At 68.6% G+C, this 43,373-nt stretch carries 40 protein-coding genes (1 of these 40 only partly in view); 27 read left to right on the top strand and 13 right to left on the bottom strand.

The features are described 5' to 3' along the window. Window positions 1–332 precede the first annotated feature (332 nt). Window positions 333–866: a hypothetical protein gene (locus tag ACFWIW_RS27945; protein WP_378371214.1), complete on the top strand. Its 534-nt coding sequence runs from the start codon at window positions 333–335 to the stop codon at window positions 864–866. A 58-nt stretch (window positions 867–924) separates the two neighbouring features. Here the strand turns inward: ACFWIW_RS27945 and ACFWIW_RS27940 are convergent, their stop codons facing one another. After that, window positions 925–2,379, bottom strand: a complete 1,455-nt coding sequence (locus ACFWIW_RS27940) for a trypsin-like serine protease (RefSeq protein WP_378371213.1) — start codon at window positions 2,377–2,379, stop codon at window positions 925–927. A 123-nt stretch (window positions 2,380–2,502) separates the two neighbouring features. Next, window positions 2,503–2,904: a hypothetical protein gene (locus ACFWIW_RS27935; protein WP_378371212.1), complete on the bottom strand. Its 402-nt coding sequence runs from the start codon at window positions 2,902–2,904 to the stop codon at window positions 2,503–2,505. A gap of 599 nt (window positions 2,905–3,503) precedes the next feature. Here ACFWIW_RS27935 and ACFWIW_RS27930 point away from each other — a divergent pair. Continuing rightward, complete coding sequence (locus tag ACFWIW_RS27930; protein ID WP_378371211.1) at window positions 3,504–4,187, top strand: class I SAM-dependent methyltransferase; 684 nt, start codon at window positions 3,504–3,506, stop codon at window positions 4,185–4,187. Here the strand turns inward: ACFWIW_RS27930 and ACFWIW_RS27925 are convergent. After that, window positions 4,184–4,645 (bottom strand): nuclear transport factor 2 family protein, encoded by a 462-nt coding sequence (locus ACFWIW_RS27925; RefSeq protein WP_378371210.1) that lies wholly within the window; start codon window positions 4,643–4,645, stop codon window positions 4,184–4,186. The genes ACFWIW_RS27930 and ACFWIW_RS27925 overlap by 4 nt on opposite strands. 89 nt (window positions 4,646–4,734) lie before the next feature. On the opposite strand from ACFWIW_RS27925, the gene ACFWIW_RS27920 reads away from it, so the two are divergent. After that, entirely contained in the window at window positions 4,735–5,298 is a 564-nt protein-coding gene (locus ACFWIW_RS27920) for a TetR/AcrR family transcriptional regulator (RefSeq protein ID WP_378371209.1), read from the top strand. Between the two features lie 150 nt (window positions 5,299–5,448). Here ACFWIW_RS27920 and ACFWIW_RS27915 read toward each other — a convergent pair whose 3' ends face one another. Then, window positions 5,449–6,447: a hypothetical protein gene (locus ACFWIW_RS27915; RefSeq protein ID WP_378371208.1), complete on the bottom strand. Its 999-nt coding sequence runs from the start codon at window positions 6,445–6,447 to the stop codon at window positions 5,449–5,451. 193 nt (window positions 6,448–6,640) lie between these two features. On the opposite strand from ACFWIW_RS27915, the gene ACFWIW_RS27910 reads away from it, so the two are divergent. From ACFWIW_RS27910 to ACFWIW_RS27885, 6 genes are read left to right on the top strand one after another with little or no spacing between them, the layout of a single operon-like run. After that, a complete protein-coding gene (locus ACFWIW_RS27910; RefSeq protein WP_378371207.1) occupies window positions 6,641–7,642 on the top strand; it encodes a LacI family DNA-binding transcriptional regulator in 1,002 nt (333 codons plus the stop codon). Window positions 7,643–7,650: 8 nt separating this feature from the next. Beyond that, complete coding sequence (locus ACFWIW_RS27905; RefSeq protein ID WP_378371206.1) at window positions 7,651–9,273, top strand: FAD-dependent oxidoreductase; 1,623 nt, start codon at window positions 7,651–7,653, stop codon at window positions 9,271–9,273. Window positions 9,274–9,297: 24 nt separating this feature from the next. After that, the gene (locus ACFWIW_RS27900) at window positions 9,298–11,445 is read left to right on the top strand and encodes a hydantoinase/oxoprolinase family protein (RefSeq protein WP_378371205.1); all 2,148 of its coding nucleotides are present in this window, start codon (window positions 9,298–9,300) and stop codon (window positions 11,443–11,445) included. Next, on the top strand, window positions 11,442–11,954 hold the full coding sequence (locus ACFWIW_RS27895; RefSeq protein WP_378371204.1) for a hypothetical protein: 513 nt from the start codon (window positions 11,442–11,444) through the stop codon (window positions 11,952–11,954). Before ACFWIW_RS27900 ends, ACFWIW_RS27895 begins: the two co-directional genes overlap by 4 nt. Before the next feature lie 2 nt (window positions 11,955–11,956). Further along, entirely contained in the window at window positions 11,957–13,228 is a 1,272-nt protein-coding gene (locus ACFWIW_RS27890) for a transporter (protein WP_378371203.1), read from the top strand. Then, the gene (locus ACFWIW_RS27885; RefSeq protein ID WP_378371202.1) at window positions 13,225–13,941 is read left to right on the top strand and encodes an alpha/beta fold hydrolase; all 717 of its coding nucleotides are present in this window, start codon (window positions 13,225–13,227) and stop codon (window positions 13,939–13,941) included. The genes ACFWIW_RS27890 and ACFWIW_RS27885 overlap by 4 nt, the downstream gene beginning before the upstream one ends. On the opposite strand, the gene ACFWIW_RS27880 is transcribed toward ACFWIW_RS27885, so the two are convergent. After that, on the bottom strand, window positions 13,916–14,173 hold the full coding sequence (locus tag ACFWIW_RS27880) for a hypothetical protein (protein WP_378371201.1): 258 nt from the start codon (window positions 14,171–14,173) through the stop codon (window positions 13,916–13,918). The two genes, ACFWIW_RS27885 and ACFWIW_RS27880, sit on opposite strands and share 26 nt — an antisense overlap. Beyond that, window positions 14,163–14,897 carry a zinc ABC transporter ATP-binding protein AztA gene (gene aztA, locus ACFWIW_RS27875; RefSeq protein ID WP_378371200.1) on the bottom strand — a complete coding sequence of 245 codons (735 nt, stop codon included), beginning with the start codon at window positions 14,895–14,897 and terminating at the stop codon, window positions 14,163–14,165. Before aztA ends, ACFWIW_RS27880 begins: the two co-directional genes overlap by 11 nt. 48 nt (window positions 14,898–14,945) lie before the next feature. Here aztA and aztB point away from each other — a divergent pair, with 48 nt between their 5' ends. From aztB to aztD, 4 genes are read left to right on the top strand one after another with little or no spacing between them, the layout of a single operon-like run. Further along, window positions 14,946–15,797, top strand: a complete 852-nt coding sequence (gene aztB, locus ACFWIW_RS27870; protein ID WP_378371199.1) for a zinc ABC transporter permease AztB — start codon at window positions 14,946–14,948, stop codon at window positions 15,795–15,797. Next, a complete protein-coding gene (locus tag ACFWIW_RS27865; protein ID WP_378371198.1) occupies window positions 15,794–16,984 on the top strand; it encodes a hypothetical protein in 1,191 nt (396 codons plus the stop codon). Before aztB ends, ACFWIW_RS27865 begins: the two co-directional genes overlap by 4 nt. Then, window positions 16,981–17,880 carry a zinc ABC transporter substrate-binding protein AztC gene (gene aztC / locus ACFWIW_RS27860; protein WP_378371197.1) on the top strand — a complete coding sequence of 300 codons (900 nt, stop codon included), beginning with the start codon at window positions 16,981–16,983 and terminating at the stop codon, window positions 17,878–17,880. The genes ACFWIW_RS27865 and aztC overlap by 4 nt, the downstream gene beginning before the upstream one ends. 27 nt (window positions 17,881–17,907) lie before the next feature. Further along, the gene (gene aztD, locus ACFWIW_RS27855) at window positions 17,908–19,080 is read left to right on the top strand and encodes a zinc metallochaperone AztD (RefSeq protein WP_378371196.1); all 1,173 of its coding nucleotides are present in this window, start codon (window positions 17,908–17,910) and stop codon (window positions 19,078–19,080) included. A gap of 335 nt (window positions 19,081–19,415) precedes the next feature. Here the strand turns inward: aztD and ACFWIW_RS27850 are convergent, their stop codons facing one another. Further along, on the bottom strand, window positions 19,416–20,051 hold the full coding sequence (locus ACFWIW_RS27850) for a response regulator (RefSeq protein ID WP_378371195.1): 636 nt from the start codon (window positions 20,049–20,051) through the stop codon (window positions 19,416–19,418). Further along, entirely contained in the window at window positions 20,048–21,223 is a 1,176-nt protein-coding gene (locus ACFWIW_RS27845; protein ID WP_378371194.1) for a sensor histidine kinase, read from the bottom strand. Before ACFWIW_RS27845 ends, ACFWIW_RS27850 begins: the two co-directional genes overlap by 4 nt. Before the next feature lie 171 nt (window positions 21,224–21,394). On the opposite strand from ACFWIW_RS27845, the gene ACFWIW_RS27840 reads away from it, so the two are divergent. The 6 genes from ACFWIW_RS27840 to ACFWIW_RS27815 all read left to right on the top strand — a co-directional run bounded on the left by ACFWIW_RS27840 (window position 21,395) and on the right by ACFWIW_RS27815 (window position 30,579). Then, window positions 21,395–22,477, top strand: coding sequence for an ABC transporter permease (locus ACFWIW_RS27840; protein ID WP_378371193.1), 1,083 nt, complete (start codon window positions 21,395–21,397; stop codon window positions 22,475–22,477). Further along, complete coding sequence (locus ACFWIW_RS27835; protein WP_378371192.1) at window positions 22,474–23,169, top strand: ABC transporter ATP-binding protein; 696 nt, start codon at window positions 22,474–22,476, stop codon at window positions 23,167–23,169. Before ACFWIW_RS27840 ends, ACFWIW_RS27835 begins: the two co-directional genes overlap by 4 nt. A 423-nt stretch (window positions 23,170–23,592) precedes the next feature. Beyond that, on the top strand, window positions 23,593–24,861 hold the full coding sequence (locus tag ACFWIW_RS27830) for an aspartate kinase (RefSeq protein WP_378371191.1): 1,269 nt from the start codon (window positions 23,593–23,595) through the stop codon (window positions 24,859–24,861). After that, window positions 24,858–28,922 (top strand): Pls/PosA family non-ribosomal peptide synthetase, encoded by a 4,065-nt coding sequence (locus ACFWIW_RS27825; protein ID WP_378371190.1) that lies wholly within the window; start codon window positions 24,858–24,860, stop codon window positions 28,920–28,922. Before ACFWIW_RS27830 ends, ACFWIW_RS27825 begins: the two co-directional genes overlap by 4 nt. Beyond that, window positions 28,919–30,283 (top strand): aspartate aminotransferase family protein, encoded by a 1,365-nt coding sequence (locus ACFWIW_RS27820; RefSeq protein ID WP_378371189.1) that lies wholly within the window; start codon window positions 28,919–28,921, stop codon window positions 30,281–30,283. The genes ACFWIW_RS27825 and ACFWIW_RS27820 overlap by 4 nt, the downstream gene beginning before the upstream one ends. Before the next feature lie 146 nt (window positions 30,284–30,429). Beyond that, on the top strand, window positions 30,430–30,579 hold the full coding sequence (locus ACFWIW_RS27815; protein WP_185927105.1) for a hypothetical protein: 150 nt from the start codon (window positions 30,430–30,432) through the stop codon (window positions 30,577–30,579). A 29-nt stretch (window positions 30,580–30,608) separates the two neighbouring features. Here the strand turns inward: ACFWIW_RS27815 and ACFWIW_RS27810 are convergent, their stop codons facing one another. After that, window positions 30,609–31,250 carry a hypothetical protein gene (locus ACFWIW_RS27810; protein ID WP_378371188.1) on the bottom strand — a complete coding sequence of 214 codons (642 nt, stop codon included), beginning with the start codon at window positions 31,248–31,250 and terminating at the stop codon, window positions 30,609–30,611. Between the two features lie 243 nt (window positions 31,251–31,493). On the opposite strand from ACFWIW_RS27810, the gene ACFWIW_RS27805 reads away from it, so the two are divergent. Beyond that, the gene (locus tag ACFWIW_RS27805; RefSeq protein WP_378371187.1) at window positions 31,494–31,838 is read left to right on the top strand and encodes an ArsR/SmtB family transcription factor; all 345 of its coding nucleotides are present in this window, start codon (window positions 31,494–31,496) and stop codon (window positions 31,836–31,838) included. Window positions 31,839–32,242: 404 nt separating this feature from the next. Here ACFWIW_RS27805 and ACFWIW_RS27800 read toward each other — a convergent pair whose 3' ends face one another. Then, on the bottom strand, window positions 32,243–33,199 hold the full coding sequence (locus ACFWIW_RS27800; protein WP_378371186.1) for a GlxA family transcriptional regulator: 957 nt from the start codon (window positions 33,197–33,199) through the stop codon (window positions 32,243–32,245). A gap of 119 nt (window positions 33,200–33,318) precedes the next feature. On the opposite strand from ACFWIW_RS27800, the gene ACFWIW_RS27795 reads away from it, so the two are divergent. Together ACFWIW_RS27795 and ACFWIW_RS27790 are read left to right on the top strand one after the other, a co-directional pair. Further along, window positions 33,319–33,909 carry an isochorismatase family protein gene (locus ACFWIW_RS27795; protein ID WP_378371185.1) on the top strand — a complete coding sequence of 197 codons (591 nt, stop codon included), beginning with the start codon at window positions 33,319–33,321 and terminating at the stop codon, window positions 33,907–33,909. A gap of 67 nt (window positions 33,910–33,976) precedes the next feature. Next, window positions 33,977–35,716 carry a pyruvate dehydrogenase gene (locus tag ACFWIW_RS27790; protein ID WP_378371184.1) on the top strand — a complete coding sequence of 580 codons (1,740 nt, stop codon included), beginning with the start codon at window positions 33,977–33,979 and terminating at the stop codon, window positions 35,714–35,716. A 9-nt stretch (window positions 35,717–35,725) separates the two neighbouring features. Here the strand turns inward: ACFWIW_RS27790 and ACFWIW_RS27785 are convergent, their stop codons facing one another. Continuing rightward, window positions 35,726–36,922, bottom strand: a complete 1,197-nt coding sequence (locus ACFWIW_RS27785; protein WP_378371183.1) for an epoxide hydrolase family protein — start codon at window positions 36,920–36,922, stop codon at window positions 35,726–35,728. Next, window positions 36,919–37,371: a nuclear transport factor 2 family protein gene (locus ACFWIW_RS27780; protein ID WP_378371182.1), complete on the bottom strand. Its 453-nt coding sequence runs from the start codon at window positions 37,369–37,371 to the stop codon at window positions 36,919–36,921. Before ACFWIW_RS27780 ends, ACFWIW_RS27785 begins: the two co-directional genes overlap by 4 nt. A gap of 127 nt (window positions 37,372–37,498) precedes the next feature. Between ACFWIW_RS27780 and ACFWIW_RS27775 the strand changes: the two genes are divergently transcribed. Both ACFWIW_RS27775 and ACFWIW_RS27770 read left to right on the top strand, forming a co-directional pair. Next, window positions 37,499–38,461 carry a quinone oxidoreductase family protein gene (locus ACFWIW_RS27775; RefSeq protein WP_378371181.1) on the top strand — a complete coding sequence of 321 codons (963 nt, stop codon included), beginning with the start codon at window positions 37,499–37,501 and terminating at the stop codon, window positions 38,459–38,461. 58 nt (window positions 38,462–38,519) lie between these two features. Further along, window positions 38,520–39,101 carry a TetR/AcrR family transcriptional regulator gene (locus tag ACFWIW_RS27770; protein WP_378371180.1) on the top strand — a complete coding sequence of 194 codons (582 nt, stop codon included), beginning with the start codon at window positions 38,520–38,522 and terminating at the stop codon, window positions 39,099–39,101. Between the two features lie 19 nt (window positions 39,102–39,120). Here ACFWIW_RS27770 and ACFWIW_RS27765 read toward each other — a convergent pair whose 3' ends face one another. Continuing rightward, window positions 39,121–39,696 (bottom strand): TetR/AcrR family transcriptional regulator, encoded by a 576-nt coding sequence (locus ACFWIW_RS27765; RefSeq protein ID WP_378371179.1) that lies wholly within the window; start codon window positions 39,694–39,696, stop codon window positions 39,121–39,123. Window positions 39,697–39,918: 222 nt separating this feature from the next. Here ACFWIW_RS27765 and ACFWIW_RS27760 point away from each other — a divergent pair, with 222 nt between their 5' ends. The 3 genes in view from ACFWIW_RS27760 to ACFWIW_RS27750 are tightly spaced (each overlapping or abutting the next) and all read left to right on the top strand, a layout consistent with a single transcriptional unit that may run on beyond the window. Continuing rightward, window positions 39,919–40,371: a (2Fe-2S)-binding protein gene (locus tag ACFWIW_RS27760; protein ID WP_378371178.1), complete on the top strand. Its 453-nt coding sequence runs from the start codon at window positions 39,919–39,921 to the stop codon at window positions 40,369–40,371. Further along, a complete protein-coding gene (locus tag ACFWIW_RS27755; protein WP_378371177.1) occupies window positions 40,358–41,320 on the top strand; it encodes an FAD binding domain-containing protein in 963 nt (320 codons plus the stop codon). Before ACFWIW_RS27760 ends, ACFWIW_RS27755 begins: the two co-directional genes overlap by 14 nt. Further along, window positions 41,317–43,373 carry the 5' portion of a xanthine dehydrogenase family protein molybdopterin-binding subunit gene (locus ACFWIW_RS27750; RefSeq protein ID WP_378371176.1) on the top strand. Its footprint extends 118 nt past the window's final position, so the window shows 2,057 of its 2,175 coding nt (coding positions 1–2,057); it begins with the start codon at window positions 41,317–41,319; its stop codon lies off the right edge, out of view. Before ACFWIW_RS27755 ends, ACFWIW_RS27750 begins: the two co-directional genes overlap by 4 nt.

The following is a 43,373-nucleotide window of genomic DNA, read 5'->3' as shown; positions in this document are numbered from 1 at the left end:
GGGCCCGCGTCTGTTTTTTATAAGCCCCCGGCGCCGGCCCGCCCCCCCCGCCACCCACAAACCCTCCACCCGCGGGGCGCGGCGGGGCCACCCCCCCCCCCCCCGGGCGTCGCTGTGCGGCCGGTTTGCCCGGGCTACACTCCGACGGGCGACCGGAACACCCATGACGGGGAATCCGCGAGATTGCTCTGCTCGGCCTAATCTCCCCGGTTGCACCGAATCGTGCAGTGGGCCGGGGCGATCTCCGGGAAAACCCCGATGTGATCGACATCCGGGTGTGTCAGCCTCGATGGTGACCATTGTGGACAGTCAGAGAGGAGGGCACACGCGTAGTGGCCCCGGCAAGTGATGAACAAACCGCGCGGTGGATCGCGGAACTGACGGCCCTCACCGAGCTTTACCGGTCCGCGGAGATCGCGGGTTCGGCGGAGCAGGTGTCATACGAGGGGTGGCACACCGGAGCCCGGATCGGGACGAGCACCGGGAACGGGCGGATGCTGGCCTACCGGGATTCGGGGGCCGAGGCGGAATGCGTCTTCCGGGCGGGAGAAAACACGCTGTTCAACATCATGAGCACCGGATACGGGAGTGACACCACAGAGCGCGGGTTCGCGGTGTGGAGCGCGCGGCCGGGCGCGCTGGGTGCGATCGACCCGGGGGTGAGCCGGCTGGAGGTGGCCGACGCGGAAGGCGTCGTCGTCCAGGCCGAGATCGTGGCGCACACCTTCGCCGTGGACGTGGATCTCGGGCCGGCGCCCCGGACGGTCGACGACGTGTTCGCACCCTGGGAGCCGCCGGAGCTGACGGTCCGGGTGTACGGCGAGGACGACGCGTTGCGCTACGAAGGTCCCTTGCTGACCAGGTGACGGCGAAGGCCCCCTTCACCGCAGACGCGCTGAAGGGGGCCTTCATGTACTCGGGAGATCAGCCGTTCGGAGTCGTGATCACTGCGAAGGTGGATCCCTGGCTGGCGATCCGCTCGCTGAGATCGGTGGTGATCGTCTCGATCGGCGCGTAGTTGTTCAGTTCACCGGCCTGGCAGGGACCGGACCGGGACTGCTGGTTGCCGACCAGGATGCCCAGCGCCGCGTGGTCGGCCTGGCTGAACAGCGGTCCACCGCTGTCGCCGGGACGAGCGCACAGGTCGGTGTTGATACCGACGTCCGTGGACAGGACCCGGCCGCAGCGGGTCCCGACGAGGTAGCCGGCGCCGGCTCCGCTGTCGACGGAATCGGGGTAGTTCACCTTGCTCGACGCCGTTCCGGAGGCGCAGACGACATACCCGGCCTTGATGTCGGCGAGTTTGCGGGCACTGGTGATGTACTCGTCGACCGACGTGGCCTGCGCACCGCACGGGGTGTCGCCGTTGCTGTCCATACCGCCGTTGCGGCAGTACTTCAGCACCCGGTTGCGGCCGGTCTGGCCTTCGAGCCACTTCGTCGACGCCGCGTCGTTGACGTACGGCAGGGCCGCGTAGTCGTACGGATACGAGCTCTTCTCGATGCCGTGCTGCTGCAGGACGTCATTGCCGTTGTGCTGGGTCGGCGTGTTGTTGGTCTTCGTCCGCATGCAGTGCCCGGCGGTGAGCACCCAGCCCTTGCCGGGGAAACCGCCACCGGTGGAGCGCAGGTTGAAACCGCTGGTGCAGCCGCCCCAGGTGCCGTCGTCCCGCTTCATGTCCAGCCGGATACCGCCCCGCATCGGACCGTAGTTCGTGCAGTAGAGCGGATGACAGAAACCGAGATCCACGTTCGGCGTGGACAGCGCGTTCGGATTCTTCAGCACCCGGGAGACGACCATGCCGGATTCGTCGGCCACGGCCCGTTGCGCGGTGTTCGTCACGGTGGCCGCGGCCGCCTTCTCCCGCGCCACCCAGTCGCGTTCCCAAAGCACGACACGGTTTTCCGACTCGCTCACCGACGGCAGGTAGACCGCTTCCGGTCCTGCACCGACCTTGGCGGCGACGCGTTCCTTCACCGCCGTGAGCTGCTGCAACGAGTGCTGGACCCGTTGCGTGCGAACGGCGGAACGGTCGGGCATCGCCTTCAGATACGGCTCGGCCGCGGCGGGCTTGGTCATCGCGACGACCAGCTGCCCTTTGTCCTGATCGAGCCACATGCCGCCGTACTCGGCGCCGCGGTCGCGTCGCAGCAGTTCGTCCAGCTTGCCGCCGTCGGTCTGCAATTCCAGGCGGCGCAACGCCTCCTGTTCGCTCACTCGGTAGTTCTCGACGAGATAGCGCACCGACTCCCGCACCGAAGCGGGGTCGAGCGAGGTGTGGAACGACTCCACGGTGTCGGCCGACGCCGATCCGCCCAGTGCCGTGGTCGCTGCCAGCACCGATACGGCCAGAGCCCCCAGTCTTCTAGCTCTCCGCACGAGATCTCCTCACATGTCGGGACTTCGCGATCATTTAACCGGAGGACACCGAACTGGCGTGGGGATTTTCCGACATTGCCGCGCACCGTGCCCGCACTGCGGCGGGCACGGTGCGGATTCCGGCTACAGACTCGGCTCTCGCCGCGGTTTACCTTGTCGGGCCTTGACAATCCAGGCACCGAACAGGGTCAGGAGACCGACGCTGGTCCCCGCCGACACACCGACTTCCGGAGTGCTGATCTCGACGACGCCGACGACGATCGCGCCGCCGATCGTCAGCAGAAGGCACATCCGCAGTGTCGGGGCCCAGCCGGCGAGGACCGCCATCGCCAGGCAGAGCCAGCTGTCGCGGGTCTGCACTTTGCGATGCCGTCCCGGCGTCCGCAGGAGCGGCCGCGCCGCGCGGATCATCTCCGCGGACGTCGCGACTCGCCGAGCCGGCTTTTCGACATGCTCGATGACGACTTTGACCCGTTGGGGCGGTCCGTTGTCTGGTGTCTTCGCGTTATCAGGCTGTATGGTCACGACCGTCCTGTCCTTGTTCTAGCGAGCTTGCGAATGGACATCCGCGTGGCCTCCTGTGACAGCAGGGGGCCACGCGTGCGTTACCGGTTCTTGACCGGTGCGGCTGAGGACATCTTGGCGAAAGCAGACTGTGACCGTTCAGTAGTACTGCGTGTGTCGCGCTGAACGGTATGCACGCGTCGCTCAACGGTCTGGGTGACCGCGAGAACTACTAAAAGTAGCGGGTGCGGCCGAACGGCCCAGCGCTGTCGAAGGCTCGGCAACCTGTTTTCCGGCGTCGGCGCGAAACACCCGGCGATCGGTCTCACCGCAGGTTGAGAGCGGCTTTTCGGTGCCCGTGCGCGACTTTTGGGTGCGGTGCGAAATGCTGATCGAAACTGCCGGGTACGGTCGAACTTCGGTCAAGCTCGACGAGATTCGAGCAGCCATGCTCACGTTGGGTTCACTCGATCAGGCGCTTGGTCGACCGGTTTCGACCCGCTCGGCCCACCAACGGTGAGTGACTGGTCTGATCGGGATCCCGATGCTCGACATCGGTTCCACCGCGGCCGCAGGACGAGGTCGAGCGAAGACCGGCCCGCCGGATCTACGATGCGGACGTGGACGAACGACCGATCACCACGGCGCAGCGCAACTTCCGGCGGGTCGCGGACGAGCTGGAAAGCATGGGGACCCAGGATCGTTTCACCTACATCTTCCGCTCCCGGTTGTGGAGTTCCTCGTCGGCGTCGGGGCCTGGCTCCGAGACCGTCCAGACCCGGGGGCTGAGCGAGCGGCTACCGGCCCTCCTGAATCGCTTCGGGGTTCGGACGCTGCTCGATCTTCCGTGCGGTGATTACGGTTGGCTCAGCGAGGTGGATCTCGATCTCGACCGGTACATCGGCGCGGACATCGTTCCCGATCTGATCGAGCTGAACGCCGAGCGGTTCCGGGACGATCCGGTGCACGAGTTCCAGGTGCTCGATCTGACCGCAGACCCGCTGCCGTCGGCCGATCTCGTGCTGTGCCGGGATTGCTTGGTGCATCTGAGTTTCGCCGATATCGAGCGGGCGTTGCGCAACCTTCGGCGGAGCGGTTCCCGATACCTGCTGACCACGACTTTCACCGAACTGGGCACCAACACCGACATCGTGACCGGCGACTGGCGGCCGCTGAACCTGTGCCGGGAGCCCTTCGGGTTCCCCGAGCCGCTGGCGGTGCTGGTCGAAGGATGTACCGAAGAGGGCGGCGCCTACGCCGACAAATCCTTGGGGCTGTGGGAGATCTCGGCGATCGTGGACTAGCGGAGCGGGAATTCGGCGCCGTGCTCCGCGGGCGGGCGCGGACCGAAGATGCGTCGCTCGGTCTCGGGGATGGCGACGTCGTTGATGCTCGCCTCGCGACGGCTCATCAGGCCGTGCTCGTCGAACTCCCAGAGTTCGTTGCCGTAGCTGCGCCACCATTGTCCGGCCTGGTCGTGCCATTCGTACTGGAACCGGACGGCGATCCGGTTCTCGGTGTACGTCCACAGATTCTTGCGCAGCGCGTAGTCCAGCTCGCGCTCCCACTTCGCGGTCAGGAACGTGACGATCTCCTCCCGGCCGCGCACGAAGGTGTCGCGGTTCCGCCAGACGGAGTCGGGCGTGTACGCCGACGACACCTTCCGGGGATCGCGGGTGTTCCAGGCGTCCTCTGCCGTTTGGACCTTCCGCAGCGCCGTCTCCCGGGTGAACGGCGGGTAGGGCGGGCGATCTTCCGTCATCGTCGAACCTCCTCCTGTTGAGAACGTGCGTTCTCCACGTCTGGCGCCTACGATAGGGAACGATCGTTCTCAACGTCAAGGGAGTACCGATGCCGGCCGCCGTCACCGACGAGCAGAACCGCGTGGACCGCGAGGCTCTGCTCGATGCCGCCGAGAAACTCTTCTACGAGAACGGCATCCAAGCGGTCGGGATGGATCAGGTCCGTGCGGCGTCCGGCCTCTCGCTCAAGCGGATCTACCGGTTCTTCGAAGCCAAGGAAGACCTCGTGGTGGCGATGCTCAAACGCCGTGATCAGCGTTGGCGGGGCAGCCTGGCCGCCCATGTGGAACAGGTCCAGGAGCCCCGGGAGCGCGTGCTCTCGATCTTCGATTGGCTCGCCGATTGGTTCGCCGAACCCGGCTTCCGCGGCTGCGCCTGGATCAACGCGCACGGCGAATTCGGTTCGTCGTCCCCGGCGGTGCTGGCCGAGGTGAGGACGCACAAGCAGGCGTTCCACGAGCAGATCGAGAACTGGGTGCGGGCCATCGGACGGCCCGTGACGGAACCGGTCTACCTGCTCGCCGAAGGGGCCATCGTGACAGCGGGTATCAGCGGCGACCCGGCGCCCGCCCGTCAGGCGCGCGAGGCCGTCAAGGCGCTGCTCGGCCTGTGATCAGGGTATCTGTCCGCTGTGGGCGGCCCGCACCAGACGGTCGGACGCCCTGGCTGAAGGTTGCGAAAGTGGCTTTCGCAACCTGCCACCTTCGACTCGCCTCACCGAATCAGCTCAGCCCGCACCACCGCCTAACGAAAGGAGCGCGCTTCACACCGCGCGTGCGATCGCGATCGACCCGTCCAGCCGTGCACCGGCTTCGTAGAACATGTACTCCTTGCCGTTCATCGTCCCGAACGAAGGAGCCGCGCAGCGCCCGTTGTCCGGTGCGCCCGGCAGCGGCGCGTGGAAGACGCCGAGGTGCCTGCGCTTACTGAAGTCGTTCCCGACCTCGGTGATGAGCATGTTGCCGCCGGCTTCGATGTTCTCGTGGTAGATGACGTACGTCGAGGTGCCGCGGTTGGCGATGGTCGGGGCGCCGATGTTGCTCGCGCCGACCTCTTCCGGACGGATCAGCGGCGTCTGCGAGAACGTCCAGTTCCGTCCGTCGGCGGACCAGCCCCAGCCGATCGAACGATGATTGCTCTTGTCGTTGATCATGAAGACCATCACGTACTTGGCGCCACGCGACGGCAGGTCGTGCCGGAACACCCGCGCGTAAGAGGTCTCCGTGGTGCCTGCGGGCAGCATCGAGGTCGAGAGCACCACCTTGTCGTAGGTGAAGTGGATGCCGTCCTTGGACCGCGCGAGACGGGTCGTCGTGTTCTCGCCGTGGAAGTACAGCCACAGCTCCCGCGCGTCTTCGTTCCACAGCACGTGCGACGACGAGACGTGGGAGACGCTGTAGTGCGGATTCCAGGTCCTCTTGACGATCGGGTTGCCCGGATACTCGATGAAGGGACCTTCGAGGCTGTCGGCGTAGGAAAGGCAGATCCCGCCCGGCGCGTCGTGCGGCGCGTAGTAAAGGTAGTAGCGGCCCAGCGGGTTCGCGATCCGGCCGGCGACACCGCGGATGCACGGGAAGATCAGTTCGCCGGTCGGGTTGTACTTCAGCTTGCTCTTGTCGAACGCGGTGCGCAGGAACCGGTACTCCGGGAATCCGGCAGGCGCCGCGGCCGCGGACCCGGCACCCAGGACGGGCATCGCGGCCAGGCCGAGACCTACTCCGGCGGCTCCGCGCAGAGCCGCGCGTCGGGACAGCTCGGTCATGCGGACACTCCCTTTCGTCGGCGTTGACGTGCTCGTCCAACCATTCGGACCGCCGCCGCGGACCGTCAAGGAGCTAATACGTATTAGTCCTTCTCAGCCGTGGTATCGGACAGGATGAGCCGGTTTCCTTGATTTCGGCGCATCCCGGACAGATGCTCGGCTAAACCGCATTAGCACCCTTCAAGGAGACGGAATGGCATCAGGTCGGCGGCCGCCCCGGCAGGCGGACATCGCCCGCATCGCCGGGGTTTCGCAGGCGACCGTTTCCGTGGTGCTCGGCGGGAACCGGTCGGTGCGGATGGCCGAATCGACCCGGCGGCGAGTGATGGAGGTGGCGCAGGATCTCGGCTACGTGCCGCATCCGGTCGCGACCCGGCTCGCGCGGTCGCGGTCGAATCTGCTCGGGCTCTACACCTTCCGCAGCGCCTTCCCGACCGACGAGGCGGACACCTACCACCCGATTCTGTCCGGTGTGGAGGAAGAGGCGGCCAAACTCGGCCAGGACCTCATCCTGTTCACCGGCACCAGCGGACCCGGTGCCCGGCAGGAGGCCGCGATCCGCCGGACCCGGCTGGCCGACGGCTGCTTGTTCTTCGGCAGGCATGTGCCGGAAGGGCCGGTGGCGCGGCTCGTCGACGACGGCTTCCCGTTTGTCTACATCGGACGGCGGCCGGAGCTCGGTGGCCGGATCCCGTACGTCGGCGCGGATTACGTGACGGCGTCCGCGTTGGTGCTGCGGCGCCTGCTCGATCTCGGCCACCGCGAAATCCGCTACGTGCGCGAGGCCGACGAGGCGCCGTCCTCGGAGGATCGGCAACGCGGAGTGGTACAGGCGGCCCCGCAGACCGGCGTCGTCCGGTTGCAGGGCACGAATCTGACCGCCACGACCGTACGTGGCTGGGTCGACGGCGGGGTGACCGCCGTCGTGGTGGAGGGCACCGACACGGGGACGGCGTATCGGGCAGTCCGGCAGGCCGTCGACACCGCCGGACTGTCCACTCCGGACGATCTTTCGCTGGCCGTGCTCGGCGGCCCGCCCGGGGTGAGCGGTTTCGAGGTCCCCATGCGAGAGATGGGCAGACGCGCCGTGCGCCTGCTGGTCGACCTCGTGACCGAACGGACGACCGCGCCGCAGCAGTTGCTGCGGTGCCCACAGGTGGACGGCGCCCAAGTCGGCCCACCGCGATCCCGATAGGACGGAACATGGCTGAACTCGGCACCGAGATCCTCGTCGCGGGCGGTGGGGTGGGTGGCGTCGCCGCCGCGCTCGCCGCCGCGTCGGCGGGGCATCACGTCGTGCTGACCGAGGAGACCGACTGGCTCGGCGGTCAGTTCACCGCGCAGGCGGTTCCCCCGGACGAGAACCCGTGGATCGAGCGTTTCGGCGGGACGGCCACCTATCGCGCCTTCCGCGAGGGCGTGCGTGACTACTACCGGCGGTATTACCCGCTGCGCGCCGAGGCGGCCGCGTTGACCGACCTGAACCCCGGCGCCGGCCGCGTGAGCAAACTGTGTCACGAGCCGCGTGTCGCGCTCGCCGTGCTGGAGTCGATGCTGGCGCCGCACCGGGCCGCCGGACGGCTCACCGTGCTGCCGCGTCACCGGCCGTTCGCGGCGGAGGTGAGCGGCGATCGCGTCGACGCCGTCACGTTCGAAGGGCCCGGTGGGGAGCGCACCACAGTGCGGGCGGAGTACGTGCTCGACGCGACCGAGAACGGGGATCTGCTGCCGTTGACGGGCACCGAGTTCGCGATCGGCGCCGAAGCGCAGTCCGATCACGGCGAACCGCACGCCCCGGAACAGGCTGACCCCGGCAATCTCCAGGGGATCACCTACTGTTTCGCGCTCTCGCATCACGCGGGCGAGGACCACACGATCGACCGGCCGGAGATGTACGGTTTCTGGCGCGAGTACCAGCCGGATTTCTGGCCGGGACCGCTGCTCGGTTTCCTCGCCCCGGATCCGCGCTCGCTGGCCCCGGTCGGCCGCACCTTCGACCCGAACCCGGACACCGATCCGCTGGCGGTGAGCGCGGACCAGAGCGCCGACGCCGGCGACAAGGAGCTGTGGGGTTTCCGCCGGATCCTCGCCCGCAAGCTGCACCGGCCGGGTGCCTTCGGCTCGGACATCACGCTGGTGAACTGGCCGCTCAACGACTACTGGCTCCGGCCCGCGGTGGAGATCGACGGGGTGAGCACCGCCGAGGACGTCGCGCTGGCCCATCACGAGGCCAAACAGCTCTCGTTGTCGGTGCTGTACTGGTTGCAGACGGAGGCGCCGAGGCTCGACGGCGGCACCGGCTTCCCCGGACTGAAACTGCGTCGCGACGTCGTCGACACCGACGACGGGCTGGCCAAATCCGCCTATGTGCGCGAAGCACGCCGGATCCGGGCCGTCACGACGATCGTCGAGCAGGACGTTGCGCTCGACGTACTCGGGCCGACCGGCCGCAAACGCCGCGAAGACTCCGTCGGCGTCGGCAGCTACCGGATCGATCTGCATCCGTCGACGGCGGGCGACACCTACATCGACGTCCCGAGTGTGCCGTTCGAGCTGCCGCTCGGCGCGTTGCTACCCCAGCGGATGCGAAACCTGTTGCCCGCGGGGAAGAACATCGGCACGACCCACATCACCAACGGCTGTCACCGGCTGCACCCCGTGGAGTGGAACGTCGGCGAAGTCGCCGGTCACCTCGCCGGATTCGCGGTGCGCGGCGGTGGTGAGCCGCACGCCGTCCGCGAGGACCCGGCACGGTTCGAGGAGTTCGCCCGAGTACTGGACCGGGCAGGCGTCGAACGGCGCTGGCCCGAAGTCCGCGGCTACTGACCCCATTCCCCCAGGAGGTGGACAGTGAGGTCCAAGACATCCGAACCCACTCCGGTACGCGTCGGCATCGATGTCGGTGGCACGTTCACCGACGCCGTCGCCGTCGACGCGCGCACGTTCGCGCTGCTCGGCCAGGTCAAGGTCCCCACCAGCCACGACCACGAAGACGGTGTCGCACACGGGATCCTCGAGGCGCTGGAGAAACTCCGTGCCGAGGTCGGCATCGGCGCCGAGGACGTGTCGTTCCTCGCGCACGGCACCACCCAGGCGACCAACGCGTTGCTGGAAGGCGACGTGGCGACGGTCGGGATCGCCGGGGTGGGCACCGGTTTCGACGCTTTCGCCACCCGGCGGCTCGGGGCGTTCGCGAAAATGGAGCTGGCACCCGGCCGGAAACTCCCGGTGCGATTCGCGCCGGTGCGTGAGCTCTCCGATGCGGGCGAGGCCGTCGATGATCTGGTCCGCCAAGGGGCGGAAGTGATCGTCGCCGTCGAACCGTTCAGTGTGGACGATCCGGAGGGGGAGCGGGCGGTGGCGGCCGCCGCCCGGGAGCGGGACGTGCTCGCCACGGCCACGCACGAGATCACCGGTCTGTACGGGCTCACGAAGCGGGCGCGCACCGCGGTGCTGAACGCGGGGATCATGCCGCGCATGGTGTCGACCGCCGACCTGGTCGAGGCGAGCGTGCGCCGGGCGGGGGTGACCGCGCCGTTGATGGTGGTGCGTGGTGACGGCGGCGTCATGTCGTTGCCGGAAATGCGGCGGCGGCCGCTGCTGACGGCGTTGTCCGGGCCCGCCGCGGGAGTCGCGGGCGCGTTGATGGGGGAGAAGCTCAGCGAAGGGCTGTTCCTCGAGACCGGCGGCACGTCCACCGACATCAGCGTGGTCCGCCGTGGCCGGGTGCTGGTGCGACACGCGCACCTCGGCGGGCATGAGACCTATCTGCCCGCGCTCGACGTCCGCACGATCGGCGTCGGCGGCGGCTCGTTGATCCGATTCTCCGGACGTACGGTGACCGACGTCGGGCCACGCAGCGCCCATATCGCGGGCCTGCCTTACGCGTGTTTCGCACCCGCGTCGGCGCTGGAAGGGGCGAAACTGGTCACCGTTTCCCCTCGGCCGGACGACCCGAGTGACTACGTCGCGCTCGAAGCGGCCGACGGCAAGCGGTACGCGCTCACTCTGACGTGTGCCGCGAACGCGCTCGGCATCGTGCCCGGTGATTCGTACGCGCGTTCCGAGGCGGAGTCCGCGCGGCTGGCGCTGGCACCACTCGCGGAGGCGATGGGGACTTCGGTGGAGGAGGCCGCGCGGGCGGTGTCGCGCCAGGCGATGAAGCCGGTGCGCGCGGTCGTCGACGAGCTGATCCGGGAATACCGGCTGGATCGGCCCACCCTGGTCGGAGGTGGCGGCGGGGCGGCCGCGGTCACCCCGTTCCTCGGTGAGGATTCGGGGCACGACTGGCGGATCGCCGCGCACGCCGAGGTCATCAGCCCGCTCGGCGCCGCGCTGGCCCTGGTCCGGGAGTCGGTCGAGCGGATCGTGCCCAGTCCCTCCAACGCCGATGTCCTCGCCGTGCGGTCCGAAGCCGAGGCCGCCGTCGTCGCGCAGGGCGCCGATCCGGCCGGTGTCGAGGTCGATGTCACGGTCGACCCACAGCGCAACCTGGTGCGCGCGGTCGCCACCGGCGCCACCGAACTGCGCACCAAGGATCGAGCGTCCACAGTGGACGAAGACACGATCGGCGCGGCGGTCGCACGCAGCATCGGTGTCGGACCCGACCGGCTTCGGCGCGTCGCGTCCACGGCGCATCACCGCGTCTTCAGCGCGTCAGCCCGGCGGCAGGGCGTGTTCGGCCGGTTCACGAAGCCGGTGCGGCATGTGCGGGTCGTCGACGGCGAAGGCGTGATCCGGCTGCACGGCGCGGGTGCGGTCGTCGAGACCTCCGATGCGGGTTCCGCCCCGACGCGGCTGGCCACGCTCACCGACCAGCACACCCGCTACGGTGACGGCGGCTCCCGCGCGCCGGCCGTCTGGTTGCTGGTGGGACCCAAGATCGCGGATCTGTCCGGTGTGCTCGACAGAGACCAGCTGCTCGCACTGGCCGGGGCCGAGCTGAAGACCCGCGCGAGTGACGAGCCGGTCGTCATGATCCTCCAGGACCGCCGATGAGCGACCTCGATCTGGCCGTCGAACTCCTGCGGGCGACGCCCACACACGAGAACCGCACCGACGGACAACTGCGTGCCTGGGCGGAGATCGCGCTGGCCTACGGAGACGAGCTGGCCACCGGAACCGACTCCGACGACGTCCAGGTCGTGGAGCGCGAAGGCGGCGTCAGCGACAGTGAATTGCTGCTCGCCGAGCACCAGCGCGGCACGGTCGTCGTGTACACCGAGGCGCTGCGCCGGGTCGAGGAACTGGCGCGAGCACGCGGATGGCCAGTGACCCGCGAAGCGCTGCGCCGGGCCGCGGTGGCACACGAACTGGCGCACCACCGGCTCGACGTGCGTGAGCTGAACCGACGGCTCGGGCATACCGCGTTCCGGTTCGGGCCGCTGCGTCTGCGGGCCCATGTCGCGGGCGCGGAGGAGATCGCCGCGCACCGCTTCGCTCACCTCCGCAGCGGTCTGGGCGTCAGCCCGCTGCTCATCACCACCGCGCTCGCGGGAGGGAACTGACCATGGGAATCGCGATTCTCGTCCTGATGGCGGTGGGCGTCGTGCTGATGCTCACCCGCGTGCTGCCCACGGCGTTCGCGCTGGTGCTGCTCGCGCTCGGCATCGCCGTCCTCGCCGGAGCACCCCTGACGGGTGCGAAGGACAGCATCCTGACCGGTGTGCTCCAGACCGGCTCCGCGACGCTCGCGTCCACGATGATCGCCGTCCTGCTCGGCTCGTGGCTCGGCACCCTCATGGACGAGACCGGCATCGCCGGCACCCTCGTGCGCAAGATCGTCGAGTTCGGCGGGGAGCGGCCGTCGGTCGTCGCGCTCGGCGTGTTCGGCGTGTCGATCCTGTGCGGCAGCATCACCGGATCGGCCCCGGCCGCCATGCTCGCCGGTGTGGTCGGCATCCCGGCGATGATCGCGGTCGGCGTCAGTCCCGTCGCGGCGGGCGGCACCGTGCTGATGGGCATCTCGGCGGGCTCGCCGCTGGAACTGGCCGTGTGGCAGTTCCTGTCCGACGCGCTGGGCGCGCCGGTTTCCGACGTCAAGTCGATCATGATCAAACTGTTCCCGATGGCGCTCGTCGTCGGCATCGCCTACGTCCTGATCCAGACGCGGCGCGGTGCCCGGCACACCTGGGCGGTGAAACTGGACCGGCCGAAGGCGCGTGTCCGTCGCGGTGACGCCCCTTGGTACGCGCTGCTTTCGCCGTTGCTGCCGATCGTCCTCGCGCTTGGATTCGCGGTGCCGATCGTGCCGTCCCTGCTGGCCGGTGTGGTCTACGCGCTGGTGACGACGACGAAATGGGGTGAGCTCAGCGGACGTGGCCTGCGTTCGCTGTACAAGGCGTTCGACGTCGCGGCGCCGCCGATCGCGCTGTTCGTGGCGATCGGGATGCTGCTGGCCGCGGTGAAACTCCCCGGCGCGAAGGGCGCGCTGACGCCGATCGTGGCGTCCATCAGCCCGTCCGGTGCGGTGTGGTTCGTCGTGGTCTTCGCCGCGCTGGTCCCGTTGTGCCTGTTCCGCGGCCCGCTGAACGTGTTCGGCCTCGGAGCCGGTGTCGCGGGCGTGCTGGTCACCGGTGGCATCTACCCGCTTCCCGCCGTCGTCGGGCTGATGGCCTCCTACAACCAGGTGTTCAGCGTCTCCGACCCGACCAGCACGCAGACCGTGTGGGCGTCCCAGTACGCCGGGGTGCGCCCGGAACGGGCGATGGTCTCGACGCTGCCGTACACCTGGCTGGTCGGTCTGGGCGGCATGGTGCTCACCGCGGTGCTGTACCTGTGATCGCGACGTCCGACGGGCTCCAGCTCGACAGCGTCCGGCACGAGGGCGGCCCGGAGACGGTCGTGCTCGTCCACGGCATCACCGCGGATCTCGACGAGAACGGGCTGTTCGGCGCCCTCGCCCCGCGGCTCACAGCGGCGGGTTTCACGGTGCTGCGGTTCTCCTTTCGCGGACACGGCCGCAGCGAGGGACGGCCGAGGGACATGACCATCGCGGGCGAACTGCTGGACCTGCGCGCCGCGGTGGGCTCGGTGGGCGGGCCCGTCTCGGTGGTGGCATCGAGCTTCGGCGCGGTGAGCGCGACCCTGTCGCTGGCGTCGCTCCCCGTGCGGCGGGTCGTGCTCTGGCAGCCGGTGCTCGACTTGCGGCGGACGTTCCTGGAACCGGAGCTGCCGAGGGGGATCGCCCTGTACTCGGACCGGACTTCGTTGGCGGACAAAGGGTCTCTGGATATCGAAGGCCGGTTTCAGCTGGGGGCCGCGCTGTTCGACGAGTTCGCCCACCTGGATCCGCGCGGCGCTTTCCTTTCGTCCTCGATTCCCGCGCTCGTCGTCCACGGTTCGGAGGATGAGCACGTCTCCCATGCCATCGCGCGTGAGACCGCACTCGCGCGGCCGGATACGAGCTGGCACTCGCTCGCCGGTGCGGGGCACGGGTTCGGGGAGTCGGCGGAGGAAGCGCTCGATGTCACCGTGCGGTGGCTTCGCCGATGACAGGAGGCGGTTCACGGCCGTCGAGCCGCTCGGCGACACTCGTCCAGCCGGACTCGTAGATCCCTTCACTGGCGTACCACTTCACGACGCCACCGTGGTGCTCGCCTTGCCGGAGATCGACGCACAGCAGACCGCCGTCGATGGCCCGGCCGATGGGAAGAACCGCGAGCAGTTCGGGCGGGAGTTCGAGGCGATCCACCGGCGCCGGGGGTCGGATCTCCCTAGCGAGCATCGGTGGCCCCTGAGCGAATGCCGATCGGAAGCCCCCAGGCTTCAGCGACGCGCTCCGGGGTCAGCACCGAAGCAGGCGCACCTTCGCCGACGAGACGGCCGTCCTGCAGCAGCAGGCAATGATCGGCCCGGCCGGCCACTTCGAGGTCGTGTGTGACCCGCAGGACCGTCGTGCCCTCGGCGAGTGCGGCGCGTAGTGCTTCGTCGATCAAGCGGCGGGCGTGCAGGTCGAGTCCGGCCGACGGCTCGTCGAGCAGCAGCAACCCGGCTCGCTGGGCGAGCCCCTGCGCGACCAGCGCGCGTTGCCGCTGTCCGCCGGACAGTGTGCCGATCAACCGGTCCGCGATCGATGTGATCTCCAGCAGCTCAAGGCATTCCCCGACGATGTTCCGGTCCGACTTGGACAGTCGCCGCCAGTGGCCCCGGTGTGCCCAGCGGCCCATCGTGACGGTGGCGCGCACGGTGATCGGCAGCGACCGCGACACCTCGCTCTGCTGGGTCACGTAGGCGACACGGCCCGGATCCCGGCGGGTCACCGAACCGGTGGTCGGCGGGAGCACGCCCGCGACGAGGTTGAGCAGCGACGACTTGCCCGCGCCGTTCGCACCGGCGACCGCGGTGAGCCGCGCCGACGGGACCTGAGCGGTGATCCCGCGCAGCACCTCGCGGGAGCCGTAATGGGCGTGCGCACGGTCGATCGTGAGCGCCGTTGTGTCCGGGGTCATCCCACCCTCTTCCAGATAATGACAATCATTACCACTATAGTGTGACGCGTGGACTGGTTGCTGATCCCCTTCGAGGTGTCGTTCGTGCAGCGTGCGTTGCTGGCGGGCGTGCTCGTTTCGGCGGTGTGCGCGGTCGTGGGCACCTGGGTGGTGTTGCGCGGTATGGCGTTCATCGGCGACGCGATGTCGCACGGCATGCTGCCCGGCGTGGCGATCGCCTCGCTGACCGGCGTGAACCTGCTGATCGGCGCGGCGATCAGTGCCGGTGTGATGGCGCTCGGGGTGACGGCGCTCGGGCGTTCGCGACGGCTTTCCGAGGACACCACGATCGGGCTGCTGTTCGTCGGCATGCTCGCGAGCGGCGTGATCATCGTGTCCCACTCGCGGTCGTTCGCCGTCGATCTCACCGGATTCCTGTTCGGTGACGTACTCGCCGTCGGGTCCGGCGATCTGGTGGGCCTCGCGATCACCCTGCTCGTCGTCGGGGTGGTGGCGCTGGTGGGACATCGCTCGTTCACCGCCCTCACGTTCGACGTCCGCAAAGCGCACACCCTGGGGTTGCGGCCACGTCTCGCGAACGCGGTGCTGCTCGGGCTGGTCACGCTGACGATCGTCGCGTCGTTCCGCGTCGTGGGGACACTGCTGGTGTTCGGCCTGCTCATCGCCCCCGCCGCGGCGGCGCTCTTCTGGTCCCGGCGGATCACCACGATCATGCTCATCGCGGCGTTGCTCGGCATCGCCGCCACGGTCGGCGGCCTGCTCGTGTCCTGGCATTGGGGCACCGCGGCGGGCGCGACCATCGCCGCCGGCGCGGTCCTCCTGTTCTTCCTTTCCGCGGTCCTGTCCTTCGTACGACAGCGATTCCGTTCCCTGACACCGGAGATCGAGTGCTCACGATGAAACTGAAAGCAGTGACGGCGATCGTCGCGGCGCTGACCTTGGCGGCGTGCGGCGGCGAGCAGCCGAAGGAGGTGACCGCGGAAGTCCCGCACGGCTATGTCGAAGGCGCGGAAGAGGCGGCCGAGGCGCAGTCCCGGCTGATCGTCGCCGACCCGGAAACGGGTGCGGTGCGCGTCGTGGACCTCATCACCGAGGAGGTGCACGAAGTCGGTCGCGTCGACGGCGTGCGGGCCGTCACCGGCGACGGCCGCTTCGGTTACCTGACCGCCGGCGACGGCACGATCCGGGTCGTCGACAGCGGGTCCTGGATGGTCGACCACGGTGACCACGTCCACTACTACCGGGCGAAGGTCCGTGATGTCGGGGTGGCGCCGGGTAAACAGCTTTTGGCGGCCTACAGCGATCCCGCCGTCTCCACACTGTCCTATTCGGACGGATCGGCGACGCTGCTCGACCGTGCCGCACTGGACAAGGGGACCGTCACAGAACTGGGGAAGATCACGCGAGAGCCGCATGCCGGTGTCGCCATCCCTTACCGCGAGCACATCATCGCCACGGTGGCGGACGCCGGAAAGCCGTTCGCCCGCGGTGTGCGGGTCCACGACCGCCAGGGCAAGGCCGTCGCCGAGATCGACCAGCCGTGCCCGGAACTGCGCGGCCAGGCGGTGACCCGCCGCGGTGTCGTCTTCGGATGCGCGGACGGCGCCCTGCTGGTGACCGAAAAGGAGGGTGCGTTCGCCGGGGTGAAAATCCCGTATCCGCGCAGTGTCACCGCACAGGAACGCGCCACCGCCTTCTTCCACCGGCCGGGTGGCGCGACGCTGGCCGCCAGGGCGGGTGACTCCGCCGTGTGGTCGCTCGACGTCGGGCGTCGCAGCTGGCAGTACGTCGAGACCGGGCAGGTCGCCGCGGTGAACGCCGTCGGTGAGGGTGGCCCGCTGCTGGCCCTCACCCGGGACGGGAAGCTGCGCTCGTTCGACGCCGCCGGAAAGGAACAGACGGCGGTCCCGCTCCTGACCCCGGAAGGCACCGCCGCCGCCTCGATCCAGGTCGATTCGACCCGCGCCTACCTCAACAACCCGCTGTCCGCGGAGGTGTACGAGATCGACTACAACGACAACCTCCGGCGTGCCAGGACGCTGAAGGTCGGCGGCAAGGCGGGCCATATCGTGGAGACCGGCCGATGAGGCGCCGGGTACTCGCCCTGTTCGTGGTGGCGCTGCTGGCGGCGGCGGGGTGCTCCGGAAGCGGCGCGGGCGGCAAGTCGGTCGTCGTCACGACGAACATCCTCGGCGACATCACCCGCGCCGTCGTCGGCGATCAGGCCGAAGTGACGGTGTTGATGAAGCCGAACGCCGACCCGCATTCCTTCGGTATGTCCGCGCAGCAGGCCGCGCAGGTCGAGCGCGCCGGCCTGATCGTCTACAACGGACTCGGGCTCGAAGAAGGCATGCTGCGCACCGTCCGCACAGCCGAGGAAAACGGCGTACCGGCCCTCCCCGCGGGGGAGCGGGTGAATCCGATCAGTTACGCCGACAACAAGCCGGACCCGCATTTCTGGACGGATCCGGCGCGGGTGCGCGACGCGGTGAAGACGATCGCGGACGAGGTCGTCGCCCATGTCGGCGGCGTCGACGAAGCGGTCATCCGCGCGAACGCCGAACGCTATCGCGGGGAGATCGAAGCGCTCGACCGCACGATGACCGAGAAGTTCGGCGGGATTCCCCGTGAGCGCCGGAAACTGGTGACGAATCACCACGTGTTCGGCTACCTGGCGCAGCGGTTCGGGTTCGAGGTCGTCGGCGCGGTGATCCCCGGCGGAACGACGCTCGCGTCGCCCAGTTCCTCGGATCTGAAAGCACTCGCCGACACCGTCCGCGCGGCGGGAGTGCCGGTGATCTTCGCGGATTCCTCACAGCCGGACCGGCTCGCGCGGGTACTGGCCGAGCAGGCGGGGCTGCACGTCGAGGTGGCCCCGCTGTTCTCCGAGTCGCTCAGCGAACCAGGCCAGGGCGCGGCCACCTACCTGGAGATGATGCGCGCCAACACCGAATCGATCACCACCGGTTTGACCCGTTCCTGATCGGAACAGACGAAAGGCACAGTGAAAATGGCACGCAAGACCCGATATCTCGCGCTGATGGCGACGACGGCGAGCACACTCGCGCTCGCCGCCTGCGGGACCGAACAGCCGGCGGCGGACCCCGGAAAGGGTGCCACACCGGCGCCGGTCGTCGCCGATCCGGTGGCCGTCACCTACGACGGCGGAATCGCCCTGCTCGACGGGAAGACCCTGCAGGTGGCGAAGACCCTTCCGCTGGACGGCTTCAACCGCCTCAACCCGGCGGGGAACGACCGGCACCTCATGGTCTCGACCGCCACCGGGTTCCGGGTACTCGACGCCGCCGGCGCCGTGCTGACGGACAACGAGGTGAAGGCCGCCAAGCCGGGGCACGTCGTCCGCCACGCCGGGAAGACGGTGCTGTTCGCCGACGGGACCGGCGAAGTGACCGTCTTCGACCCGAAGACGATCGGCACCGCGGCCCTTCCCGCGCCGAAGCACAAGACGCCGGAAGCGCACCATGGCGTGGCCGTCGAACTCGAGAACGGCGAACTGGTGACCACCGTCGGGAACGAGGACAAACGGTCCGGCATCGTGGTGCTGGACAAGGACAAGAAGGAGATCGCGCGCAACGAGCAATGCCCCGGTGTGCACGGTGAAGCCGCCGCGCGCGGGGAGGCGATCGTGGTCGGTTGCGAGACCGGTGTGCTGATCTACCGGAACGGTGTCATCACCAAGGTGACCAGCCCGGATGCCTACGGACGCATCGGCAACCAGGCGGGTTCGGATGTCTCGCCGATCACCCTCGGCGACTACAAGGTCGATGAGGCGGCCGAGCTCGAACGCCCGACCCGGATTTCCCTGATCGACACCGAGAAGGCCACGCTCAAGCACGTCGACATCGGGACCAGCTACACCTTCCGTTCGCTGGCCCGCGGCCCTCAAGGCGAGGCGCTGGTACTGGGCACCGACGGCCACATCCACGTGATCGACCCGGTGACCGGTGCGGTGACGACGAAGATCGCCGTCCTCGGGTCCTGGCAGGAGCCGATCGAGTGGCAGCAGCCGCGTCCGGCGATCTTCGTCCGGGGCGGGACCGCCTACGTCACCGATCCCGGTAAGAAGGAGATCCACTCGGTCGACCTCGCCACCGGCACGAAGACCGCGACCGGCACGATCCCGGGAACGCCGAACGAGGTCAGCGGCGTGCTCGCAGGCTGATCGACTCGTGAGTGTTCGGGACGGTTCCATTGAGGGCGAGGCAAACGTGGCGCTTCGCAACGACATGGGATGGCGCGGTTCCGGGCCGACTGTCGACCTGGCTGCCGCAAATGTCCACAAGGGACACTTCGTGTCGATCGAACGCCCGAGTTATGACTTGATGTCCGACTCTGCGCGGGGTCGTGAGTGGCAAAGAGGGTTAGAACGACCATTGCCACTCACGACCCCCGAACAAAGCGCCCAACCGGAGGCATAGATGACCGGATCCTGTTCGGCGTGCACCACGACACGGTTGACGTACCTCTCAATAGCCGTCCTGAACACTCACGAGGCAGTCAGCGGCGGATGAGGCCAAGATCGGTCGCGGTGGCGACGGCGGCCGTGCGCGAGTCGACGCCGAGTTTGGTGTAGCTGCGGGCGAGGTGGGATTTCACGGTGCCTTCGGTCAGGTGGAGCCGTTCCGCGATGGCCCGGTTGGACAGGCCGTCGGCGACCAGGGCCAGGACTTCCAGCTCGCGCATGGTCAGCGCGGTGGCGGGCATCCGCATCCGGTGCATCAACCGGTCGGCGACGGTCGGGGCGAGTGTGGTGCGCCCGGCGGCGGCCGTGCGCACGGCCGCCGCCAGTTCCTCGGGCGGGGCGTCCTTGAGGAGATAGCCGGTGGCACCCGCTTCGATGGCGGGCAGCGTGTCGGCGTCGGTGTCGTAGGTGGTGACGATCAGCACGCGCGGAGCGTCCGGCCGCGCCGTGATCACCGCGGTGGCTTCGGCGCCGGTCATGCCGGGGCCGAAGCGCAGATCCATCAGCACGACGTCGATGTCGCCTTCCGCGGCGCGGGCAACCGCTTCCTCCGCGGTCGCGGCTTCGGCCGAGACGACGAGACCGGGTTCGGTTTCCAGCAAGGCACGGAGGCCCGCCCGGACGATCGGGTGATCGTCGGCCAGCAGGAGCCGGATCGGGGGTTCGGTCACGGACGTTCCTTGGGTTCGACGGGCAGCCGCACGGACAACTCCGTGCCGTGGCCGGGGGAGGACTCGACGGCGAGGGTTCCGTCCAAGGCTTCGGCTCGGGTGCGCATCGCGGTCAGACCGAAACCGCTGTGTTCCGGGTCGAAGCCGACACCGTTGTCGACGACGTCGAGCGTGACGTGCTCGTCGAGGTAGCACAAGGTGACGTCGGCGGTGGACGCGCCGGCGTGGCGGACGGTGTTCGCGAGGGCGGCCTGGCCGATGCGCAGCAACGCGACCTCGTGCGCGGTCGGCAGGGGAGCGGGAGTACCGGTGAGCCGGAAACGGGCGGTGATCCGGTGCCGGGCACTGGTGGTGGCGCACAACCGTTCCAGTGCGTCGACGAGTGTGGTGCCGTCGAGCGCGGGTGGCGACAGCGCGACGACGAATCGGCGGGCCTCGGCGAGGTTGTCGGCAGCCGCTTGCCGAGCCTGTTCGACGTAGCGAGCGGCGTTCCCGGCGGTGTCGGGCAGGGTTCTTTCCGCGGCACGCAACAGCAGCTGGATACTCGACAGACCTTGGGCGAGGGTGTCGTGGATCTCGTGGGCCAGCCGTTCCCGCTCGGCGAGCACACCGGCCTCGTGCTGAGCTTCGGCGAGGTCGGCGCGGGTGGCCGTGAGTTCCTCGATCAGGTTCCGGCGTCGTTCGCTTTCGCGGTACAGCGCTTGGTATCCCCAGACGACGGCGACCGCGACGGCGGCACCCAGTGCCGGGCCGATCGCCGCCGCCGGGACGAAGGAACCCTGGTGCGCGGCGAACGCGGTGATCGCCGCCAGCGCGGTCGCGATCACCGCGAGCAGGCCCTGGCGGCGCGGCAACAGATGCAATTGCAGGAAGTACAGCGGGAAGGCGACCCAGACACCGTCGGCGGTGAGCACCAGCAGGACCAGCCATACGAGGCCGACCGCGATCAGCCACCACAGGGCGGCCTGCCGGGACGTCCTGACGCGCGGCAGGAGCGGGCCGACCGCGTACACGGCCGCGCACGTCAGCGCCGCCGCGACGATCGCTCCGGCGTCGGGCGAGCCGTCCGTCACCGCACGGACGGCCGCGAGTGCGAGCAGGGCGACGAGCAGCAGGTGCAGACACCAGGTCAGCACCCGGCTGGTCGGGGTCAAAGCGGGGGCGGTGGTCACAGTGCGTCCAGATTACGGAGCGGGACCGGCGGGCGCCTCTATCCAAAGGTAGAAGCGGCGTGCCGTCTTCCGGCTGGCGAAGTGCCATCTCCGGCCAGATGTCGTCGCGGCCACCGGCGGCGATCGTGGAGAGGTAACCAGCCCACCCGCCGGAGAGGACAGACCGGAACCGTGTTCGTCGCCTGGAGAGATCTGAGATTCGCCAAAGGGCGGTTCGCCCTGATGGGGGCCGTGGTCGTGCTGATCACCCTGCTGGTCGGCCTGTTGTCCGGGCTCACCGCGGGGCTGGGTGAGCAGAACGTTTCCGCGATCACCGGTCTGCCCGCCGACAAGATCGTCTTCGCCGCTCCAGGTGACGGGCAGAGCCTTTCCTACGCCAACTCCGCGATCACCGAGAGTCAGCGGCGGCAGTGGGCCGAAACCCCCGGCGTCACCGGTGCCGAGCCGCTGGGCATCGCCACCACCAAGGCCGGCGCGGGGAACCGCAGCGCCGGGATCTCCGTCTTCGGAGTCCGGCCCGGTTCGGCGCTCGCCCCGGACGGCGGGGACATCACCGGCGACTCGGTGGTGTTGTCGACGTCCGCCGCCGAAGACCTGGGCGTCCGTAGCGGTGACACCATCGCCGTGGCCGGGCGCCCGCTGACGGTCGCCGCCGTGACGGGGGACGCTTGGTTCAGCCACACTCCGGTGGTGTGGGCGGGCCTCGACATCTGGGCGAAGATCGTGCCACCCACGGGCGGCGAGCCGAGCGCGACGGTGCTCGCGTTGAACACCACGGCCGACGCCGATCTCGCGGCCGCTGATCTCGCCGCGGGCACGAAGACGGTCTCGAAAAGCGAGTCGCTCTCCGCGATCGGCTCCTACACCTCGGAAAACGGTTCGCTGCAACTGATGCGTGGCTTCCTGTTCGCGATCTCCGCACTCGTGATCGGCGCCTTCTTCACGGTCTGGACGATCCAGCGCAGCGGTGACATCGCCGTCCTCAAGGCGTTGGGGGCGAGCACACCGTTCCTGCTGAAGGACGCGCTCGGCCAGGCTGTCGTCCTGCTTGTCGGTGGCACCGCCGTCGGCACCGGACTGGCCGTGGGCCTCGGCGCGGTCGTCGCCGGATCCGCCGTGCCCTTCCTGCTGACGCCGGCCACGGTGCTGGTCCCGGCCGCGGTGATGATCCTGCTCGGCGCTCTCGGGGCCGCGCTCTCCGTCCGCCGCATCACTTCCGTCGACCCGCTGACCGCGCTGGGGAGTGCCCGATGAGCCTGAACCTGACCGGTGTCACCCTCACCTATCCCGACGGAGACTCCCGCCTCACCGCGCTCGACGACGTCACACTGGATGTCCCGCCGGGCACGATCACCGCTGTCGCCGGGCCCTCCGGCTCGGGCAAGTCCAGCCTCCTCGCCGTCGCCGCCACCCTCATCACGCCGGACCGCGGTGCCGTCACCATCGACGGCGTCGAGACCGCCGGGCTGACCCGCGGTGAACTCACCGGACTTCGCCGCCGCAAGATCGGGATCGTCTTCCAGCAACCCAATCTGCTTCCCGCCCTCACCGCCGCCGAACAACTCCAGGTCATGGCCCGGATCGACGGCCGTTCCCCAGCCGAAGCACGGGGCGTGGCCATGGATCTGCTCGACGCCGTCGGGCTCGGGCAGCAGGCGGGGCGTCGTCCGCACCAGCTCTCCGGTGGCCAACGGCAACGGGTGAACATCGCTCGCGCACTGATGAACGAGCCAACCGTGCTGCTGATCGACGAACCGACGAGCGCCCTCGACCACGACCGCGGCGCCGCGGTCATCGACCTGATCACACGCTTGACCCGTCAGCGGGCCACCGCCACCGTCCTGGTCACGCACGACCGCGCCCATCTCACCGCGGTCGACCGGGTCGTCGAAGTCCACGATGGACGGTTGGGCAGTCCGGAACCGGCCCGTCTTCAGTCCGGTTAGCGGCCCGATGTACATGAAGGCCCCCTTCCTTGCGCCTACCGCAAAGAAGGGGGCCTTCATGTACATCGGGCTTTTCGGGCAGGTAAAAGGATCTCGTAACTTCCGGCGAGTGGGGAAATTCGTTCCGTTTTGTCACGCCGTCGTTCTCCCGAATTTCGAAGTCAGTGCGAATACGTCATTCGTCTGACCTAATTCCATCGAACTCGGCTGTTTGCCGCCATAACCTTGCGCGCTGCCGTCGGGTTATGGCCTGCGAGAAACGGGTGACCGATCTTTCGTACTTACGGAGGTACCCGTGGAAAGTGACCCGCACTACTTTCCAAACCTGTCATCTCCGCCAGGACACCTTGCCCGGCAGGCGCTTCCGAACTCTGTCGTATACCCCGTCGCGAATGCGGCCAATGTGGCGACCTATTAAGGAAAATGGTGAATCCTTCTCCGAAACTCGACGTCAGCCCGGACCCGCCCTTGCCGAAGACGCGAAGCAAAGGACTGGTCATACGAAAATACGGTGGCTCGTCGCTGGCCACCCCGGAAATGGTGAACGAGGTAGCCGCCGAAGTGGCCGCGATCGCCGAAGCGGGAGATCGGGTGGTCCTGGTCGTGTCGGCGATGGGGGACAGCACCGATCGGTTGATCGCACTGGCGGGTGAGTTCGCCGAACCGCCCGCTCCGCGGGAACTCGACCAGTTGATGGCGACCGGTGAACAGGTGTCCGCGTCGGTGCTGGCCATGGCGCTGGCCGAACGCGGAGTCGAGGCGGTCTCGCTGTCCGGCGACCAGGCGGGGATCGAGGTCGCGGGTGAACCGGGCGCGGGGACCATCGTGCGGGTCGATCCCGGCAAGATCGTCGCCCGGTTGCGTGACGCGCGAGTCGTCGTGGTAGCCGGGTTCCAGGGGCGCGACGCCGACGGCGAACTGCTGACCTTGGGCCGGGGTGGTTCCGACACCACCGCGGTGGCGCTCGCGGCCGCGCTCGGCGGTTCCGAATGCGAGATCAGGACCGACGTGCACGGCGTTCGCACGGCCGATCCCCGGATCGTCCGGGACACCAGGGTGGTCCGGACGATCTCGTACGACGCCATGGTCGAGCTCGCCGGGCTCGGCGCCCGGGTACTGCATCCCAGATCCGTCGAGCTCGCGCGCCGTCACAAGGTGGCGGTGCGGGTGATGCACGCGTCGGATCCCGGCCCGTCGACCGTCGTGATGGCAGGAGAAGCATCGCTGGAAGGCCGGCCCCACGTCATCGGCATCGCGCACGAGCGCGACGTCCGGCTGGTCCGGGTCGAGGTTTCGGCCCCGGGCATGGACCATTACGCGCGTGTCCTCGCGACGCTGGCGGCTTGCGGGGTGCGGCCGGACAACCTGAGCTGGCCCGATCCCGGCGAACTGCGGTTCACCGTCCGGGGGTCGGAGCCGCTCGGCCTGCCGATCACCCGGCTCGCGATGGAGCTGGACGCGCGCTCCACGGTCTTCGACGAACTCGGCTCGGTCTCCGTCGTCGGCACCGCGCTGCTCGATTCGCCCGGGTTCGTGTCCGAGTTGCTGCGAGTCCTCGCCGGCCATCGAGTGACGGTGCCGGCGATGACGACCTCGCAGTCGCGCCTCACCGCCGTGATCCCCACCGATGCCGTCGACACCACCGTCCGCGCCCTGCACGACTCGTTCGGCTTGGCGGTGGACAGGACATGAGCCCCTACAGACTGCCGTCCGGCCGGTTCACCACCGATGGCCGGGTCCTGACCTGCGTCGGCCATGACCAGCGGATCCGATGGCGGGCAGGCGAACGGCTGGAAGGGCTGTACGAGCGACTCTGCGACCGGTTGCGAGGGGACGGCCTCGGCGACCGGGTCGCGGTGGATGCCGAGGGCGAAAAGCTCACGTTCGACGGTTTGGACGAGCACGCGAACCGGCTCGCCCGGCACCTTCGAACACGCGGAGTGCGGCCCGGCGACCGGATCGGGTTGTTGTTCGGCGAACCGGTTCACCCCTACGTCGCTATGCTCGCGGTGCTCAAGGTCAACGCGGCGTATGTGCCATTGGACGTGGGTTTTCCGGACGACCGCTTGGCCTACATCGTCCAGGACGCCGGCGTCCGGCTCGTGGTGTCGACCTCCGCCCTGCGGGACCGGTTCGAGCCGGGCAGCGTCGATCTCGTCTGTCTCGACGAGGACGCCGATCACATCGCCGGGCAGCCGGGCGAGCGGCTCACCGCGGCCGAGCGGGGCGCTCCAGCCGACGAACTCTGTTACGTCGTCTACACATCCGGCTCGACCGGGCGGCCGAAGGGCGTGGCGATCGACCACCCTTCGATCTGTAATTTCGTCCAGGTCGCCGCCGAGGTCTACGGCATCCAGGCCACCGACCGGGTCTACCAAGGCATGACGATCGCGTTCGATTTCTCGGTCGAGGAGATCTGGGTGCCGTTGCTGAGCGGCGCGACGCTCGTGCCGAAACCCGGCGGCGCCGCCCTTGTCGGCCACGACCTCCTCGAGTTCCTGCGGGAGAACAAGGTCACCGCGCTGTGCTGCGTCCCGACCCTGCTGGCCAGCCTCGACGAGGATCTGCCGCTGCTGAGGTTCCTCCTGGTGTCCGGCGAAGCGTGTCCCGAAGACCTCGTGCGTCGCTGGCATCGCCAGGAGAGACGGTTTCTCAACGTCTACGGCCCGACAGAGGCCACCGTCACCGCGACGTGGTCGGTGCTGCGGCCGGATCGACCGGTGACCATCGGGGTGCCCCTGCCCACCTATTCGGTCGTCATCCTCGACCCGGACGAGCCGAGGGCCTTGGCCTCGGGCGAACTCGGCGAGATCGGCATCGCCGGGATCGGGCTCGCCGGCGGCTATCTCAACCGGCCCGACCTGACCGAGCGCGCGTTCATCCCGGATTTCCTCGGCATCGGCGACAATCCGTCCCAGCGCATCTACCGCACCGGTGATCTGGGCCGGATCACCCCGGACGGGGAGATCGAGTACCACGGCCGTGCCGATACCCAGGTGAAGATCCGGGGCTACCGCGTCGAGCTCACCGAGATCGAATCGGTTCTCCTGCAGATCCCCGGAATCGCCCAGGCGGTGGTCGAAACCCATCATCCGGAACCAGGCACCGTCGAGCTGGTCTCCTACTACAGCCTGCGCCGCGACCAGACGAACGTCGATCCCGGTGACCTTCGCCGTCGCCTGGCGGAACTGCTGCCGGGCTACATGGTGCCCGCCTACCTCGAAAGACTCGACCGCATCCCGCTGACCCCGGCGGGCAAGGCCGATCGCAAGCATCTCCCGGCGCCCACTGGTCCACGAAGAGCGGGAAACGACGTCGGCTACGTGGCGCCTGCCACCGAGAACGAAGTCCGCTTGGCGGAGGCCTTGGGTGGTGTCCTCGGAATCGAGCGGATCTCGGCGACGGGGCATTTCTTCGACGACTACGGGGCCGACTCCCTGCTGGTGGCCAAATTCTGCGCCGTGATCCGGGAACGCGGAGACCTCGCACCGTTGTCGGCGAAGGACGTGTACCTCAACCCCACCGTTCGCGGACTCGCCGAGTCGACCACCGCCGCGGACCACGTGACGGTCGCCCGCGCCGAAGAACCACGCCGGGCGTCGGCCGTTTCGTATGTCCTTTGTGGAGTCTTCCAGCTCTTGGCCTTTCTGTCCTATGCCGCCGGTTCGGGCTGGATCCTCGACACGGGATTCGCCTGGATCTCCGCCGCGACGGGTTTCGTCGAGAGTTACGCACGCGCCGCCGGGCTCGGGCTCGTCGTGTTCGTCATCCTGTCCGCGGTGCCGGTCGTGGCGAAGTGGTCGATCGTCGGCCGGTGGAAGCCGGGGGAGATCCCGCTGTGGAGCGTCGCCTACCTGCGCTTCTGGACGGTCCGGACCTTGATCAGGTTCAGCCCGCTGATGCTGTTCATCGGCACGCCGCTGTACTCGTGGTACCTACGGGCGCTCGGCGCGGACATCGGCAAGGGCGCCGTGATCCTGTCGCGGAACCCGCCGGTCTGCACCGATCTGTTCAGCGTCGGCGCCGGGGCGGTCATCCGGAAGGACGCGTACTTCTCGTGCTACCGCGCGAGGGCGGGGCGGATCCAGACCGGGCCCGTCACGCTCGGCGACAACGCCTTCGTCGGCGAGATGACCGTGCTCGACATCGGCACGGCCATCGGCAACGATGCGCAGCTCGGCCACTCGTCGTCGTTGAACGCCGGGCAGTCCGTGCCCGATGGCGAGAGCTGGCACGGGTCACCGGCTCGTCTCTCCACTGTGGACTATCGGGCGCTGGGAACGGTCCCGCGCGGCAAGCTCAGACCGATCGTCTTCTGCGCGTCCAGCCTGCTGCTCCTGCTCGGTGTGACGCTTCCCGTGACGCTGGGCGGGGCGGACGTGTTCGTCGACCGCTGGCTCACCGCGACGACGGACTTCACGAGCTGGGCCTTCTATCGCGGCCGGATCATCGACTCCGCGCTGCTGTACTTCGGGACGTTGCTCGCCGGGCTGGCGGTCGTCCTCACGATCCCGCGCCTGCTCGGCCTGTTCCTCCGGCCGGACCGCGTCTATCCGCTCTACGGCAGGCATTTCGCGATCCAGCGATTGATCGCACGGCTGACCAACATGCGGGCGTACACGTACCTGTTCGGTGACAGCAGCTACATCGTGTACTACCTGCGTGCGCTGGGGTACGACCTGTCGAAGGTCCAGCAGACCGGATCCAACTTCGGGGTCGAGGTCAAGCACGAGACGCCGTTCCTGAGCACGGTCGGCACCGGGACGATGGTCTCCGACGGCCTTTCGATGCTCAACGCCGACGTCTCCGCCTCGTCGTTCCGCCTGCGCAGGACGTCCGTCGCGCCGGAGGGGTTCCTTGGCAACGAGATCGCTTTCCCGCCGGACGCGCGGGTCGGCCGGAACTGCCTGCTGGCGACCAAGGTCCTCGTTCCGCTGGACGGGCCGGTCCGGGAGAACGTCGGCCTGCTGGGGTCGCCCGCGTTCGAGATCCCCAGGACCGTCCTCCGCGACACCGGATTCGAGCACCTCGGCACCGGGGACGCGCTGCGCCGGGGTCTGCGGGCGAAGAACCGCCACAACACCGTCACCATCGCCGTCCATCTGCTCGTGCACTGGCTGCACCTGCTCGGAATCCTGCTGATCGGCACCGCGGCGGGCGTCCTGCACGAGCGAGTCGGTCCGCTCGCGGTCGGCGGCGGCATCGTGGCGACACTGGTGTTCTCCGTCGCGTTCCTCATGCTGGCCGAACTCGCCGCACAGGGCTTCCGTGCGCTGCGGCCGAGGTTCTGCTCGATCTACGATCCGGTCTTCTGGCGGCATGAGCGGTTCTGGAAACTCAGCCCCGCCCGCTATCTCGCCCTGTTCGACGGGACGGCGTTCAAACCCTTCCTGCTGCGCCGCCTCGGCGTCCGGATCGGCCGCCGTGTCTTCGACGACGGCTGTGCGATCCCGGAGCGCTCGTTGGTGAGCATCGGCGACGACTGCGTGCTCAACCTGCACACCGTCGTGCAAGGACATTCGCTCGAGGACGGCACGTTCAAATCGGACTACATCGACATCGGCGCCGGATGCACGCTCAGCACCGGCTCCTTCGTCCACTATGGAGTGACCATGGCGGACGGGGCGATCGCCGAAGCGGACGCGTTCCTGATGAAGGGCACCACCGTTCCGGCCCGGACCCGCTGGCACGCCAATCCGGCGGTCGAACTCGACACGGTGGAAAAGCTCACCGCGGCAAGGAGGCTGCCATGACCCATACCCCCACGGCTCGAATGGCGCCTCGTGTCGAGGGCGCCCTTCCGGGCCCGCGCTCGGCCGAGTTCCTCGAACACCAGCGACAGTGGGAATCCAGCGCGCTGGCGTACCCCCGGCACCTGCCGATCGCGATCGCGGGCGGGGCGGGCAGTTACCTGCGGGACATGGACGGGAACGTCTTCCTCGACTTCCTGGCTGGTGCGGGTGTGCTCTCCCTCGGCCACAACCATCCCGAACTGGTACACGCGGCCACCGAACAGATGCACGTGCTCACCCACGGCCTGGACTTCCCGACGCCCGCGAAACGGGAGTTCGTCGACGCCCAGCTGTCCATGCTTCCGCCCGGGCTGCGCTCGCGGATGCGCATGCACTTCTGCGGCCCCGGCGGCGCCAACGCCGTGGACGCGGCGATCAAACTGTGCAAGACCGCGACCGGGCGCGGTGACCTGGTGTCCTTCCAGGGCGGGTTCCACGGCTCGAGTCACGCCGCGATGGCGTTGACCGGGCTCGTCGCCCAGAAACGGCCGATCGCCAACGGTGTGCCCGGCGTGCACTTCTTCCCGTACTCCTACTGCGCCCGGTGCCCGGTGGGGCTTTCGCCCGACACTTGTGCGACCAACTGCGTCGGCCTGCTGGAACGGTCGCTGCGAGATCCCAACGGCGGCATCCCCCTTCCCGCCGCGGTGATCCTGGAAATGGTGCAGGGCGAGGGCGGGATCATCCCGGCGGACCGCGACTTCGTGCGGCGGGTCCGCGCGCTGACCGCGGAACTGGACATCCCGCTCGTCGTCGACGAGGTGCAGACCGGTTGCGGCCGCACCGGGACCTGGTTCGCGTTCGAGCACTACGACATCGAGCCCGATGTGATCATCGCCTCGAAGGCCTTGAGCGGGATGGGACTGCCGGTGGCGGTGATCTTCTACGACCGGCGGCTGGACGGCTGGGCACCCGGTGCGCACACCGGCACGTTCCGCGGCAACCAGGCCGCGTTCGCCTCCGGTGCGGCGGCGGTCCGCATCGTCCGGCGTGACGACGTTCTTGGCAACGTCCGGCAGCGCGGGCGGCAGCTCGCGGAACGGCTCGGCAGCCTGCACGGCGACGTCTGGGTCCGCGAGGTGCGCGGCCTCGGCCTGATGTGGGGGATCGAGCTGGCAGATCCGCGCGATGGCCGTCCGGCGGGCGGCTACGCCCGCGCCGTGCAGGCCTACGCGTTGCAGCACGGGCTGATCGTCGAACTCGGCGGCCGCGAAGACAGCGTGATCCGGCTGATGCCGCCGCTCACCGTGACCGCCGAGGAGATCGAGCTCGCTTGCGCGATCCTGCTGGACGCGATCGAACGCTGTGGCCCGTCACGGTAGGGATCCGTGTCGTGAGCGTACGAGGTGCGCATCCGGTGACGGTCGCCTCTTGAGAGCGACCAAAACTCCGGATACGGCCCGTGATCGATACCCGGCCGTTAGAGTGATCAGTCGCTGTAGTCATCACTCTTGAGGAGTAGTAGTTCATGATCGCCGAGAGCGCGAACCAGCAGAGCGTGACCTTCCCGCAGGAAGCTACGCCGATCTTCGACCTGGTCGCGAAGATGGTGGCACGGACGCAGACCGAGGACGAGCACGACTTCGATCGCGAAGCCGGTCTCGCGACCTCGGTGTAGCTTCCTGCGCGGCGAACCGCCGCGAGAGGTCATTCAGGCGGCGTACCGGCGTGGCCCCGGAGTTCCGCGGCCGTGCGGCGGGCGTGGGCCAAGCCGTCGAGGATCCATTGCGGGGGCTGCCGGTCGTTGGTCGCGATCCGCTCATAGGCGGCGACGAGCCGTTCCGCGATCTTCAGCCGGGCGTCCGTGGGCGGTGGCTCGGTGTCACCCTGGTCTGCCGGGATCGTGACCAGCGCGAGGTGTCCGGACGGCGAGCGAGTCGTGGGCTCGGCGGGCGTGTCGGATCGCTGCTCCGGGGTGGGCAGCCGACGAAGGCGGAAGGCCGGCTGCTCGGTGTGTCCCGGCCCACTCTCGTAACGCGAGCCCTGCGTGGGGAAGGGGTCCGCCCGGAACCGGGCGACCGAGGGCCAGTACCGGGTTCGCGCGGATTTCGGTGTCTCGCCGTCGAGCCCGCACGCGATCTCCTGCCAGGTCTTTCCGCCGAGCCGCGCGGCGACGACCGCCGCTTCGACGATCTGCTGCGCCATCCCGATCAGGCCGGAGTGGTCGGGATGGGAGCTGGAGTCCACCCTGGCGGCGTTCGCCGCGAGATCGGCCAGTTCCGCCGCGTGCGCGGCGAGGAGCAGATGGGCCCGGGTGACCGTGGCGGGGATGGTGTGGCGTGTGGTCACCGCCTGCTCCTCGTGGCAGGCCGGTGGCTCGACAAGAGGCTCGCGGAATCCCGCATGCCGTGACTCACAGGTGTTCTCACCTTCTCTGATATGCAGACTTGCATAAATATGCAAATTGTGGAGTCGCGAGTTGTGCCCTGATCGGGTGTGGTCGCGACCGTTCTGTGTGAGGTGACGTTCGGCAGCCTTCGTCTTCGGGCACGATCGGGGAGGTGCGGACGGCTCTGCGGGGAAGGGATACCGATGAACAGTCCCCTGTATCAGGCGACGGCGGAGTTCTTCAAAACGCTGGGGCACCCCGTCCGGATCCGTGTGCTCGAACTGCTCAGCGAGCGGGACCATCACGTCTCCGAGCTGCTCGCCGACCTCGGGATCGAGCCTGCCAACCTGTCCCAGCAGCTCGCGGTCCTGCGCCGGGCCAACCTGGTGGTGCCGCGCAAGGAGGGCACGACCGTCTCCTACTCCCTGACCAGTCCGTCGGTCGCCGAACTGCTCGCCGTCGCGCGCGGGATTCTGACCGGGGTCATCACGGGCCAGTTGGAGCTGCTCGACGATCTGCAGAATTCCGCCGGTGCGGATTCGGGATGAAAAGTTCCGGTCCGCTATTTCGGATATTCATGACCTCGTGTTGATCGTCATTTGTTTTCCTGGCCGGCGTCGGTGTGCTGCTCGCTCAATTCGGAATGGTCTTCGCCGTCCCGGGGGAGCGTGCCATTTCCGCCGGCCGCCCTCCGCGTCTCCTCGACCAGAGAGTCGAAGATGGGGGTTCCGCACAGCTCCACATGGTCCTCCGTCGCGCCGGTCCTCGTGCCCGGTCATCTTGCCCCGGAACGGCTTCTTCGATCCAGTTCCGCCGGGCAATGCACTCGATTGAGCTCACCCTCGGGGGTGAGCTATTCATCGCGGTGAAAAGCGAGTGCTGGACAAGGCGCTTTGATTCCACTTTTCCTTCGCGGGCGAGAGAAAAGGATTGCCCGCGGTCTCGTTGCTGGTCAGCGCGGGGCGGAGAACTCGATCCGGTAGCGGGTCGGCGTCGTGCCCAATGCCGCGGCGAAGTGTTCGCGAAGCCGGGCGGGCGTGCCGAAGCCGGATTGGGCGGCCACGGCGTCGACGCCGAGCGAGGTCGTCTCGAGCAGGTGTCGCGCCCGCGCGAGCCGTTGCGCGACAAGCCAGTTGTGGACGGTGGTCCCGGTGCGGGCCCGGAACGAGCGGGTGAACGTACTGCGGCTCATATGGGCGCGGGCGGCGAGGCCGTCGATGCTGTGCTGCGTGCCCAGATGGGCCCGCGCCCAGCTCATCACCTCGGCGAGCGGATCCTCGTCCGCGGCGGGCACGGGAAGCTCGATGAACTGGGCCTGGCCCCCGGGGCGGTGCGGCGCGGCGACGATCCGGCGGGCGACGCGGTTGGCGACCACCTGACCTGCCGTGCGGGCGAGCAGATGAAGGCAGGTGTCGATCCCGGCGGTCGCGCCGGCGCCGGTCACGACGTCGCCTTCGTCGACGTACAACTCCTCGGGGCGCAACTCGACCGAGGGGAAGCGTCTCCGGAAGGTTTCGACCCATTTCCAGTGCGTCGTCGCGGTGCGACCGTCGAGGATGCCGGCGTCCGCGAGGGCGAAGACCCCCAAACAGAGCCCGACGACGAGGGCACCGCGTTCGTGCGCGGTCCGCAACGCGGCGGACACGGCCGCGGGCGTCGAGGCCTCCGGTTCGGACCACCACGGCACGACGACGATGTCGGCGTCCGCGAGAGCGTCGAGACCCGAGGAGACGTCGATCGTGTATCCGGCGCTCGTGGTGAGCCTGCCCGGTTCGACGGCGACCACCGTGAGCGGCCACGGCTCCATGTCACCCGCCGGGGATTCCGGGCCCCATACGAGCGATGGCACGGCGAGATGGAAAGGGCTGATCCCCTCGAACGCCAAGACGGCCACCTTCGGAGCGCTCATCGATCCTCTTCCCGCGGATGTCGGCCGATCTCGACCATGGCTGACCCGAATCCGTATCTCGATCTCGAATCGGGTCAGCCAAGATGGTAGCCGTACCGACGGAAAGCGAAGGAAACCTGATGACCAGCACCACTCTCCGCGAAATCAGCACCCTGCCGACGACCCCGGCGGCGCTCTCGGACGCGACGGTGATCCTCGTCGACTACCAGAACACCTACACGCGTGGCGTGATGGAACTCGACGGCTGGGAAGCGGCGCTCGACGAGGCGGCCACGTTGCTGGCCCGCGCCAGGGCGGCGGGCGCGACGGTCATTCACGTCATGCACGACGGAGGCGAGGGCAGCCCGTACGACCTCCAGCAGGACATCGGCCGGATCCACGAGCGTGTCGCCCCCGCCCCGGGCGAGGAGGTCGTGGTCAAGACCGCGCCCAACTCGTTCGTCGGGACCCGGCTGGGGGACCTGGTCGACGCCGCCGGGCACCGGGACGTCGTCGTGGCCGGGTTCATGACCCATATGTGCGTCACGTTCACCGCGGAGGGCGCGTTCCTGCGCGGGAACAGCCCGACGGTGGTGGCCGCGGCCTGCGCCACGCGCCCGCTTCCGTCCGTCGCCGGTCCGGTGACCGCCGCGGAACAGCACCGTGCGGCGCTCGCGACCATCGGTGATCTCTACGCGGTCGTCGTCGACTCGTCGGCCGAGCTCGGTTAGGACCTGCGAGGCCGCGCCCGCGCGTGGATCATGAAGGTGTTCCCGCCGCCGAATCGAAGGGGTCCTGATGGCCAAGCCCAACGTCGCCGAGCAGTTCGTCCAAGTCCTGGTTCAGGCCGGGGTGGAACGGATCTACGGCGTGGTCGGAGACAGCCTCAACCCCATCGTCGACGCCATCCGCCGAACCCCTGGCATCGAATGGGTGCACGTGCGCAACGAGGAGGCTGGAGCGTTCGCGGCGGCGGCCGAGGCCCAGCTGACCGGACGGCTCGCGGTCTGCGCCGGTAGCTGCGGTCCCGGCAACACCCATCTGGTGCAAGGACTTTACGACGCGCATCGCACGGGAGCCCCGGTTCTCGCGCTCGCCTCGCATATCCCGTCCGGTCAGATCGGGACCGGGTTCTTCCAGGAGACCCATCCCGAGCGGCTGTTCGTCGACTGCAGCGGCTATTGCGAGCAGATCAGCAGGCCTGCCCAGATGCCGAGGGTGCTGCGGATCGCCATGCAGCACGCCTTGTCCCGAGGCGAGGTGTCCGTCCTGGTGTTGCCGGGGGACGTCGCGCACCTCGACGCCGTCGCGCCCACCGGGAACGGGGTGCCGGTCACCGAGCACGGGACGGTCGTGCCACCCGAGTCGCAGGTGGGCCGGCTCGCCGAGTTGATCAACGACGCCGAGACCGTCACCTTGTTCGCCGGTGCCGGGGTGCGCGGCGCGCACGCCGAGGTGATGGAACTGGCCGGGACCGTGCAGGCGCCGGTCGGCCACAGCCTGCGCGGCAAGGAGTGGATCCAGTACGACAATCCGTTCGACGTCGGGATGAGCGGCCTGCTCGGGTACGGCGCCTGCTACCGGGCGATGAACGACGCGGATCTGCTGGTCCTGCTCGGCACCGATTTCCCTTATGACTCCTTCCTTCCCCAGGCGCGGACCGTGCAGGTCGACCACGACGCGACCCGGCTGGGCCGACGCACCCCGCTGGAACTGGCGGTGCACGGCGACGTGCGGGAGACCCTGCGGGCCGTACTGCCGCTCCTGCGCCGCAAGTCCGACCGCACGTTCCTGGACCGGATGCTGCGTGATCACTGCAAAACGCTGGAGCAGGTCGTCGACGCCTACACCCGCAACGTCGAGCGGCATGTGCCCATCCACCCGGAGTTCGCCGCGGACCTCCTCGACGAGCTCGCCGCGGACGACGCGATCTTCACCGTCGACACCGGCATGTGCAACGTGTGGGCGGCCCGGTATCTCACCCCCAATGGACGACGCCGGGTCATCGGGTCGTTCCTGCACGGCACGATGGCCAACGCCCTGCCACACGCCATCGGCGCGCAGTTCGCCTATCCGGGACGCCAGGTCGTGTCGATGTCCGGCGACGGGGGACTGGGCATGCTGCTCGGCGAACTGCTCACCGTGGCGTTGCACGATCTGCCGGTCAAGATCGTGACTTTCAACAACTCATCGCTCGGCATGGTGAAGCTGGAGATGCTGGTGGACGGCCTGCCCGACTATCAGACCGATCACCGCCCGGTGGACTTCGCCGCCATCGCCAATGGCGCGGGACTGCGTGCCGAGCGGGTGACCGATCCGACGCGGCTGCGCGCGGCGCTCAAGGAGGCCTTGAGCCACGACGGTCCCGCGCTGGTGGACGTCGTGACGGACGCGAACGCCCTGTCCGTCCCGCCGCATATCACCGCCGGGCAGCTCGGCGGATTCGCCTTGGCCGCGAGCAAGGTCGTACTCGAAGGCGGGGTCGGCCGGATGATCGACCTCGCCCGGGCCAACCTCCGCAACATCCCACGGCTGTGACGCCGCCGCTCAGCGCAGCGGGCGGAACGTGGTGCGCAGGTCTTCGATCCACGCTTCCGGGTTTTCCCACGGTCCGAAGTGGCCGCCCTTCTCGTGGACGTTCACCTGCCGCACGTCGCCGTAGACCTGACCGGCCGCTTCCTTGAACGCGGCGACGCGGCGTTCGCGGTCGTGGGCTCCCGGCGGCGCGGCGTCGCCGAGGTGGAAGGTGAACCCGGACGGCGCCTCGACCGCCGGGGTCCGGTCGTGCGACGGCCGCCACGGATGCCGGTTGACGTTCTTGTAGGCGCGGATCGACGAGCCGATGGCTTGGTTGACCCAGTAGATCGTCGCGTTGGTGAGGATGTGGTCGACCGGATAGGAGTCTTCGAAGACCCCGTTCTGGTCGCTCCACTTCTTCCACCGCTTGAGGATCCACGCGAGCATCCCGATCGGGGAGTCGTTCAGGCCGTGCGTGATCGTCTGCGCGTCGAGCATATGCGTGGCGACATGGGAAACGTAGGTGTCGACGAAGTTGACCATGTCGGGCAGGCCGTCGATCGGCGCACCGCCGGTGAGATCCCAGTGGCGCTCGCCCTGGAAGATGGTCAGCGGCATCTCGTTGCCGAGGTGGATACCGTGGAGTGAGCCGGCGTACTTGTGGCCGAGCTGCGCCCCGACCAGTGCGCCGTAGTCGGCCGCGCCGACGCCGAAGCGCCGGTGGCCGAGCACGTCGGTCATCAGCGTGTGGAACCGGTCGGCCATGCTGACGAAGTTCTCTTTGCCGTTCGTCAGCGGCGTGGAGAACGCGAAGCCGGGCAGCGAAGGGACGATGACGTCGAAGGCGTCCGCGGGGTCGCCGCCGTGCGCGCCCGGGTCGGCGAGCGGACGGATGACCTTGCTCCAGTCCCAGAAGGTCCACGGCCAGCCGTGCATGAGCAGCAACGGGATCGGTGCGGGGCCTTTCCCCGGCTCACGGATGAAGTGCACCGGGGTGCCGCCGACGTCGACGCGATGGTGCGAGTACTCGTTCAACCGGGCTTCGACGGCTCGCCAGTCGAAACCGTCGGCCCAGTACTCCACGATGGGCTTGAGGTAGGCGGTGCTCAGCCCGAAGGCCTCGTCTTCGTTGTCCAGGTCGGGTGCGAACCTGGTCGCCTTCAGCCGCCTCCGGAGGTCGTCGAGAACGTCCTGCTCGACGTCGATGACGAACGGTTCGATGGTCATGATCGGTTCTCCTTGTCCGGGTGGGTCCAATCCAGGCGGAGCCTGGTGATGCGAAGTTCGGTGATGAGCCAGCGGCCGTCCGACCGGGTGAAGCGCACCCGGTAATGGCCGTAGCCGTGCATTTCGCCGTCGTGCGGCGTGGTGACGATGTCCTCCATGGCCCAGACGCCGTCCGCCGAATCGGGCGACTCGATGTCGATCTCGCTGGAGAACAGGTGGTGTACCAGTACGGAATCGGCTTGGTTGCGGGCTTTGAGCCGCTCGGCGATCTCGGCGCGGCCGGTCATCCGCGCTTGGATCGATCCGTCCACTGTGGAGGCGACGAACGGCGCTTCGGGCGTGAACAGGGCCGCGAGGTCGTCCCATCGATGATGATCGGCGTGGTAGACGTAACGAGCCATCACGCGTCGCACGTCCTCCACCGCCACCAGCCGGGCGAGGTCGTCCATCGGCTTTCCTTCGTTCGAAGTGGTTGACCCGGCCGAGGATGCCGACGAAAAAATGTACCGGCAAGTCCAGTTTCCTGGCGCAGGTTTTGTACTTGCCGGTCCATTTTTTCGCACCTACGTTGGGCCGATGCACGCGATCCACATCAGCGAATACGGCGGCCCGGAAGTGATGGCCTGGGCCGAGTTCCCGGACCCGGTGCCGCGGGCCGGCGAGGTCGGTGTGCGGCTGCGGGTGGCCGGGGTGAACTTCATGGACACGGGCGCCCGCAAGATGCCGCTGCCGACCTGGTCGGTCCCGACCGTGCTGGGTGTCGAAGGGATGGGTGTCGTCACGGCGCTAGGGCCGGGCGTCGAGGACTTCGCCGTCGGTGACAGGGTCGCTTGGCGCTACCACAAAGGAAGCTATGCCGAACGGCTCGCCATCCCGGCGCGGTCGCTGGTGCGGGTGCCCGGCGACATCGACGACGAGACCGCGGCCGCCATTCTGATGCAGGGCCTGACCGCGAACCATTTCACGACCGAGACGTACGCGATCCAGCCGGGAGACACGGCCGTGGTGCACTCGGCCGCGGGCGGGGTCGGCATCATCCTGACCCAGCTGATCAAGGCTCGCGGCGGCACCGTGATCGGGCTGGTGTCACGCGAGGAGAAGATCCCGGTGGCGAAGAACGCGGGTGCGGACCATGTGCTGATGTCCGCCGGTGGCGGCTTCGAGCGACAGGTTCGGGAGCTGACCGATGGCGAAGGCGCGCAGGTCGTGTACGACGGTGGCGGCTCGGCGACGTTCCGTTCGTCCCAGCTCTCGCTGCGCCGCCACGGCGTGCACGCCTACTACGGCGTGGTGAACGGCAATCCCGCGTTCCGTCCGGCGGATCTGCCGAACAGCATCCTGCTGTCGTACCCGTCCGTCGTCGACCACGTGCCCACCCGTGAGGCACTGGTGCGGCGGGCGAACGAGCTGTTCGAGTTCATCCGGAAGGGTCAGGTGGCCCCGTACATCGGCGGTCGCTACGCCCTCGCCGATGCGGCGCGGGCACACCGGGACATTGAGTCCCGTCGCACCTCGGGGAAGCTTCTACTGATGCCGTGATGACGGCGCGGACCGGACACGGGACAATGGACCGCCGAGTACATTCCGGGAGGCTTTCGTGCTCACGAAGAAGGGCGCCGCGACGCGGCAGCGGATCATCGAAGCCGCGGCGGACGAGATCCGTGAGCACGGCGTCGGGGCGGCGACCCTCGACGACATCTGCCGCCGTAGCGGAACGGGCAAAAGCCAGCTGTTCCACTACTTCCCGGAAGGCAAGGAACAACTGCTCCTCGCCGTGGCCGAATGGGAGGCCGGGCAGGTGATCGAGGATCAGCAGCCCTACCTCGGGCGGCTGACCTCGTGGGAGGCGTGGGGGAAATGGCGTGACGTGGTCGTCCGGCGATACCGGCGGCAGGGGGTGCACTGCCCGCTCGGGGTGCTGATCACCGAGATCGGCAGGCATACTCCGGCCGCGCAGGCGGTCACGAGGCAACTGCTGGAGCAGTGGCAGCGTCAGGTCCAGGCCGGTATCGAGGACATGCGGGACAGCGGGGCCCTTCGCCGTGACGTCGACCCGGTCCGCGCCGCGGCGGCGTTGATCACCGCGATCCAGGGCGGGGTCACGATCCTGATGTCCACCGGATCCGCGGATCACCTCGAAGCGGCGCTCGACCTGTACCTGGACTACTTGCGCGGCTGAATCCGTCCACTGTGGATGGTCAGGCTGGGTCGGCGCCCATACCGCGCCAGAGCAGGTCGAGGAGACTCGCGACGTCGCGCCGCCACTCGCCTTTCGGGTCGAGGTAGAGCAGGCCGCCCAGGCCGCGCAGGACGGTCTCGGGTGCGAGGTCCGCGCGGACGGTGCCGGCGTCGACGTTGGCCTGCAACAAGGTGGAGACCGCGCGGACCATGTCCTCATACGCCCCGGCCGGCAGCTCTCCGCGCGAGGCCGTCGCGGCTCGCAACGCGTCGGCCAGGCCACGTTTGGTCATCATGTAGTGCGCCAGGTGATCGGTCGTCCACACGCGGAACGCCTGCTCCGGCGGGTACTTCTCGAGCAGGCTGGGCACGATCTCGACCAGCTGGCGCACCTCGCGCCGGTACACCGCCAGGATGAGGGCTTCGGGCGTGGGGAAATGCCGGTACACCGTGCCGACGCCGACCTCGGCCTGCTTCGCGATGGCGTTGAACGAGACCTCGCCGGAGCAGGCCAGCGACTTCGCCGCGGTGGCGAGGATGCGCTCGTGGTTGCGCCGGGTGTCCGCACGCCGGGGACTGACCGATCCCGTCGTCATCTTCCCTCCTGTCCGCCGATCCCGTTCTCCGGTGAATGTAGCCGAGAGAACCGGGAAACCTGGAGCGGCTCCAGGAGTGGACATCGACCTTGCCGGGCAGATCGTGATCCGCTAACTTGAAATCGAAGCGGATGAATATCCGTTTCGATCACGAACGGACTCCCACCACCTCAACCTACGCCGTCCGGGCCACGGCCCGGGCGATCTGCGGAAAGAGTTTCAGTGGACATCTCACTCGAAGTCAATGGCAGGACGGAACACCTGAGTGTCGATCCCGGGGTGACCCTGCTGGACACGCTGCGGGAGCGGCTCGCCGTCACCGGGCCGAAGAAGGGCTGCGACAGGGGGCAATGCGGCGCCTGCACGGTGCACGTCGGCGGGCGGCCGGTGCTGTCGTGTCTCACCTTGGCCGCCACCGTGAAACAGCCGGTGACCACGGTCGAAGCACTGTCCACTGAGGACGGTCTGCATCCGGTTCAGCAGGCGTTCGTCGACCAAGACGCCCTCCAGTGCGGGTTCTGCACCTCCGGGCAGATCATGTCGGCGGTCGCCGCCGTCGAGCAGGGCGTCGAGGACGTCCGCGAGTTCATGTCCGGCAACCTCTGCCGGTGCGCGGCGTACCCGAACATCATCGCCGCGGTCGAGCAGGCCAGGAGGGCCGATGCGTCCCTTTGAGCTGCTCGCACCCGAGACCGTCGAAGACGCGGTCGCTTCGCCCGGCACCTTCCTCGCGGGCGGCACCACCCTCGTCGACCTGATGAAGCTCAACGTCCTCACGCCACAACACGTCCTCGACATCAACGCGGTACCGCTGCGTGGCATCGACACCACCGACGGCCTTCGCTTCGGCGCGCTGGAACGGATGGGCGACATCGCCGGACATGCCGGGGTGTACCCGGTGATCTCCCGGGCCCTGCTGCTCAGTGCGTCCCAGCAGATCCGGAACATGGCCAGCATCGGCGGAAATCTCATGCAGCGCACGCGCTGCTCGTACTTCCGGGACGTCGCCATGCCGTGCAACCGGCGGGTACCCGGCAGCGGTTGCCCGGCGATCTCCGGCGCGAACCGGATGCACGCGGTGCTGGGCACGAGCGATGCGTGCGTGGCGACCCACGCCAGCGATGTCGCCGTCGCCCTGGTCGCCCTCGACGCCCGTCTCCGGCTGGTCAGCGCGACCGGGTCCCGCGCCGTCGAGCTGGCCTCGTTCTATCGGCAGCCCGGTGACACCCCCGAGGTCGAGACCGACCTCCAGCCCGGCGAACTGATCGCCGAGGTGGTGGTGCCTCGGCTGGACTGGGCGTCGAACTCCACGTACGTCAAGGTGCGTGACAGGCAGTCCTACGAGTTCGCCCTGTGTTCCGCGGCGGTCGCGCTGCGGGTCGAGGACTCGCGCATCGTCGACGCCCGCGTCGCGGCGGGCGGTGTGGCGACCGTGCCGTGGCGGCTGCCCGCTGTCGAGGAGGCCCTGCGGGGCGCACCGGCGACCGTCACCGCTTTCGAGGAGGCGGCGTCGCTGGCCGCCGATGGTGCGCGCCCGCTGGCCGGGAACGCGTTCAAGCCGTCGTTGCTACGGCGGACCATCGTCCGCGCGCTGCTCGAACTGACCGAAGGGAACCGCTCATGACCAGCAGGGTGGACGGGCCGCTGAAGGTCACCGGCCGGGCCGAATACGGGGCGGACCACACCTTTCCCGGGCTGGTCCACGGTTACGTCGTGCTGAGCACGGTCGCTCACGGCGAGATCGACACGATGGACGTCACGGCGGCGAAGGGCGCTCCGGGGGTGATCGGTGTGTACACGCCGTTCGATCCGCTTCGGTTGCACACCCCCTCCACGCCGTTCATGGGTGAGACCTGGGTTCCTTTGCAGGACAAGGAAGTCGCCTACTACGGGCAGCCGATCGGCTTCGTGGTCGCCGAGACGTACGAGCAGGCGCGCGACGCGGCGATGCTGGTCGAGGTCTCCTATCTGACCCGGCCGGCCCTGACCTCGCTGCAGGACGGCCTCGCCTCGGCCGAAGAAGCGCCTGAAGGGAGGGGTGGTCCATCGTCCCTCGCGATCCTCGCCGACGGTGTCGAGTCGATCGAAGACGCGCTCGCGGAGAGTCCGGTGGTCGTCGAGGCCACGTACACCACCGCGACGCAGAACCACGCCGCGATGGAACCGCATTCCGCGGTCGCGGTCTGGGGTCCCGACGGTCTCACGATCCACAGCGGCAACCAGGGATCCGATCTCCAAGCGGCGGAGCTGGCGATGGCGCTGGGCCTGGAGCCGTCCGAGGTGCACGCGGTGAATCCCTTCGTGGGCGGTGCGTTCGGCGGCAAGGGCCACACGTCCACCCCGGCGTTCCTTGCCGCGGCGGCCGCCAGGGCCTTGGACAGGCCGGTGAAGGCCGTGCTCAGCCGGGAACAGGTCTTCACCGCGACCGCGGGCCGAGCCGCGACGGTGCAGACGATCTCCCTCGGCGCGGAACACGACGGCAGGCTCAACGCGCTCCGGCACGACTCGTGGTGCAGCACGCCCATGGACCGGTCGTTCGTGGAGCCGACCTCGCACGGCACTTCGCGGGAGTGGTACGCCACCCGCAATCTGGCCATCAGTCAGAAGATCGTGCCGCTGAACATCCCGCCGACCACGTTCATGCGGGCACCGGGCGAAGCACCCGGTTCTTTCGCCTTGGAAAGCGCGATCGACGAACTCGCCGTCGAACTGCGTATGGACCCGATCGAGCTGCGGCAGCGCAACAACTCGACCGCTCCGCCCGGCAAGGACCTGCAGTGGTCGAGCAAGCACCTCGACGAATGCTTCCGGGTGGGCGCGGCGCGGTTCGGCTGGGCGGATCGCTCACCCGAAGGACGGACCGACGGCGACTGGCTCGTGGGCATGGGCACGGCCACCGCCATGTTCCCCGCGCTGCGGTTCCCGGCCACGGTCGAGATCACCCTGCTGCCCGACGACACGGCCGCCGTCGCGACCAGCGGGGCCGACCCGGGAACCGGCCTGCTGACCGTGCTTTCACTGGTCGGCGGGGAGTCGCTCGACATCTCGCCGGATCGGGTCAAGCCGAGGCTCGGTGACTCGCGTCTGCCGTCCGGCGGCATGTCCGGTGGTTCGACGGCGACCGCGAGCGCCGGGACGGCCATCATGATCGCCGCCGCCAAGGCGATCGACGAACTGGTGGCGCTGGCGTCCGCTCCGGGCGCGCCGTTCGAAGGCATGGAGGTCGAATACGCGGACGGTCGCGTGCAGGCCGGGGAACGGACGATGACCTTCGGCGAGCTGTTGCGGGCTCTGGACCGGCCGGCGCTGTCGGTGACCGGTTCTTCGGCACCCGGTGAGGAGCTGACGAAGCATTCGTTCAGCTCGTTCGGCGCGCAGTTCTGCGAAGTCCGCGTCCACAAGTGGACGCGCGAAATCCGGGTTTCCCGCATGCTCGGCGTATTCGACGCCGGCCGGATCATCAATCCGACGGCGGCTCGAAGCCAGATCATCGGCGGCATGATCTGGGGTGTCTCGGCCGCTCTGCACGAGGGGCTGGAGATCGAGGAGAACGGGCGGCTCGCCAATGGGGATTTCGCGAGCTACCTGATCCCGGTCAACGCGGACATCCCCGAGGTCGACGTCCACTTCGTCGAATACCCGGACACGTTGCACAACTCGGTCGGCGCGAAGGGCCT

This window comes from Amycolatopsis sp. NPDC058340 (genome assembly GCF_042723975.1).
Lineage (GTDB): Bacteria > Actinomycetota > Actinomycetes > Mycobacteriales > Pseudonocardiaceae > Amycolatopsis.
This window is presented reverse-complemented; position numbering and strand designations above follow the sequence as displayed.

Coding starts and splice junctions, on each gene's coding strand:
- ACFWIW_RS27880 (WP_378371201.1), bottom strand. CDS start 14,173: ATGCTCGCTAGGGAGATCCGACCCCCGGCGCCGGTGGATCGCCTCGAA.
- ACFWIW_RS27765 (WP_378371179.1), bottom strand. CDS start 39,696: ATGACGACGGGATCGGTCAGTCCCCGGCGTGCGGACACCCGGCGCAAC.
- ACFWIW_RS27775 (WP_378371181.1), top strand. CDS start 37,499: ATGCACGCGATCCACATCAGCGAATACGGCGGCCCGGAAGTGATGGCC.
- ACFWIW_RS27755 (WP_378371177.1), top strand. CDS start 40,358: ATGCGTCCCTTTGAGCTGCTCGCACCCGAGACCGTCGAAGACGCGGTC.
- ACFWIW_RS27780 (WP_378371182.1), bottom strand. CDS start 37,371: ATGGACGACCTCGCCCGGCTGGTGGCGGTGGAGGACGTGCGACGCGTG.
- ACFWIW_RS27785 (WP_378371183.1), bottom strand. CDS start 36,922: ATGACCATCGAACCGTTCGTCATCGACGTCGAGCAGGACGTTCTCGAC.
- ACFWIW_RS27890 (WP_378371203.1), top strand. CDS start 11,957: ATGGGAATCGCGATTCTCGTCCTGATGGCGGTGGGCGTCGTGCTGATG.
- aztA (WP_378371200.1), bottom strand. CDS start 14,897: ATGACCCCGGACACAACGGCGCTCACGATCGACCGTGCGCACGCCCAT.
- ACFWIW_RS27910 (WP_378371207.1), top strand. CDS start 6,641: ATGGCATCAGGTCGGCGGCCGCCCCGGCAGGCGGACATCGCCCGCATC.
- ACFWIW_RS27820 (WP_378371189.1), top strand. CDS start 28,919: ATGACCCATACCCCCACGGCTCGAATGGCGCCTCGTGTCGAGGGCGCC.
- ACFWIW_RS27865 (WP_378371198.1), top strand. CDS start 15,794: ATGAAACTGAAAGCAGTGACGGCGATCGTCGCGGCGCTGACCTTGGCG.
- ACFWIW_RS27825 (WP_378371190.1), top strand. CDS start 24,858: ATGAGCCCCTACAGACTGCCGTCCGGCCGGTTCACCACCGATGGCCGG.
- ACFWIW_RS27830 (WP_378371191.1), top strand. CDS start 23,593: ATGGTGAATCCTTCTCCGAAACTCGACGTCAGCCCGGACCCGCCCTTG.
- aztD (WP_378371196.1), top strand. CDS start 17,908: ATGGCACGCAAGACCCGATATCTCGCGCTGATGGCGACGACGGCGAGC.
- ACFWIW_RS27895 (WP_378371204.1), top strand. CDS start 11,442: ATGAGCGACCTCGATCTGGCCGTCGAACTCCTGCGGGCGACGCCCACA.
- ACFWIW_RS27795 (WP_378371185.1), top strand. CDS start 33,319: ATGACCAGCACCACTCTCCGCGAAATCAGCACCCTGCCGACGACCCCG.
- ACFWIW_RS27790 (WP_378371184.1), top strand. CDS start 33,977: ATGGCCAAGCCCAACGTCGCCGAGCAGTTCGTCCAAGTCCTGGTTCAG.
- ACFWIW_RS27920 (WP_378371209.1), top strand. CDS start 4,735: ATGCCGGCCGCCGTCACCGACGAGCAGAACCGCGTGGACCGCGAGGCT.
- ACFWIW_RS27815 (WP_185927105.1), top strand. CDS start 30,430: ATGATCGCCGAGAGCGCGAACCAGCAGAGCGTGACCTTCCCGCAGGAA.
- ACFWIW_RS27925 (WP_378371210.1), bottom strand. CDS start 4,645: ATGACGGAAGATCGCCCGCCCTACCCGCCGTTCACCCGGGAGACGGCG.
- aztC (WP_378371197.1), top strand. CDS start 16,981: ATGAGGCGCCGGGTACTCGCCCTGTTCGTGGTGGCGCTGCTGGCGGCG.
- ACFWIW_RS27915 (WP_378371208.1), bottom strand. CDS start 6,447: ATGACCGAGCTGTCCCGACGCGCGGCTCTGCGCGGAGCCGCCGGAGTA.
- ACFWIW_RS27800 (WP_378371186.1), bottom strand. CDS start 33,199: ATGAGCGCTCCGAAGGTGGCCGTCTTGGCGTTCGAGGGGATCAGCCCT.
- ACFWIW_RS27905 (WP_378371206.1), top strand. CDS start 7,651: ATGGCTGAACTCGGCACCGAGATCCTCGTCGCGGGCGGTGGGGTGGGT.
- ACFWIW_RS27805 (WP_378371187.1), top strand. CDS start 31,494: ATGAACAGTCCCCTGTATCAGGCGACGGCGGAGTTCTTCAAAACGCTG.
- ACFWIW_RS27835 (WP_378371192.1), top strand. CDS start 22,474: ATGAGCCTGAACCTGACCGGTGTCACCCTCACCTATCCCGACGGAGAC.